The sequence below is a fragment of the Polaromonas sp. P3_B4 genome (genome assembly GCF_056402835.1).
This window is the reverse complement of record NZ_JBFUGQ010000001.1, coordinates 3,214,259-3,267,829: the sequence shown is the minus strand read 5'-3', so window position 1 is coordinate 3,267,829 and position 53,571 is coordinate 3,214,259. Positions and strand designations below refer to the sequence as shown.

The window sequence follows — 53,571 nt, the reverse complement described above, 5'->3', positions numbered from 1 at the left end:
GTCGATCTGCTGGCACTGAAGACTGCCGGCCTGGTGGGCCAGCTTGCCAAGAACGTCAAGGTCATCAAGTCGGGTGAGCTGTCCAAGGCTGTCAAGCTGAACGGCATCTCCGCCACGGCGGGTGCCAAGGCCATTATTGAAGCCGCCGGCGGCTCTGTCGCTTAAATACCTGACTGGAAAATCAGTGGCAACCAACTCAGCTCAAATTGCGAAAACCGGCAAGTACGGTGATTTGCGTAACCGGCTTGTGTTTTTGCTGCTGGCTCTCGTGGTGTACCGCATTGGCGCGCACATCCCGGTGCCAGGGATTGATCCTGGCCAGCTCAAGGAGTTGTTCAAGGGCCAACAAGGCGGCATATTGAATTTGTTCAATATGTTTTCTGGTGGTGCCCTGTCGCGCTTTACGGTATTCGCCCTGGGCATCATGCCGTACATCTCGGCATCGATCATCATGCAGCTACTGACGTACGTCGTTCCGACGTTCGAGCAGATGAAAAAAGAAGGCGAAAGCGGCAGGCGCAAGATTACGCAGTACACACGTTACGGCACGCTGGCTTTGGCATTGTTCCAGTCCATGGGCATTGCTGTGGCGCTGGAAAGCTCGCCGGGCTTGGTGTTGGCGCCCGGCTTTGGTTTCCGCATGACGGCAGTGTTCAGCCTGACGGCCGGCACGATGTTCCTGATGTGGCTGGGTGAGCAGATTACCGAGCGTGGTTTGGGTAACGGCATTTCGATCCTGATTTTTGCAGGCATTGCGGCAGGTTTGCCGAGCGCAATGGGTGGCTTGCTGGAGCTGGTGCGTACCGGCGCCATGAGCATTCTGGTGGCCATTGTGATCGTCGCGGTGGTTGTGCTGGTGACCTATTTCGTGGTGTTCGTAGAGCGTGGACAGCGCAAGATTCTTGTGAACTATGCGCGGCGCCAGGTGGGTAACAAGGTTTACGGCGGGCAGTCATCGCACTTGCCGTTGAAGTTGAACATGGCGGGTGTGATCCCCCCGATTTTCGCTTCATCGATCATTTTGCTGCCTGCTACCGTCGTGGGCTGGTTTAGCACCGGTGAAAGCATGCGCTGGCTCAAAGACATCGCCAGCACGCTGACGCCGGGCCAGCCAATCTACGTAATGCTGTATGCCAGTGCGATCGTGTTCTTCTGCTTCTTCTATACGGCGCTGGTGTTCAACAGCCGTGAAACGGCGGACAACCTGAAAAAGAGCGGTGCGTTCATTCCGGGTATTCGGCCGGGCGATCAGACGGCGCGCTACATTGACAAAATCCTGGTGCGTTTGACGCTGGCAGGTGCGGTTTACATCACATTCGTGTGCCTGTTGCCGGAGTTTTTGATTTTGAAATACAACGTGCCGTTTTATTTTGGCGGTACGTCGTTGATGATTATTGTCGTGGTGACCATGGATTTCATGGCCCAGGTACAGAACTACATGATGTCGCAACAGTATGAGTCGTTGCTTAAAAAGGCGAACTTCAAGACGTCACTGGGCGGTTAACTGGGTATTTGATGGGATATGTCTAAAGACGATGTGATCCAGATGCAAGGTGAGGTTGTAGAAAACCTTCCCAATGCGACTTTCAGGGTGAAGCTGGAAAATGGACATGTTGTACTGGGGCACATCTCGGGAAAAATGCGTATGCACTACATCCGCATTCTTCCCGGTGACAAGGTAACGGTTGAGTTAACGCCTTACGATTTATCGCGCGCACGAATTGTTTTCCGTGCCAAGTAAGCACAGAGTGAAAGTTTAGGAGTAATAGAAATGAGAGTTTCAGCTTCGGTCAAGAAAATTTGCCGTAACTGCAAAGTTATCCGTCGCAAGGGCGTTGTCCGTGTGATTTGCACGGATCCGCGTCACAAACAGCGTCAAGGCTGATTTCAAGAGTTTTAGAGGACGAACATGGCTCGTATCGCTGGTATCAATATTCCGCCGCAGCAACATGCCGAAATCGGCTTGACTGCTATCTTTGGCATCGGTCGCACGCGCGCTCGCAAAATTTGCGAAGCATGTGACATCGCTTACGCCAAAAAGGTCAAAGATCTGACCGATGGCGACCTGGAAAAAATCCGTGAGCAGATCGCCCTGTTCACCATCGAGGGTGACCTGCGTCGTGAAACCACGATGAACATCAAGCGCCTGATGGACATCGGTTGCTACCGTGGTTTCCGCCACCGTCGCGGCCTGCCCATGCGTGGCCAGCGCACCCGGACCAATGCCCGTACCCGCAAGGGCCCGCGCAAGGCCGCTGCAGCTTTGAAGAAATAATTGAGAGGTCGTCATGGCAAAATCACCAAGCAATAACGCCGCACAACGCGTTCGCAAGAAAGTTCGCAAGAACGTGGCCGATGGTATCGCCCACGTCCACGCTTCTTTCAATAACACGATCATCACTATCACGGATCGCCAGGGCAATGCCTTGTCCTGGGCGTCTTCCGGTGGTCAGGGTTTCAAAGGTTCGCGCAAATCCACCCCTTTCGCAGCGCAGGTCGCTTCCGAAGTGGCTGGTCGCGCCGCCATTGAGCAAGGCATCAAGAATCTTGACGTCGAAATCAAGGGTCCTGGTCCAGGCCGTGAATCATCTGTCCGCGCTTTGGGCGCACTCGGCATCCGGATCAATTCGATTGCCGACGTGACCCCGGTTCCGCATAACGGCTGCCGCCCGCAAAAGCGCCGCCGCATTTAATTCCCCGTGCCTAGGCATCCGGCGGGTTGTTTCAGCCCGTCAGATACCAGGCATTTTCACCAAGCCCACCGCCGCAGGTTACGACCTCCGGCTCCTGCAATTCATTGCAGCAGATGACAAAAGGACACTCAAGTGGCACGTTACCTAGGCCCCAAGGCCAAACTATCCCGCCGTGAAGGCACCGACCTGTTCCTGAAGAGTGCACGCCGCGCCATCAGCGACAAGGCCAAATTCGACTCCAAGCCAGGTCAGCACGGCCGTACCTCTGGTACCCGTACTTCCGACTTCGGCTTGCAATTGCGCGAAAAGCAAAAAGTCAAGCGCATGTATGGTGTGCTCGAAAAGCAGTTTCGCCGTTATTTTGAAGAAGCGGATCGTCGCAAGGGCAACACCGGCGCCAATCTACTGTTCATTCTTGAGTCGCGTCTGGACAACGTTGTGTATCGCATGGGCTTCGGTTCGACCCGTGCTGAAGCGCGTCAGCTGGTTTCGCACAAGGCCATCACGGTCAATGGCGGATCTGTCAACATTCCTTCGTACATGGTCAAGGCCGGCGACATCATTGCCGTGCGTGACAAGTCGAAGAAGCAGACCCGTATCACGGAAGCCCTTGAGCTTGCAAAACAGGTCGGTCTGCCCGCCTGGGTCGATGTGAACGCCGACAAGGGAGAAGGCACCTTCAAGAAGGTACCTGATCGCGACGAGTTTGCCGCCGACGTCAACGAATCGTTGATTGTCGAGTTGTACTCACGCTAATTTTTCGTTCCTGCGATACGGGGCACCGTATCGCCAGGGTGTGCTTCGCCGGCCTTATCGGTGTAACGAACCGAGGGTATTGAGAGGAAGACTGCATGCAGACCAATTTGTTGAAACCAAAAACCATTAATGTTGAGCAGCTCGGCGCCAACCGCGCCAAGGTGACTCTGGAGCCGTTTGAGCGTGGCTACGGCCATACGCTGGGCAACGCGCTGCGCCGCGTACTGTTGTCTTCCATGGTCGGCCACGCCGCCACCGAAGTCACCATCGCGGGCGTCCTGCACGAGTACTCGTCCATCGACGGTGTGCAGGAAGACGTCGTCAACATCCTGTTGAACCTCAAAGGTGTGGTGTTCAAGCTCCACAACCGCGACGAAGTTACGCTGAGCCTGCGCAAAGACGGCGAAGGCCCAGTCACCGCCGCCGACATCCAGACGCCACATGACGTGGAAATCATCAACCCTGAACACGTGATCGTGAACCTGTCGCACGGCGGCAAGATCGACATGCAGATCAAGGTTGAAAACGGCCGCGGCTATGTGCCCGGCAACCAGCGCCGCTATGGCGATGAGTCGCCAAAATCGATCGGCCGTATCGTGCTGGACGCGTCGTTCTCGCCCGTCAAGCGCGTGAGCTACATCGTCGAAAGCGCCCGCGTTGAGCAGCGCACCGACCTCGACAAGCTCGTGCTGGAAATCGAAACCAACGGCGCAGTGACGGCAGAAGATGCTGTCCGTGCCTCGGCCAAGATCCTGGTCGAGCAACTGGCCGTGTTCGCACAGCTCGAAGGCAATGAACTGGCCGCGTTTGACGCGCCCGTTCAGCGCAGCTCGCAGCAGTTCGATCCGATTCTGCTGCGCCCTGTCGACGAACTCGAACTTACCGTTCGTTCGGCGAACTGCCTCAAAGCGGAAAACATCTACTACATCGGCGACCTGATCCAGCGCACCGAGAACGAGCTGCTGAAGACGCCGAACCTGGGCCGTAAATCGCTCAACGAAATCAAGGAAGTGCTTGCGTCACGCGGCCTGACCCTTGGTATGCGCCTGGAAAGCTGGCCACCCGCCGGTCTCGACAAGCGTTAATTTGAACCACAAGGTCCCGCCTGAAAGGGGATCTCGCACGGGCAGTACCTGATACGGCTGCCTGGATTTTAAAAAAGGAAACACCATGCGCCACGGACACGGATTACGTAAACTCAACCGCACCAGCGAGCACCGCCTCGCCATGTTGCGCAACATGATGAACTCGCTGCTGCAGCACGAAGTCATCAAGACCACCCTGCCCAAGGCCAAGGAATTGCGCCGCGTGGTCGAACCCATGATCACCCTTGGTAAAGAACCTACTCTGGCCAACAAGCGCTTGGCATTTGATCGCCTGCGTGACCGCGATATGGTCGTCAAGCTGTTCGCAGAGATCGGCCCACGCTACAAGGCACGTCCCGGCGGCTACACGCGTATCCTGAAGATGGGTTTCCGCGTTGGTGACAACGCGCCCATGGCGCTGGTCGAACTGGTGGACCGTCCTGAAGTGTCGGAAGACACTACAGCTGACACGGCCAAGGCAGAGTAAGCTACAATACACACATACCGCGCGGTGGAGCAGCCTGGTAGCTCGTTGGGCTCATAACCCAAAGGTCGTAAGTTCAAATCTTGCCCGCGCAACCAACACGTTAGCCTCTCAAGGCCAACAGCAAAACGCCTGCATCAAGCAGGCGTTTTGCTTTCCGGCCTTCATTCGGCGTTCAGCGGTTCTGCTGCCAGTAGCATCACTGGCAGTCATTGCTTGCGGCTGGCCTGTATAGCCGTTGCTCAGTCCGGCACAACTGCTGTCACTTCAATTTCGACCTGGGCGCGGTCTTCAACCAGTGCCGCAACCTCGACACATGTCATGGCCGGAAAATTCTTTCCCATGACTTCGCGGTAGACAGCACCCAGTTCCTTGAGCCTGGCCACGTACTCGACACGATCCAACACATACCAGGTCATGCGGACCATATGCTCGGGTCCGGCGCCACCGGCCTTCAGCACGGCCGCAATGTTCAGCAGCGCCTGGCGCGTCTGCGCGATGAAATCGTCGCTCTCGAACTGTTGCTGTGCATTCCAGCCAATCTGGCCTCCCACAAAAAGCAAGGCGCCGCGTGCAAGGATGCCGTTGGCATAACCTTTGGGCTCGGCCCAGCCGGGCGGTTGTAGTTTCTTGATCATGAGCTTCCTGAGGATGTTTTCAAATAAGGTAACAGGGCGCTGCGCATTCGTTCGGGAAGCGGCAGGGGTTTGCCATTGGGGAGCTCTGAATAGACCACCACGCCATGCGCTTTCAGCTTGATGACTTCGGCGCCGTCTGGCGAGGCTGGGCTGCCATGAATCTCGTATTGCATACCCATGCTCGCGTTACCCAGGCGAGTCAGTTCCAGCGTGATTGTCAGCGGGTCGCCATGACGGCACATACCGAGAAATTCGACCTTCAGATCCACAATCGGCACGCCTGTGCCACCGGCAATCAGAACATGTTCGGGAAAGCCGATGTGCGCCAGGAAATCCTCTTGCACCTCATGCAACAGATAGAGAAACTGCGGATAAAAAACGATGCCGGCCGGATCGCAATGGTGAAACCTGACGAGCTTTTGCGCGGTGAATTTCATGATTCGCGCAGCTTGAAGCGTTGCAGCTTGCCGGTTTCGGTGCGCGGCAGTTTGGTCACGAATTCGATCTGACGGGGATATTTGAAAGGCGCAAGCGCCGCCTTGACGTGGTCTTGCAGGGCCTTTGCCATGGCGTCATTTGCTGCCTGGTCAGGCTTGAGCACAACAAAGGCCTTGACGACCATCCCCCGGTCGTCGTCGGGCAAGCCCACAACACCGCATTCAGCCACGGCAGGGTGCTTGAGCAGGGCATCTTCCACCTCAGGGCCCGCCACGTTGTAGCCCGCGGTAATAATCATGTCGTCGGCGCGCGCCTGGTAGAAGAAATAACCGTCGGCGTCCTGCATGAAGGCGTCGCCCGGGTAGTTCCAGCCGTCCTTCACATAGTTGCCCTGGCGTGCATCGTCCAGGTAGCGGCAGCCCGTGGGCCCCACCACCGCCAGCTTGCCGATGGTGCCGCGCGGCACTTCCGCGCCGGTGTCGTCCACCACCTTGGCGGTGTAGCCTGGCACCACCTTGCCGATGGCGCCGCGGCGCACGTCGGCGCCGGCTGCGGAGATAAAGATGTGGAACATCTCGGTCGCGCCTATACCGTCGATCATCTCAATGCCGGTAGCGTCCTTCCATAGCTGCCGCGTGGCGTCAGGCAGGCTCTCGCCGGCACTCACGCACATCCGCAAGCCGGGCACGCCGTGCTGTTTGGCGAACGCAGCCATCTGCCGGTAAAACGTCGGTGCCGTGTAGCAGACCGTTGCGCCGACCTGGTTGATCAGCTTGACCATCGCTTCTGGCGTATAGGCAATGGAGGGGTAGTAAACAGAGGCACCGGCCCACATCGGGAAAATCAGCATGCCGCCCAGGCCAAAGGTAAAAGCCAGCGGTGGCGAGCCGATGACGATGTCGTCCGGCTTGGCCTTGAGCACATGGCGCGGCCACGCCTCGCAGGCGGCCAGCACGTCGCGATGCGTGTGCACCGCGGCCTTGGGCTTGCCTGTAGTGCCGGAAGTGAAGGCCATCAAGGCGATGTCGTCGGCGGCCACCGGGCAGGGCGTAAAGCTGCCGTCCTTCTGCGCCGACAGCACCGCCAGCGAGCCCGGCGCGTCCATCAGGTTGAAGGGCACGATGGTGGGCAAGGTATCGCTTTGCGCCTTTGCCGCCTGCAGCTCATCCAGCAGCGTTGCATCGCACAATGCCAGCGCGGGCCGGGCCTTTTCAATGATCTCGCTGAGTTCCTTGGCGCGCAGCAGCGGCATGGTCGCCACCGCCACCAGCCCGGCCTGCACCACGCCCAGCCAGGCCAGCGCCATGCCGATCGAGTTGCCGCCGCGCAGCAACACCCGGTTGCCGGGCTTCAGCCCGAAGTTTTCCGTCAGTACCTGTGCGATGCGGTTTACGCGATCCAGTGCATCTGCGTAGCTCAGCGTGATTTTGTCCGAGCGTAACAGCGGCTTGTCACCCTGCTCCTCGCGAAAGGCCTTGTCAAACAAGGCCTGCACCAGATTGGCCTGCGCCGGTATGCGCAGCTCGGGCAGCGCGTACACCATGCGGGGCAGTTGCCCGGGCTGCGGCAGGCGGTCATGCACAAAGCGGTCTGCCTGCGCGGAGGGCGCCGCGGACACTTTTTCTACTGGGTCGGAGACAGAGGTGCTCATGATTGCAGTACGGCCTTTCCAATGATGAGTTGCTGCACTTCGGTCGCGCCTTCGTAAATGCGCAGCGAGCGGATATCGCGGTACAGGCTTTCCACCTTGGTGCCCACTTTCACGCCCAGGCCGCCGTGCATCTGCAGCGCCATGTCGATGACCTTTTGCGCGTTCTCGGTGGCCGTCATCTTGGCCATGGCCGCTTCGGCGGTGATACGCGCACCGCTGCCCAGGCGTTCGCTTTCGTCGCGCATCCAGGCGGCGCGGTAGGTCAGCAGCGCAGCGGCGTCCACCAGTGCCGCCATCTCGCCAAGCTTGGCCTGCGTGAGCTGGAAGTCGGCCAGGGTCTGGCCGAACATCTTGCGTTCCTTCGAGAAATGCACCGCCTCGGCCAGCGCGCGGCGCGCCATGCCCAGTGCGGCGGCGGCCACGGAGGCACGGAAGATGTCCAGCGTCTGCATCGCCAGCTTGAAGCCGCCGTGCAGCGCGCCCAGCTGCGCATCCCTCGGCAGCTTGCAATGCGCGAACTTCAGCGTGGCCAGCGGGTGTGGCGCCATGACGGCGATGTGTTCGCTGCTGTCCAGGCCCTTGTTTTCCGCATCGACGATGAAGGCCGTAATGCCGCGCGTGCCGCCCTGCGGGTCCGTCTTGGCGAAGGTCACGTAGAAATCCGCGATCCCGCCGTTGCTGATCCATGTCTTGCTGCCGTTCAAGGCCCAGCCCTCACCCGTGTCTGTGGCGGAGGTCACCATGGCGCCGGCATCGGAACCGGCGTCGGGCTCGCTCAAGGCGAAGGCCGCGATCTTCTTGCCGCTGGCCACCTGCGGCAGGTAGGCAGCCTGCTGCGCCGGTGTGCCCGCCAGTGTGATGGCGCCGCTGCCCAGTCCCTGCATCGCAAACGCGAAATCGGCCAGTGGCGAATGAAAGGCCAGCGTCTCGCGCAGGATGACAAGCGCGCGGGAGTCCAGCTTTTCCAGTGCGCCGCCCAGGGTGCCGTCCTTACCCGCCGGTACGCAATAGCGCAGCCAGCCGTTGGCACCCAGCAGGCTCACCCACTCCTTGCAGGCCCGGCGGTCATCGCTTTCGTCGATGTGCTGCTGCGGCATCCAGTCGGCCAGGCGCTGCGCCAGGTCGCGGTGAACCTCGTCAAAAAAAGGCAGCGCCAAGTGGGCGGTGGTCGATCTCATGCGTGATCCTTGTCGTCCTGCCGCGCTCAGTCGCCGCGGAACACTGGTTTCTGTTTGGCTGAAAAGGCCTCGTACGCCCGTGTGAAGTCTTGCGTCTGCATGCAGATGGCCTGGGCCTGCGCTTCGGCTTCTATGGCCTGGTCCAGCGTCATGGCCCATTCCTGGTGCAGCATGGTTTTGGTCATGCCGTGCGCAAAGGTCGGGCCGTCGGCCAGCTCTTGCGCCAGCTTTTGCGCCTGCGCCAGCACATCTTGCGGCTCGTGCAGCGCGTTGAAGAAGCCCCACTGCAAGCCTTCCTGCGCGCTCATGGATCTGCCGGTAAACAGCAGTTCCGATGCCCGCCCCTGTCCGATCAGGCGCGGCAGCAACGCGCAGGCGCCCATGTCGGCACCGGCCAGGCCGACGCGCGTGAAGAGGAACGCCGTCTTGGCCTGGGCCGTGCCCAGCCGCATGTCGGCGGCCAGCGCCATCATGGCACCGGCGCCGGCGCAAATGCCGTCAATTGCCGCAATGATGGGCTGCGGGCACAGGCGCATGGCCTTGATCAGGTCGCCCGTCATGCGCGTGAACTCCAGCAACTCGGGCATGGTCATCTTGGTAAGCGGCCCGATGATCTCGTGCACATCGCCGCCCGAGCAGAAGTTGCCGCCGGCGCCGGTGATGACCACGGTCTTCACGTCAGTCGCGCTGTTCAGCGTGCGAAACAGGTCGCGCAGCTCTGCGTAGGAGTCAAACGTCAGCGGGTTCTTGCGCTCGGGGCGATTGAGGGTCAGCGTTGCCACGCCTGCGTCGAACGAATAGGCGAAGTGTTCGGCCTGGTGATGGGCCAGCGCATCGAACTGCGCGTGCATGGGGTTACCCAGCTTGATGTAGTGCTTCATGTCGTTTCCAGTTTGCTGTCAGCCAGCAGGGCGTTGTGGTGTTGCTTGACCTTGCCCAGCAGTTTGTGCAGGGACTCCACCTCGCGTGGTGACAAAGCCTCAAAGGCCGCGACGATCCAGGCTTCATGCTCGTTTGCCATTTCGTCGAACAGCTTTCGTCCTCGGGGGGTCAGGCGCACGCGGTAGGCCCGGCGGTCGCCCTCCACGTCCACACGCTCCACCAGTCCTTCGTTCACCAGCTGGTCGGTAATGCCCGTCACGTTGCCGCCGGTCACCATCATGCGGCGCGACAGCTCGTTCATCTTCAGCCCTTCCGGGCTGCGCTCAAGTTGCGCCATCAGGTCAAAGCGCGGCAAGGTGGTGTCGAACTGCTCGCGCAATTGGGTACGCACCTGCTTCTCGACCAGCTGCGTGCAGGTCAGCATGCGCAGCCAGAGCCGCAAGGCCTCGGGGTGTTCGCTGTGCCCTCTTGCTTCCATGTCCATGGCTTGTCTCCTTGATGGTGTAATTCGTTGGCGCTATCTATTTGATAGCTGCTTGCGCCCGTTCTTCCTGGGCTACAAGCTCTTTTTTCTTTGAGAGTTCACGGTAGAGCTGGTCGCGCCCGCTCAGGTAGGGCAGAGGCCAGTCCACATGCCGGCTTTGCAGCCTGGCGGCCTCGTGCAGCGTCCAGGCGGGGTCAGCCAGGTGCGGCCGGGCAATGGCGCACAGGTCGGCACGGCCGGCGGCGATGATGCTGTTGACATGGTCGACTTCCGAGATCGCGCCCACGGCGATGGTCTTTATGCCCACCTCGTTGCGGATGCGGTCGGCAAACGGCGTCTGGTACATGCGGCCGTAAACCGGCCTGGCCGCGCGCGTGGTCTGGCCCGACGAGACGTCGATGAAGTCGCACCCTGCTGACTTGAACATCCGGGCGATGGCCACAGCGTCATCCGCCGTGTTACCGCCCGGCGCCCAGTCGTGCGCCGAAATGCGCACGCTCATCGGCAGATGCGCCGGCCACACTTCACGCATGGCGGCAAACACTTCCAGCGGAAAGCGGCAGCGGTTTTCCAGGCTGCCGCCGTAGTCGTCCGTGCGCTGGTTGGTCAGCGGCGTGATAAAGCTCGACAGCAGGTAGCCGTGCGCGCAATGCAGTTCCAGCCAGTCAAAGCCCGCTTCGGCTGCGTAATGCGTGGACTGCACGAACTCCGCCTTGACGCGGTCCATGTCGGCGCGCGTCATGGCTTTCGGCACCTGGTTGGTGGGGCCGTAAGCCACGGCGCTGGCCGCCAGCAGCGGCCAGTTGCCGGTGGCGAGCGGCTCATCGGGTTGCTCCCAGCCGACTTGTGTCGAGCCCTTGGGGCCGCTGTGGCCGAGCTGCATGCCAATCCTGGCGCCAGCGCCCGAGGCGTGCACAAAATCCACGATGCGTTTGAACGCCTTGGCTTGCGTCTCGTTCCAGAGGCCCGGGCAGCCGGGGGTGATGCGGCCCTCTGCGCATGGCGCGGTCATTTCCACAAACACCAGTGCAGCGCCGCCCAGCGCGCGTGCGCCAAGGTGCACCAGATGGAAGTCCTGCGGCACGCCGTCTACCGCGCTGTAGGTAGCCATGGGAGAAACGACGATGCGGTTCTTCAGATTCAGTTCGCGGGTCTTCAAAGGCAGCAGCATGGGCGGCGGCGCATGCGGTGCGCTGCTTTTAGCCAACCATTGCTCATAGCCCTGCAGCCAGGCGGCATCGCGCACACGCAGGTTCTCGTGGCTGATGCGCTGCGAGCGTGTGAGCAGCGAATAAAAGAACTGCTCGGCTTCCATGCCGCTGTAGCGGTCCACATTCTCGAACCACTCGGTCGAGTTGCGCGCCGCGTTTTGTATCTTCAGCACCTCGACCGAGCGCAGCGCTTCATAAGCCTGCAGCGCCGCGGTGGCATCACCGTGCTGGGCAAAGCAGTTGGTCAGCTCAATCGCGTCTTCCAGTGCCAGCTTGGTCCCGCTGCCAATCGAGAAATGCGCCGTGTGCGCCGCATCGCCCATCAACACAATCGGCACCTGCTTGCCATTGATGGCGACCTCATGTACCCATCGCTCGCATACCACACGCGGGAAACGTATCCAGATGGCCGAGCCGCGCACGTGCGTCGCGTTGTTCATCAGCGGGTTGCCGTCCAGGTATTTGGCAAACAGACGTTCACAAAATGCGATGCCGTCTTCCTGGCTCATCTGGTCCAGGCCGTGCGCCTTCCACACGGCCTCGGGTGTCTCGACGATAAAGGTCGAAGTGTTCTCGTCAAACTTGTAGGCATGCGCGGCGAACCAGCCATGCTCAGTCTGCTCGAAGGCAAAGGTGAAGGCGTCGAACGTCTTGTGCGTGCCCAGCCAGACAAAACGGCAGGCGCGCAGCTCCACGTCGGGCTTGAAGGTCTCCGCATACCGGTTGCGGATGCGGCTGTTCAGACCGTCGCTGGCGATCACCACGTCGGCGTTGTATTGCGCAGCGATAGCCTGGTCGTCCTGCACGTCGGTTTCGAACACCAGGTCCACGCCTAGCGCGATGCAGCGCTCCTGCAGGATGTTGAGCAGACGCTTGCGGCCGATGCCGCAAAAACCGTGGCCGCCGGAGCGCACCGAGCGCCCCTTGAAAAACACCTCCACGTCATCCCAGTGGTTGAAAGCGTCGCCGATCAGTTGCGCGCTGACCGGGTCGGCCAGGCGCAGGTTGCCCAGCGTCTGGTCCGACAGCACCACGCCCCAGCCGAAGGTGTCAAAAGGCCTGTTGCGCTCGACCACCGTCACCTGATGCGCCGGGTTTTGCAGCTTCATCAGCAGGGCGAAATACAAGCCTGCGGGACCACCGCCCAGGCAAAGAATGTGCATGAATGCGTACTCTCTGGATTAATTTGACCTTAATTGTTTAGGTTTAAACTAAATCCGTCAAGCGGGTTTTCCGGTGTTTTCCGCAACACCGGAAAACGGGTGTTACCGCACCGGCAGAGGGATGCCGGTATTTACGGCTGCCGCACCAACCGCATATCAGGGTGCCTGAAAGCCGGCTGCCCGGTAAGTGAGCACCAGCGTATCCCGAAAACCGCCGCCGGTCCGATCGTCTGCCGGCAGTATGGGCGTGGTTTCGTGAATCACCCGTGCGTCGTCCAGCAGCAGCGCTGTCAGCGGCTCCTGCATCACAAAACGCACGCCGTGCGGGCCGTTGGCGTCAAACACCCGGGTCTCGCCGCCCTTCACGCCGTGGCGCCCCACCATCATCACCACCACAAAGTCCACGCCGTCGCGGTGTGCGCCTTCCGGCGTGGGCCGGCCTACGCCGCCCGCGGTGTCGATGCGGAACTGGTGCGCTTCAATATGCCAGCGCCCGGCGGGCTGTACTTGCGCAAACAGCTTGCCCAGGTTGGCCAGCAGGTCCGTCCACGCCTGGGCTGTAGCTACCGCTGGCTCGACCGGGTCGAACCAGCGCTCGAAGCCGCCGTGCAGGGCGTTGTAATCGGTGGGTTGCCAGTGGGCGCGATGCGGGGTTTGCGTGAGCGTGCCTGTGGCCAGTTCCTGGACGAAGCAGGAATGGCGGCGCTTGCGGTAGTGGCCGCCGTCCTTCAGATGGGCGTCAGGCGGCAAGCGGTTCCAGGAGTCTGTCAGCGCCTGCCAGCCTGATGTCCATGCCGGCGTCGGCAGTTCCAGCGTGGCCGTCAGCTCGGCAGGGTTGAGCAGGCTCAGCCCATCCTGGCTGAGAGCCTGGCGAGCCGACTTGGGGACAGTGGCGATATTGAACATGGGCCCTATTTTGCTTGAGCCGCGCGGCCGGCCCGGCGGCCGCAGCCGGAACCCCGAGGCCGCAACAGGTGAAACCTGCCTACATACACGCGTCCGAAAACTTTCCATAATGGCCTGTCTGTCCAACTAGAGGAGCATCCATGCTTTACAAATTCAAATCAAAAGACGCCGGCGATGTGATCATGCTCGAAGCCAACGGCCGCAAGGTCCTCGAAATCATCGGCAAAGACCCCGCCCCCAAAGGCATCATCCTGCCCGAGCAAATGCCCGCCGCGATAGCCGCCCTGCAGGCAGCGATCGCGCATGAAGAAGCCCACGACGCCAATGCCGAAGACGGCGTCGTCCCAGGCGACGGCCTGGGCCTGCGCCAGCGCGCCGTGCCTTTTATTGACATGCTGCAGCGCAACCTGAAGTCGGGGCATGAGGTGGTTTGGGGCGTTTAGGCTCAGCAGGGCCAGCGGTCGCGCCGAGCCATATTAAAAAAGCCCTGGTGACAGGGCTTTTTGCGTGGTGAGTTGATATGCACTCAGTCCACCTTCGCCCCCGAAGCCTTCACCACCTGCGCCCACTTCTTGTGTTCGGCGTTAATAAAAGCCGTGAACTGTGCCGGCGTATTGCCGCTCGGAATCGCACCCTGGGCCAGCAGTTTTTCTTTCATCGCAGGCGTGCCCAGCGCCTTGGCGGTTTCCTGCTGGATGCGATTCACGATGTCGGGCGGCGTGCCGGCGGGGGCAAGCAGGCCGAACCAGGAGCTCGCGTCGAAACCTTTCATGGCCGGGCCGCCGGCCTGTTCTATGGTGGGGACGTCAGGCAGGGCGGCTGAGCGTTCTGAGCTCGTCACGGCCAGGGCTTTGAGCTTGCCGGACTTGATGAGCTGCATGGAAGACGGCAGGTTGTCGAACATCACATCCATGTCGCCACCCACAAGCGCCAGCAGTGCCGGGCCGGAGCCGCTATAGGGGAAATGGGTCATGTAAGTGCCGCTCATGGTCTTGAACAGTTCACCCGCCAGGTGGATGGACGTGCCGTTGCCGCTGGAGGCCATGTTGAAAGTGCCGGGCTTGGCTTTGGCCGCGCGTATGAAGTCCGTGACATTGTTGATGCCGGCGGCTTTCGCCTTTTCGGTATTCACCACCATCACGTTGGGTACGCCCGCGACCAGCGTGATGGGCGCGAAGTCCTTTTGCGGGTCGTAGGCCATCTTGCTGTACAGCGACTTGTTGATGCCATGCGTGCCCACGGTGCCCATCAGCAGGGTGTAGCCGTCAGGTGTGGATTTGGCGACCACGTCTGCGCCAATGTTGCCGCCGGCACCGGCACGGTTCTCAACCACAAAGGGCTGGCCGAATGCCTTGGAGAGTTCAGGTGCCATGGCGCGGGCCAGGATGTCGGTGGTGCCGCCTGGCGCGAAGGGCACGACGATTTTGACGGGCCTGGTGGGCCAGCTGGCGCTTTGCGCCCAGGCGGAGGGCGTGGCCATAAAGGTGGCGACGGCGGTCAGCGCGGTGGCCAGGAAAGCGCCGTAGCGACGGGAAAGAAAGGGCTTGCTGTTGTTGTTCAAGAGGGGCTCCAGGGATGGCCGGCGCGGCCGGGGGTCACATGAAGATAGCGTGCGTGGGTCCATGCTTCAAGAGGGTTTCAACCCAGCCACCCAAAAAAAGAAAAGCCGCCCGGCGTGAACCGGGCGGCTGGCAATCAAACGGTCAACGGATCAGTCGGCGAACTTGCCGGCGGCGTCGATCACGGGCTTGAGCTTGTTGATCTCGGCCGATACAAAAGCCTTGTGGGCGGCAGGTTCGACGCGCTTGTCGGTCACCACCACGGCGCCAAGGCCTTCCTGCTTCTTGATGAAGTCGGGGTCTTTGAGCGCCACTTTCAGGGCGTTGTTGAGCTGGGTCATCACGGCCGGCGGCGTTCCCTTGGGGGCGTACATGCCATGCCAGATCGTCAGGTCGAAGTTTTTGAGGCCCATTTCCTGCAGCGTCGGGTAGTCCTTGAGCAGCTTGTTGTTCTTCAGCGGTTTGGCGGTCGTGACCGCAAACGCCTTGACGCGGCCGGCTTCAATCTGGCCGGTGGTGTTGGTGGTCTGGTCACACATCATGTCGACCTGTCCGCCCACCAGTGCATTCATGGCTGGTGCTGTACCGCCGAAGGGGATGGTGGTCATCGCGTCCTTGGCGTTGATGGCTGCCTGCCACATCAGGCCACAGAGGTGCGATGCGGAACCCAGGCCGGCATGGGCGATGTTGAGTTTGCCGGCATTGGCGCGAATGTAGTTCTCGAAATCGCGGTAGTTGTTGGCCGGTAGCTGCGGTTTGCCGATGATGGTCATCGGTACTTCGTTGATCATGCCCAGGAACTCGAAGTCGTCCAGCACCTTGTAGGGCAGCTTGCGGTACAAGGCCGGCGCAGCCGCCATGCCGATGTGGTGCACCAGCAGGGTGTGGCCATCGGGTGTTGCGCGGGCTACCTTGGCCGCACCGATGGTGCCGCCGGCGCCGTTGACGTTTTCCACCACGAAGTTGGCACTGCCGCCCATGGCTTTGCGCATGGCTTCGGCCAGGTCGCGTGCCACACGGTCGGTTGGGCCGCCGGCCGCGAATGGGACCACCAGAGTGACTGGCTTGGAGCCGGGGAAGGCGGGGGCTTGCGCGTGGGCTGCAAACATGGCCGTTGCAGCAGCGGCGAGGACTAACAGGCGTTTCATGAGCGTCTCCTTGTGATGAACGCGCCAAGTTTACGGTCCGCTTACTGCGCAAACATCGCGGGAACTACGTAAGGGCTAGCCCCCGGTCGCTTTGCGGGCAGCGCGCAACCCCGGGCTTTGGGAGTTCAGGCCAGCAGGGGCTGCGGGACTGGCTTCGCCAGACCGCAGGCGCAGCGACAAGCTGGGGGCTCTACTTGTAACTACGTGCATCCTCAATAACCTTTCCGTCGTTGGGGAGACTTCCCGGGGCCATTAGCTGGACCGTTCCACGCAGTTTGGTGACGTCACGGATGGCGTCGCCGATACGCTGTTCCAGGCCATCCGGGGCGGAAGCGGTTTCTACCTGGAAATGCATGTTGTCGCTCGCCATCTCTCCGCTGACGACCAGCCTGGCCTTGATCACTTCCGGAAAGCGCCGGGCGATATCGGCGACCTGTCCGGGGTGTACAAACATCCCGCGGACCTTGACGGTCTGGTCGGCTCGTCCCATCCAGCCCTTGATGCGCGCATTGGTGCGTCCCGTGGGGCAGGTGCCCGCCAGGATGGCGGAAAGGTCGCCCGTACCAAAGCGAATCAGCGGATAGCCGGGATTGAGGGTGGTCACCACCAGCTCTCCCACTTCGCCCTCAGCCACCGGGTCACCCGTTCCAGGGCGCACGATTTCCACGATCACGCCCTCATCCAGCACCAGGCCTTCCCGCGCTTCGGTTTCATAGGCAATCAGGCCCAGGTCGGCCGAGGCATAGCACTGGTAGCCCGCAATGCCGCGCTCACCCAGCCAGTCGCGCAGGCTGGGGGGAAACGCCTCGCCTGAAACCAGTGCCCGCGTCACGGTCGGCAGTTCCACCTTCATTTCGGCGGCCTTCTCCATGATGATTTTCAGGAAGCTTGGTGTGCCGATGTAGCCGGCCGGCCTGAGTTCCGCCATGGCGTGTACCTGCTGCTCCGTCTGGCCGGTGCCGCCCGGGAACACGGTGCAACCGAGGGCATGCGCGCCGGTTTCCATCATGGAGCCCGCCGGCACAAAGTGGTAGCTGAAACTGTTGTGAATCAGCTGGCCGGCGCGAAAGCCGGCGGCATACAAGGCCCTAGCCATGCGCCAGTAGTCCTTGCGCTTGCCGCCGGGCTCGTAAATGGTGCCAGGGCTGGCAAAAACATGGGGCATATGCGCGCCGTAGCGCAAGGCGCTGAAACCGCCAAATGCATTGCCACTGCCACCGGGCGCGCGCTCGGCCTGCTGGCGCTCAAGCAACTCATGCTTGCGCGTGACGGGCAATTGCGCCAGTTCCGCACGTGATGTGATGGCCTGGGCGTCAACGTCTTTAAGGATGGCTGTGAATGCGGGGGCCCGGGTCTTGGCATGGGCAATCTGCTGCGGCAAGGCGGTCAGCAGCGCCGCCTCGCGTTCCGCAGGGCTTCGCACTTCCAGTGAGTCGTAATGTGTGGTCATATTTGGAGAAAACCTGGGCAAGGAGAGGTCTTAAACCAGCCGGGGCCGCGGAACCGGCTTAGCCGGGCCGCAGGCGCAGCGGCCCCCTCGGGGGGCAGCGCAGTACACGAAGTGACAAGCGTGGGGGCCATTCAGGCCAGCCACCGTTTGCGGCGCTTGTAGCTCTTCACATCCTTGAAGCTCTTGCGCTCGCCGCCGCCCACGCCAAGGTAGAACTCCTTGACATCCTCGTTATTGGCCAAGTCGCTGGCCGCGCCATCCATCACCACGCGGCCGCTTTCCATGATGTAGCCGTAGTCGGCATATTTGAGTGCCATGTTGGTGTTCTGCTCGGCCAGCAGGAAGGTGACCTGCTCCTTCTGGTTCAGGTCCTTCACGATGTTGAAGACTTCTTCGACGATCTGCGGCGCCAGGCCCATGGAGGGCTCGTCCAGCAGCACCATGGAAGGGCTGGCCATGAGCGCACGGCCGATGGCGCACATCTGCTGCTCACCGCCAGACGTATAAGCCGCCTGCGAGGTGCGCCGGGTTTTCAGGCGCGGGAAATAGTTGTAGACCTTCTCCAGGTTGGCCGCCACTTCGGCCTTGCTGCTGCGCGTGTAGGCGCCGGTCAGCAGGTTTTCCTCGATGGTCAGGTGGGCAAAGCAGTGCCGCCCTTCCATCACCTGCACCACGCCGCGTTGCACCAGGTCGGCCGGCGAGAGGTTTTCAATGCGCTCGCCGCGCAGCTCAATGGAGCCTTTGGTGACTTCGCCGCGCTCACCCCTGAGCAGATTGGAAATCGCGCGCAGTGTGGTGGTCTTGCCCGCGCCGTTGCCGCCCAGGATGGCCACGATGCGGCCCTGCGGGACTTGCAGCGAGACGCCCTTGAGCACCAGGATCACGTGGTTGTAGATAACCTCGATGCCGTTGACATTGAGAACGATGTTAGGTGTGTCCATATTTTTTCCTGACCAATTGGAAGACCTGCGTGCAGGCCTTCCAATTGGCGGCTCGCGAGAGCCGCACCCCTCCCGCCTGGCGGAAGGATTTCAAGGCAAGGGCACCGTGGATCCGGCTTTGCCGGTCCACCAGTGCCGCCCCTTGAGGGGGAGGCGGCGCAGAGCGCCGCCACGGGGGGAGCCTAGCTTTGGCAGTCAGCGGGTGTGCGCGCCGTCAGCTTTTTCTCGGTGGCGTACTTGGCGGCGGTGGACTTGACCAGGGGCTTGATCACCTGCTCATCAGCCTGCAGCCAGTCGGAGGTAAATTTCCATTCCTTTCCGTCCCAGGTATGGATGCGCGCCCATGCCGAACCCATGTGGTCGGTGCACGAGGTGCTGATAGGCCGCATCACGCCGGCAAAGCCCAGCGCATCCAGCTTGGCCTGCGTCAGGTTCAGGTTTTCCAGGCCCCAGCGCACTTGCTCGCCGGTCATGATTTTTCCCTTGCCGAAACGGTCTTGCGCGGCGCGCAAACCTTCCACGCCCAGCATCGCGCTCATGGCGCCACGCATGTAAAGCACCTGGCCGACTTCTTCCTTGGGGCCTGTGCCCTGGCCTTTGCCGTGCACCAGGGTCAGCATGTCTTTGGCCAGCTTGGAATTCGGCTCGGCGCCGTGCTGCATGGTCACGGCGTTGTAGCCCTTGGCGCCTTCAGCCACGTCTTTCACGTCAGGCTCTGCGCCGGCCCACCACACGCCGTACATCTTCTCGCGTGGGTAGCCGGTGGCTTGCGCTTCCTTGATGGCGGTGGTGTTCATGATGCCCCAGCCCCACAGTGCAACGTAGTCTGGGCGCGACTGGCGAACCTGCAGCCAGGTGGCTTTTTGCTCGACACCGGGCGCGGTGACGGGCAGCAGCTGCAGCGTGAAGCCGTGCATGGCGGCGCGTTCCTGCATCAGCGGAATGGGTTCTTTGCCGAACGGCGAGTCGTGATAGACCAGCGCAATGCGTTTGCCCTTGAGCTTGTCGAAGCCGCCTTCCTTCTTGGCGATGGCCTGGAGGATGGCGTCGGCGGCGACCCAGTAGGTGCCGGCAATCGGGAAGTTCCATTTGAAGATGGAGCCGTCTGCGCTCTCGCTGCGGCCATAGCCCACGGTCACCACCGGAATTTTGTCGACGGGGGCTTTTTCTGTGATGGCAAACGTCGCACCGGTAGACAGCGGTTGCACCAGCGTGGCGCCGCCGTTCTTGCCTTTCAGGCGTTCGTAGCATTCGACACTGCGCGCGGTGTCGTAGCCGGTTTCGCACTCTTCAAACGAGATCTTCACGCCATTGATGCCGCCGCGGGCATTGACCAGCTTGAGGTAGTCCACATAGCCGTTGGCCCAGGGCACGCCGTTGGGCGCGTAAGGCCCGGTGCGGTAAGACAGCACCGGAAAGAATTGCTCTTTGGCCTGTGCGAATGCGCTGGTCGCCACGAGGGACGAAGCGCCGGTGGCGAGGATTGCCACCGCCAACATCACGTTACGAATCTTCATTGTTGTCTCCTGGAAAATTTATAAACACCGCGAAAAAAACTGACACCTCAGTAAACGACCTAACAATCCATTGCGCATTGGTGATTTCGAGTAATTCTTAACCCTAGGCCTGGCGTATCGGAGCGCTCAGTGGGGGAATGGCCATAGCCGTAATTTCTGCTTTCCAACGGCCCACAGCTTGGCCAGCCCATGCGGCTCGACAATCAAAAACCACACGATCAACCCACCAAAAATCATCAGTTCCGCGTGCGAGATGCCCGCCGTGGAGATCGATATACCCAGCCAGCCGGCAAGCACCGGCAGCAGCTGGCTCAGCACAATCGGCAGCACCACGATGAAGGCCGCGCCGAAGAAGCTGCCCATGATGGCGCCCATGCCGCCGATGATCACCATGAACAGCAGGCGGAAGGAGTAGTCCACTGAAAAGGCGGCAGGCTCCCAGGCGCCCAGGTAAATAAAGGCCCACAGGCCGCCAGCGATGCCGATGATGAAAGAGCTGACTGCAAAGGCGCTGAGCTTGGCGTACATCGGGCGAATGCCGATCACGGCGGCTGCCACGTCCATGTCGCGAATGGCCATCCACTCGCGGCCGATCGCGCTGCGCACCAGGTTTTTGGCCAGCAGGGTGATCACCACCACGATGGCCAGGCAAAACAGGTATTTGCTCAGCGCGCTTTCGATGGGCAGTCCAAACACCTGCAGGTTGGAGACCGACACCGAACCCGAAGGCGTGTCCATCGTGAACCACTTGATGCGCAAAAACATCCAGTCGCTGAAGAACTGCGCGGCCAGCGTGGTCACCGCCAGGTACAGGCCTTTCACGCGCAGGCTGGGCAGCCCGAACAGGATGCCGAACAGCATGGCACACAAGCCGCCCAGGATCAGTGCTGGAATCAGCGGCATGCCGGGAATACGCACAAAGAAATTGTAGGCGCCATAGGCCCCCACCGCCATAAAGGCACCCGAGCCCAGCGAGATCTGTCCGCAATAGCCGACCAGGATGTTCACCCCAACGGCTGCCAGCGAAAAGATCAGGAAGGGAATCAGGATGGCGCGGAACAGGTAGTCGCTGGCCAACAATGGCACGACAACGAAGGCGAACGCCAACAGCAAGCCGATGGCGATCCGGTCCTGCAGGATTGGGAAGATCTGCTGGTCAGCCCGGTAGTTGGTTTTGAACTGGCCGTTTTCTCTGTAAAACATAAAGGTGAGCCGCCGTTAGATCGCAATAAAAGAAGTTGTGCGCTGGGCTTTGCCGCGCCGTAGGCGCATCGGCCCCAATTCACATGTAAGGGGCAGCGCGCCGAAGGCTCGAAGTGACAAGCGTGGGGGCTTCATGTCTATACGCGATCGATGATTTTTTCGCCGAACAAGCCCTGAGGCCGGACCAGCAAGACACACAGCGCAAGTACATACGCAAACCAGATCTCGATACCACCGCCGACGTAAGGGCCGAGAAAGACTTCGGCCAGTTTCTCGCCAACGCCCAGAATCAGCCCACCCACAATCGCGCCAGGCACCGAAGTCAGGCCACCCAAAATCACCAGCGGCAGCGCCTTGAGCGCCAGCACCGACAGCGAAAACTGCACGCCCAGCTTGCTGCCCCAGATGACGCCGGACACCAGGGCCACGAAGCCCGCCACGCTCCAGACGATGACCCAGATGCGGTTGAGCGGAATGCCGATGGATTGCGCGGCCTGGTGGTCGTCGGCTACGGCGCGCAAGGCCCGGCCTGTACTCGTGTACTGGAAGAAGGCGGCCAGTGCCGCCACCAGGGCGGTGGCGATCAGCGCGGCGACCAGGTCTTCCTGGTTCACCAGCAGGCCACCCTGGAAGACACCTTCCAGCAGGAACATCGGATCCTTGGGCATGCCCACGTCAATCTTGTAAATGCTGGAGCCAAAGATGGTCTGGCCGAAGCCGTCCAGGAAATACGAAATGCCCAACGTCGCCATCAGCAGCGCGACGCCTTCCTGGTTCACGAGTTTGCTGAGCACCAGCTTTTCAATCAACCAGGCCACCACGACCATGATGGCCAGCGCGACTGCAAAGGCCAATGCATTGTTGATGAACTTGCTGTCCAGTCCCGTCCACTGCGGAATCCACTCGGAAAAACGCGCCATGGCCAGCGCCGCGAACAGCACCATCGCGCCCTGGGCGAAATTGAAGACACCCGAGGCTTTGTAGATCAGCACAAAGCCCAATGCGACCAGCGAATACAGCATGCCCGACATCAGGCCGCCAATAATCGTCTCTAAAAATGAACCCATCACTGGCTCCCTTCGCTGGATGGGGACATCGTGGGTTGCGGGGAACGCTGTGGTTTCATCTTGGTGTTCTCGTCCATGTCAGTGGCTGGTGCCGAGGTAGGCCCGGATCACGTCTTCGTTGTTGCGTACTTCGTCGGGAGTGCCATCGCCGATTTTTTTGCCGTAGTCGAGCACCACGACGCGGTCGGAGATGTCCATCACCACGCCCATGTCGTGCTCGATCAGCACGACGGTGGTGCCGAACTCGTCGTTCACGTCGAGCACAAAGCGGCACATGTCCTGCTTTTCTTCCACGTTCATGCCGGCCATGGGTTCGTCGAGCAGCAGGACTTGCGGCTCCATCGCCAGCGCACGGCCTAGGTCAACGCGTTTTTGCAGGCCGTAGGGCAGTTGCCCGACGGGCGTCTTGCGGTAGGCCTGGATTTCCAGGAAGTCGATGATTTTTTCCACTGCCTCGCGGTGCATGATTTCTTCTTTTTCGGCGGGGCCTATGCGCAGCGCCTGCAGCAGCAGGTTGCTTTTGATCTTGAGGTTGCGGCCCGACATGATGTTGTCGAGCACGCTCATGCCCTTGAAGAGCGCCAGATTCTGGAAAGTGCGCGCCACGCCCATGACGGCCACCTGGTGGCTGTTCATATGCTTGAAGGTCTGGCCGCGAAAGGTGATGGAGCCCTGCTGCGGCGCATAAACGCCGTTGATGCAGTTGAGCATGGAGCTTTTGCCGGCGCCGTTGGGTCCGATGATGGCGCGGATTTCATGCTCTTTCACATTGAAGGAAATATCCGAGAGGGCCTTGACCCCGCCAAAACTCAGGCTGATGTTGTTGACGTCAAGGATGACGTCACCGATCTTTTTAGTCATGCTGCTGCCTTCACGGGTGCAAACTTTGCCCCCACGCTTGTCACTGCGTGTACTACGCTGCCCCCCGAGGGGGCCGCCCGCCTGCGGCCCGGCAAAGCCGGTTCCGCGGCTCGAGCTGGTATCTGGGGGACTTGCTGTTGCTTGTTGTTCATGCTGCCGCCTTTATTGGCGCAAAAGTCTGTGTGTCGCTGATCTTCAGCGTCGCACTGACGCTGCCTGATCGGCCGTCTTCAAACTTCACGACGGTTTCAATGAACTGTTCGGTCTTGCCGCCATAAAGCGCATCGATCAGCGGCTGGTACTTCTCGGCAATGAAGCCGCGCCGCACCTTGTTCGTCCGTGTGAGTTCGCCGTCGTCGGCGTCCAGCTCCTTGTGCAGCACCAGGAAGCGGCTGACCTGTGAGCCGGCCAGCAGGGCGTCCACGCTGAGGTCGGCGTTGACTTTTTCGACGCACTCCTTGATGAGCTGGTAAACCTCGGGCTTTTGCGCCAGGTCGGTGTAGCCGGCGTAAGGCAGATTGCGGCGTTCGGCCCAGTTGCCCACGGCGTCGAAGTCGATGTTGATCATCACGCAGACTTTTTCGCGGCCGTCGCCGTAGGCCACGACTTCCTTGATGTGCGGGAAGAATTTGAGCTTGTTTTCCACGTACTTGGGCGCGAACATGGCACCGTCGTTGGTGCCACCCTTGATGCGGCCCACGTCTTTCACGCGGTCGATGATCTTGAGGTGGCCGGCGGCATCGATAAAGCCCGCGTCGCTGGTGTGATACCAGCCGTCGGCGCTCAGCACCTCGGCCGTCGCCGTGGGATTTTTGTAATATTCCTTGAGCAGGCCGGCGGACTTCACCAGGATTTCCCCGTTGTCGGCCACCTTGATCTGCACGCCGCTGATCGGCACCCCTACCGTATCGGCGCGTGCTTCGTTGTCCGGCTGCAGGCACACAAACACGGCGGTCTCGGTCGAGCCATACAGCTGTTTCAGGTTGATGCCGATGGAGCGGTAGAAGGTAAAGAGGTCCGGTCCAATCGCTTCACCCGCGGTGTAGGCCACGCGAACGCGCGAAAAACCCAGCGTATTGCGCAGCGGGCCATAGACCATCACGCTGCCCAGTGCATATAGCAGGCGGTCAAGCCCGCCCACCGGCTTCCCGTCCATCAATGCGGGGCCGGCGCGTTTGGCCACGCCCATGAAATAGTTGAACATGCCGCGTTTGATGCGGCCCGCGTCTTCCATGCGGATCATCACGGTGGTCAGCAGGCTTTCGAAAATCCGCGGTGGCGCAAAGTAGTAGGTCGGGCCGACTTCTTTCAGGTCGATCATCACGGTGCTCGCGCTCTCGGGGCAATTCACCACATAGCCGCAGGCCAGCCACTGCGCATAGCTGAAGATGTTCTGGCCGACCCACGCGGGTGGCAAGTACGCCAGCACTTCCTCGCCGGAGGTGAGTTTGTCGAAGTCGGCGCCGGCCTTGGCGCGGTCCAGCAGGGTGTTGTGGGTATGGACCACGCCCTTGGGATTGCCCGTGGTGCCCGAGGTGAAAAACATCGCGGCCACATCATCCGGCCGGGATTTTTCGACTTCGCTCTTGAAGAAGCCGGGTTGTTTCGCGGCAAAGGCTTCGCCCTTTTCCAGCAAGGCGTCCAGCGATTGCAGGCCAGCCTCGGCATAGTTGCGCAGGCCGCGCGGGTCGTCATAAATGATCTGGTCCAGTTGCGGGCACTGGCTGCGTATCTCCAGCAGCTTGTCCACCTGCTCCTGGTCTTCCACCAGCGCAAAACGTACGTCGGCATTGTTGATGGGAAAGACACACTCGGCGCCCACGGCGTCCTGGTAAAGCGGAATGGGTATGGCGCCCAGCGACTGCGCGGCCAGCATGGTGGCGTACAGGCGCGGCCGGTTGGCGCCGATGATGACCATGTGCTCGCCACGCTGCAGCCCGGCTTCATGCAGGCCGCAGGCGATGCGCTCCACCAGCTGCGCCATGCCGGCCCAGCTGTGCGCCTGCCAGATGCCGTACTCTTTTTCGCGCATGGCGGCGGCGCCGGGGCGTTCGGCCGCATGTTTGAGCAGCAATCGTGGGAACGTGGTCTGCATTCGCTTTCTTGTCTCCGTTCTTGTGCGGCTTCTCGTTGAAAGCCGCTGGTATGCAATGAATAGTAGGACCGGCTTTGACGTTACGGTGTCATTGCGACGACAATTTCCGGGTAAGTCCTACTGGGGTGTGCCCGGGGTCGGCGCGGTTTATCGGATAAAGCGCCCGTCGCGCGAAACCATGGTGAGTTCCACAAAGCGTGAGGCATTGCGGGCCGAGTCGCTGAAGCTCACTTCAAAGCCGCCCAGGTCATAGCGCTTCAAATTCCAGGTGCCGTCGATGAAGCCGGCGCGCGTGGGGTTTTTGCCTGCACGCCGCAGCGCCTCGGCAAACACGCGGGCATTGATGTAACCCTCCAGCGCCAGGTGTGAAGGCTCCAGCGTCACGCCCGCGGCTTTCCAGGCCTGCTGGAATTCGCGCACCATAGGCACCACGGTATTGCCCGGCAAGGGCACGACTTGAGACACGGCAATGCCGGTGGCGTCGTCACCCATAGCCTTGAGTGTGGCGGCTGCGCCCATGATGGACAGCGCATAAAGCGGCAGTCCCTTGCGCTGCACGCGTATCGCTTTCACGAAGTCGATGGTCGGCTTGCCGGCCAGGCCCACCAGCACGGCTTCCGGGTTGGAGCCCGCAATTTTTACCGCTGCCGGGCCGGTATCCGAAGAGTTGTTTTCCACCGTGACAATCGCGGTCGCTTCCAGCTTGTGTTTGGCCATGGAGCGCTGGGTGGCGTCGAAGACTTCTTTCCCAAAGGAGTTGTTCTGGTAGACGATCGCGATGCGCCGGATCCCGATGGTTGCCAGGTGCTGCACCAGCTGCTCGGCTTCGTCGGCGTAACTCGCGCGGATGTTGAACACATTGCGCGCATTGGCCGGCCGTGCCGACAGCGCACCGGAAAACGGTGCGAAGAAAGGCATGCCCGACTCCATCACCTGAGGCAGCATGGCTTCGATCATGGGTGTCCCCATGCAATTGAAGAGCGCGAAATTGCTTTTGTCGTCGATGAAGCCTTTCACATTGGTCAGCGCGCGTTTGACGTCGTAGCCGTCGTCGGCCACGGTGAGTTCGATCAGCCGGCCGTTCACGCCGCCCTTGGCGTTGATGCTGGCAAAGCAGGCTTTTGCACCCTGGTGCATGGCTTGGCCCAGCTCGCCCAGCGGCCCGCTCAGCGCGATGGATTGCGCGATGTGCACCGGGCCGGTGTCCTGAGCGCGCGCCGGCCCGTAAAGTGCGGCGGGCACGGCGGCGAGTGCGCCCAGCATGCGGCGGCGTGTCAGGCGGGTGCGCTGCGGGTCGATGCCTGCAGGAAATGAATCGGTCGGCGAAGGTGTGCGGTTTTCGGTCATGGCGGGTCTCCTGGCTTTCGTTGTTGGTTTGCTGTCTCAGCGGGGCCGATGCTATGCTTTGGATTGGCAATGAAATGTCTATCCGACGACAATCCAAGGGTTGCGCCCGCCCCGGACTTTCCCTGACCTTTCACTGACTTTCACCCGAATGCTGTGAGCCATGTCCACTGAACCGCCTCTTCACCAGCGCCGCAGGAACCCCACGCCCGACGAGCTGCGCGGCATTCCCTGGCTGCCCTTGCTGCAGCCTGAAGAAAGGGCACGTGCGCTGGCGGGGCTGCAGGTAGGCGACGCCGCGCCGGGCGACTATGTGTGCCGTGTGGGCAAGCCGGTGACCTACTGGTTTGGCGTGGTCGAAGGCCTGCTCAAGATGAGCAGCGACAACGAGCAGGGCATGACCATGACGTTCACCGGCGTGCCGCCCGGCGGCTGGTTCGGTGAAGGCACGGCGCTCAAGCGCGAGCCCTACCGCTACAACATCCAGGCGCTGCGCAAAAGCGTGGTGGCGGGCCTGCCCGTTGAAACCTTCCACTGGCTGCTGGACCACTCCATCGGCTTTAACCGCTTTGTGATGAACCAGCTCAATGAGCGGCTCGGTCAGTTCATCGCCGCGCGCGAGATCGACCGCATGAACAACCCCGACATCCGTGTGGCGCGCAGCCTGGCCTCGCTGTTCAACCCGGTGCTGTATCCGGGTGTGGGCGAAATCCTGCGCATCACGCAGCAGGAACTGGCTTACCTGGTGGGTTTGTCACGCCAGCGCGTGAACGAGGCGCTCAATGCCTTGCAGGCCCAGGGCCTCATCCGCATCGAATACGGCGGCCTGCGCGTGCTGGACCTGGGCGCCCTGCGGTCCAGTGTTTTTTCAAGCAAATAATGGCTGCAGGCCAATGGGGGAAAGCGCAAGCAGCTATTGAATTAATAGCAATTTGTAGAGAGAAAACTATCCTGGGAAGCCATCTTTGGCACTTGGCGTGTGGTGCCCGACATTTTTTTGATGTCAAAAGTGCCTTCGGACCAATCAGGATATGCGCTGGCAGCTATGAAATTGATAGCGTTATGGTGCGACAGGTGGGGGCACCGTCCCTCAGGAAAGAAACGAAATAAAGATGGAAACCGCGGCGACCACCCAATTGGCGCGGTTTGCAGCCTGGGCGTTTTCCTTGAGGATCGGCCAAAGCGCTTCGCGCTGCCATGCCCACAGGTTGTAGGCCGCTGCCAGCAGTCCACCCGACAACCCGGCCAGCCATGAGCTGGTCAAAAAACCGGCAAGGACGGCAAGCATCAACAGGACGGATGTCAGGATAAATGTGCCGCCGGCGGCGCTGGCCAGAACATGCGAGAGCCCTCCGCACACGGTGCAGGTGGCGGGGTTGCCGCGGCTGGAGAAACGTTTTTCCCAGATCTTGATTCCAGCCTGACGGCAGTGGGGGCAGATGTTCATCGTGCTGAAGGGCTGGTTGCCGATGTCGCGCCGGCAATCGCCTTGCGCAGGTTCTCGCGCGCACGCGCTTCCAGTGTTTCGTGGAAATGCGCCGTGCTGTAGATCACAGGCCGGTCCAGGAAACTCTGCAGGATTTCGCCCCGCTTTTGCCGGAACACGGCCGCGGGTACAAAAGCGTATTCGTCCCGGATCTGCTGCTCGTATTCGGCAAACCTGGCTGGGCCGGCGCCCAGGATGGACAGGTCGATATCGACCAGCAGCTGTTCGTCGGGCGAGTCCGGCAGCGCCGTATGGCGGGTGGCCATGACCAGGTCATGAACGCGCTGCGCGGCGGCTTCGGCGGTGCCGTGCGCCAGCAGCACCTCGCGAGCCCAGTCGGCACTTTTTTCCTCGTTGTCGTGGCGCTGCGTGTCGTAAATCGCATCATGGAACCACAGTGCCATCTCGACTTCTGCGGGCTGTTCAGCCAGGTCGCGGACGCCTTCGAAATGCGAGAGGCATTCGCCCAGGTGCTGCACGGTGTGGTACTTGCGGTGCGGCTCTGAGTAGCGCGCCACCAGTCCGTCGAACACCGCCCGCCCGATTGGCCGGACGGCAAGGGCATCAGCGCAAAGCCGCCAGGATCTGGCCAGCAGGTCTGTGGGTTCAGGGGTTTGCATGGGCATGACTTTATCGCTTGGGTGTTGTGTGCGCGTGTGAGCGCTCCGGCGGCGCGGCAGGCGCGCACAGCGACTCGACCAGTCTTAGCGCCGGCAGCGACAGCTGGTCAAAGCGGCGCGCGCAGATCAGCAACTGCCGGTCGGCCCAGGTGTCGGTCAGCTTGAGGATGCGCAGCTTGCCTGCCTCCGCATGGCGTTCGGCCGCGATGGCCGGCACCACGGCCACACCGACCCCGGCCTCCACCATGCGGCAGACCGCCTCAAAGCTGCGAAGCCGTATGCGGGTGCGCATGCGCAGCCCCAGGCGCTCGGCCTGCAGGTTCAGGTGCTGTTGCAGGGCGCTGTCTTCCTCCAGGCCGACGAAGTCATGGCTCAATGTTTGCCCGAACGGTATCTGGCGCTGGCGGCCGAAGCCGCTGCCGGCTGGAACCACCAGCACCAGCCGGTCGCGCCGGAAAGGTTTTGATTCAAGGCTGGAGATGTCGGCGGAGTCTGCCACGATGCCGAGGTCGGCCGCCTGGCCCAGCAGCTGCGACACGATCAGGTGGCTGGGGCGCTCCTCCAGGTCGACGTCGATGGCCGGATGCGTGTTGAGGAAATCCGCGAGTGCTTGCGGCAGGTAGTCGGTGATGGCGGCGGTGTTCGACAGCAAACGCACCTTGCCGGCCAGCCCGCCGGCATAGTCGCCGATCTCGCCGTGCATGCGCTCGATTTGCTGCAACACCAGCCGCGCATGGTGGGCCACGGCCAGGCCGGCCTTGGTCGGCTTCACGCCGGCGCGCAGGCGTTCCAGCAGCGGCACACCCAGGGCGTCTTCCATGCCGCGTATGCGTGCGCTGGCCGAGGCGAGCGCCAGGTGTGAAAGCTTGCTGCCCGCCGTGATGCTGCCGGTATCGACGGTGTGCAGAAACAGCCGAAGGTCGATGAGGTCAAAGCGAAGGGTGGCGGGCATGGGCTGCAGGCGTTTTAGCCTTCGGCAACGGCGAAGGCTGTGAACGGATATTACCGCTTGAGCGCAAACGCGCCGCTGCGCAGAATCGGCGACATGAACTCGATGAACAACTTCGTGAGCGCAGGGAACGACACCCTCTTGATGGCCGTCGTCGCCGGCGTATTCCTGCTGGCCGGCCTCGTCAAGGGCGTGGTGGGCCTGGGGTTGCCGACGCTCTCCATGGGCTTGCTGGCCGGCGTGATGCCGCCTGCGCAGGCAGCCGTCATCCTGATCCTGCCTTCGTTGCTGACGAATGCCTGGCAGATGTGGGACGGCGCCGCGCTGGCAAGCCTGTTGCGGCGCCTGTGGCCGCTGCAGGCTGGCGTGATCGCCGGAACGTTGTGGGCACCGGTCAGCCTGGTCACCCTTGATGCGGACCTCGCCTCGGCAGGTCTGGGCGCCGCGCTGATCATTTATGCGCTGCTGGGGCTGTGCGCGCTGCCGCTGGTGGTCACGCCGCGCGGCGAGCGGGTTTCTTCCTTCGCTGCCGGCCTGGCGACCGGCGCCATCACCTCGGCCACCGGCGTGTTTGTCTTTCCGGCCGTGCCTTACCTGCAGGCCTTATCGCTCAAGAAAGACGAGCTGGTGCAGGCGCTTGGCCTGTCTTTTACCGTGTCCACCGGCGCACTTTTTCTGCGCCTGGTGATGGAGGGCTCTTTTGCCATGGGCAGTATGCCGGGTGGCTGGAGTTTGCTGCTGCCATTGCCCGCTGCCTTGTTGGGCATGGTCGCCGGCCAGAAGCTGCGCGGGCGGGTGGGCGAGAAGGGTTTCAGGCGCCTGTTTTTCACCGGTCTGCTGCTGATAGGCGTTTACATGGTCACCCGCAGCGCGATGCGATAGCCACGCCGGTGCGATGGAAAACCACAGCGAGGTTTCGCAGGCTATGGAGGCGCTCCATGCCAAAGCCGCGCGTCTGGTCTTGCTGTTGGAGGAAGCGGGCGATCAGGGTGATCCCTTGCTGCCTTTGGCCTCGTCCCTGCTGGACGACATTGACGCCCTGCGCGCGCTGCACCTGCGCGTGGTGATGCGGTCTCACGCATCGGCTTGAACAGGGTTTAAACCCCTGATTTTTACGCTTTCTTTATACCGGCTACCGGTCTTTCATCCCCGTTTTTACACGTCGGATCCGAAACTTCTTCCATCGTTTGTTGTTGGAGAAAGTCATGGATCTCGCGTTTATTCTTGGCGCCGCCGCCCTCTGGGGTGTGATGGTCTTGCTGGTCTGGGGCTTCCAGAAGCTTGAAAAATCCGAAGGAGGCCGTTCATGATCAGCCTCGACGTTTTGTACGGCTTCGGCGGCGTCTGTGCTGTCCTGCTGCTCACTTACCTCGTCTATGCGCTGATCTGCGCCGAGGAGTTTTGATGAGCAACGTGTCATGGGGGCTCCTCGCCCTCTTCCTCGGTGCGCTGCTGGTCACGGCCTGGCCGCTGGGTATCTGGCTGGCCCGCCTGTATTCCGGTAGCCTCCCCAACTGGATGCATAAGGCGGAAGCGCCGCTGTATCGCCTCGCCGGTACATCGGCCGATACCAACATGAAATGGTCGCAGTACGCGTTGGCCTTGCTGGCCTTCAACGCGCTCGGCGTGCTGGCTGTCTATGCCCTGCAGCGCCTGCAGGTCTGGTTGCCGCTCAACCCTGCCGGCATGGCCGCGGTGACGCCCGACTCGGCCTTCAACACCGCCGTCAGCTTTGTTTCCAATACCAACTGGCAAGGCTATGCCGGCGAGTCCACCATGAGCTACCTCACGCAGATGTTGGTGTTGGCTGTGCAGAATTTCTTCTCCGCAGCCACCGGTATCGCCGTGGTGTTTGCGTTGTTCCGCGGTTTTGCCGCGCGCGCGACCGGCGCCATCGGCAACTTCTGGGTGGACATCACGCGCATCACGGCCTGGCTGCTGCTGCCGTTGTCGCTGGTGTTTGCCGTCTTTCTTGTGGGGCAGGGCGTCATCCAGAACTTTGATGCCTACAAAGACGTGAGCACACTGGAAGTGACCAGCTATCAGCAGCCGAAAAACGGCCCTGATGGCCAGGCGCTGAAAGACGACAAGGGCAATACCGTGATGGAGGATGCCAAATCCGACAAGCAGACCCTGGCCATGGGCCCGGTCGCGTCTCAGGAAGCCATCAAGATGCTGGGCACCAACGGCGGCGGTTTCTTCAACGCCAACTCGGCCCACCCTTACGAAAACCCGACGGCGCTGAGTAATTTCTTTCAGATGCTGTCCATCTTCCTGATTCCGGCGGCGCTGTGCTTCGCCTTCGGCCGCGCGGTGGGCGACCAGCGCCAGGGCTGGGCCGTGCTCGCCGCCATGACGGTGATGTTTGTGATCGCGGTCGTGGCCATCACGCCCGCCGAGCAGGCCGGCAACCCGTTGCTCCCGCCTTTGGGTGTGGACCAGACGGCCAGCGCGCTGCAGGCCGGCGGCAACATGGAAGGCAAGGAAACCCGCTTCGGCATCAATGCCTCCAGCCTGTTCGCGGTCATCACGACGGCGGCGTCCTGCGGCGCGGTCAATGCCATGCACGACTCCTTCACGCCGCTGGGCGGCATGGTGCCCATGGTGATGATGCAGCTGGGCGAAGTGGTGTTTGGCGGCGTTGGCACGGGGCTTTATGGCATGCTGATCTTCGCCATCCTGGCGGTGTTCATCGCCGGCCTCATGATTGGCCGCACGCCGGAATACCTGGGCAAGAAGATCGAGGCGCATGAGATGAAGCTGACCTCAATCGCCATCCTGGTCACGCCTGTCCTGGTGCTGGCCGGCACCGCCATCGCCGTATTGGCCGGCGCAGGCAAGGCGGGCATTGCCAACCCCGGTGCGCACGGCTTTTCTGAAATCCTTTACGCGCTGAGCTCGGCCGGCAACAACAATGGCAGCGCCTTCGCGGGGCTGTCGGCCAACACGCCGTTCTACAACACGCTGCTGGGCATCGTGATGTGGCTGGGGCGCTTCGGCTTCATCGTTCCGGTGCTCGCCATTGCCGGTGCGCTGGCCACCAAGAAACGCCTGCCGGTTACGGCCGGCACCATGCCCACGCACGGCCCGCTGTTCGTGATGCTGTTGATAGGCACTGTGCTGCTGGTGGGCCTGCTCAATTACGTGCCCGCCCTGGCGCTGGGCCCGGTGGTCGAGCACCTGATGCTGTGGCCAGGCCAATAACCGCGAGGCTCAAAGAGAAACCCATATGAGTACCCAAAAAACTTTAATGCTGCTGGATCCCGCGCTGCTCAAGCCGGCCATCGTGGCTTCGTTCACCAAGCTGAGCCCGCGCGTGCAGTGGCGCAACCCCGTGATGTTTGTCGTCTACATCGGCAGCATTCTCACAACCTTGCTGGGCCTGCAAGCCCTGCAGGGCCAGGGCGAAGCGTCTGCCGGATTCATCTTTGCCGTGGCCGTCTGGCTGTGGTTCACCGTGCTGTTCGCCAACTTTGCCGAAGCGCTGGCCGAGGGCCGTAGCAAGGCACAAGCGGCGTCGCTGCGGAGCCTGAAAAAAAGCACCTGGGCCAAGAAGCTCAAGGAACCCCGGCATGGCGCCACGTTCCTGCCGCAAGAAGCTGAAAATCTCCGGAAAGGGGACGTGGTGCTGGTCGATGCCGGCGACATGATTCCGCTGGACGGAGAAGTGATTGAAGGCGTGGCCTCGGTCGACGAAAGCGCCATCACCGGCGAATCGGCCCCGGTGGTGCGCGAGTCGGGCGGCGACTTCTCCGCCGTGACCGGCGGCACGCGCGTGCTGTCAGACTGGCTGGTGGTGCGCATCACCGTCAACCCCGGCGAATCCTTCCTGGACCGCATGATCAGCATGGTCGAAGGTGCCAAACGCCAGAAGACGCCCAATGAAATCGCCTTGACGATTTTGCTGGTGGCGCTGACCATTGTTTTCCTGGTGGTTACTGTCACGTTGCTGCCGTTCTCCGTGTTCAGCGTGGGTGCGGTGGGGGCGGGCACGGGGGTGAGCATCACCGCACTGGTAGCGCTGCTGGTCTGCCTGATCCCGACCACGATTGGCGGCCTGCTGTCGGCCGTGGGTGTGGCCGGCATGAGCCGCATGATGCAGGCCAATGTCATCGCCACTTCGGGCCGCGCGGTCGAGGCTGCCGGCGACGTGGATGTGCTGCTGCTCGACAAGACCGGCACCATCACTCACGGCAACCGCCAGGCTTCAAGCTTTTTGCCCGCACCCGGCGTGTCTGAAAAAGTGCTCGCCACCTGCGCCATGCAGGCATCCTATGCCGACGAAACGCCGGAAGGCCGCAGCATCGTGGCTTTGGCCCTGAAGCTGGCCGTCAGCCAGTCGCCCATGCAGGCCGTGACCGAGGTTCCCTTTACTGCGCAAACCCGCATGAGCGGAATGGACGCCTTGAACCCCGATGGAAGCAAGCGGCAACTGCGCAAGGGCGCGGTCGATGCGATGCGCAAGCATGTGGAAGCACTGGGCGGCAGCGTCCCGTCTGAAGTCCTGCGTGCTTCAGATGACGTGTCGCGCCGCGGCAGCACGCCGCTGGCCGTGGCCGACGGCAGCACGGTACTGGGCATCGTGGAGCTGAAAGACATTGTCAAGGCCGGCATCAAGGAACGCTTCGGCGAGCTACGCCGCATGGGCATCAAAACGGTGATGATCACCGGTGACAACAAGCTCACGGCCGCCGCCATTGCCGCCGAGGCGGGCGTCGATGACTTCCTGGCAGAGGCCACGCCCGAAGACAAACTCAAGCTGATACGCCAGTACCAGGCCGAAGGCCGGCTGGTGGCGATGACGGGCGACGGCACCAACGACGCGCCGGCCCTGGCCCAGGCCGACGTGGCGGTCGCCATGAACAGCGGCACCCAGGCCGCCAAGGAAGCCGGCAACATGGTGGACCTCGACTCCAACCCCACCAAGCTGCTGGAGATTGTGGAAACCGGCAAGGCCCTGCTGATGACGCGTGGCTCGCTCACCACGTTTTCAATCGCCAACGATGTGGCCAAGTACTTCGCCATCATCCCGGCGATCTTTGTGACCACTTACCCGCAACTGGCTGCACTCAATGTGATGCGTCTGGGCAGTCCGTCGTCGGCGATTTTGTCGGCGGTGATTTTCAACGCCCTGATCATCATGTTCCTGATCCCGCTCGCGCTCAAAGGTGTGAAATACCGCGCTGTGGGCGCCGCTACGCTGCTGCGCCGCAACCTGCTTATTTACGGCCTGGGCGGTCTCATCGTGCCCTTTATCGGAATCAAGGCGATTGACTTGCTGCTGGTAGCAATGAACCTCGCCTGAACACCTGCATATCAAGGAATCCTCATGACAAATATTCTTCGCCCCGCAATTGTGATGTTCACCGTGCTGACCCTGGTCACCGGCGTGGCTTATCCCCTGGTGGTGACCGGTGCCGCGCAATCGTTGTTTCCGGCGCAGGCCGGCGGCAGCCTGATCCAGCGTGACGGCAAGGTTGTCGGCTCTTCGCTGATCGGGCAAAACTTCAGCGATCCCAAAAATTTCTGGGGCCGCCCATCGGCCACGGGGCCCATGCCTTACAACGCATCGGCTTCCAGCGGCTCCAACCAGGGTCCGCTGAATCCCGCGCTGGTCGATGCCGTCAAGAGCCGTGTCGAAGCGCTGAAAGCGGCCGATCCGGGCAACACGGCCCAGGTGCCGGTGGACCTGGTCACGGCGTCTGCCAGCGGGCTGGACCCGCACATCAGCCCGGCTGCGGCGCGCTACCAGGTGGCCCGTGTGGCCAAAGCACGTGGCCTGGCGCTTGAGAAGGTTCAGGCCCTGGTCGGGCAGTACACCGAGCAGCCTTTGCTGAGCTTTCTGGGCGAGGCCCAGGTGAATGTGCTGCAACTCAACCTCGCGCTGGAAGCGCTTCGTTAAGAGAAATGTCCATGGACTCTGATCTTCTGCGGGTCTTGTGTGCGCTGGCCGCCTTTGGCGTGCCGCTGGCGGTGGCCTGGTGGATCGCGGGCCGCGGTGAAAGGCGGGAGTCCGGCATGCCAAAAGATGGCGAGTCAGGCGAACAGGAAAAACACACCCGGTGTTACCCTTTGCGAGGCGATCTTTGAAACTTTTGAATCACCCAGGAATAGCGCAACGGCATGGCCAGTTTTTCCGACTCCCGCCCTGACCCCGACGAACTCCTTGACCGTCTGCGCGGCGAGGAGGAAAAAGCGCGCCGGGGACGTTTGCGCATCTACTTCGGTGCCAGTGCCGGCGTGGGCAAGACCTACGCCATGCTCAGCGCCGCGCAGCGCGAGCGTAAGGCCGGGCGGGATGTATTGGTCGGTGTGGTCGAAACCCATGGCCGCAGTGAAACCATGGAACTGCTGACCGGGCTTGAGCAACTGCCCTTGCAGGAGGTAGCCTACCGCGGGCACAGGTTGAAAGAGTTCGACCTGGACGCGGCGCTGGCGCGCAAGCCGGCACTTCTGCTGGTCGACGAGCTCGCCCACAGCAATGTGGAGGGCTCGCGCCATGCCAAGCGCTGGCAGGATGTGCAGGAGCTGCTGGAAGCCGGCATCGACGTCTGGTCAGCGGTCAATGTGCAGCACCTGGAAAGCCTCAATGGCACGGTGGGTGCCATCACCGGCATACGCGTGCATGAAACGGTCCCGGACACGGTGCTGGACGGCGCCGATGAAATCATCCTGGTCGACGTCACGCCTGACGAACTGATGGCGCGGTTGAAAGCCGGCAAGGTCTACCTGCCGCAGCAGGCCGAGCGCGCGGCGCAGAATTTTTTCCGCAAAGGCAATTTGATCGCACTGCGCGAGATTGCATTGCGGCGCACGGCCGAGCATGTGGAAGACGACGTGCGCAGCTACCGCGTCGAAAAATCCATCGCCCCGGTCTGGAACACCGAAGGCGCCATCCTCGCCTGCATAGGCCCGCGTGAAGGCGCCGAGCAGACCGTGCGCACGGCGGCGCGCCTGGCCGGCCAGCTCAATGTGCGCTGGCATGCGGCTTATGTGGAAACGCCGCGCCTGCAGCTGCTGGAGGTCGCCAGGCGCGACCGCATCCTGGCCGTCATTCAGCTGGCCGAAGAACTGGGCGCGGCCACGGCGGTGCTGACCGGCAGCGATGCCGCGGCCGAACTGGTGGCGCAGGCACAGCAGCTCAATTGCGCCACGCTGGTGGTGGGGCGCCCGCAGCTGCCGGGCTGGCGCGCGCTGTGGGCCGGCTCCACCATGACGCGCCGGCTGGCGACGCTGGCGCCCACACTGGACATTGTGGAGGTGGGCCATGCCGACAGTGCGCGGCGGCTGGCGCGCGCCGTGCAGCGTTCTGCCGACGATGATGCCGCCGCGGCCTGGCAGGAGAGCCTGCCGCGATACGCATGGGCAATGGCTGGTAGCGCCGCAGTCACCTTGCTGGCTTTGCCTTTGCTCAGATTTTTTGACCTCGCCAACATCGTGATGCTGTTTCTGCTCGGTACGGTGCTGGTGGCGCTGAAGTTCGGGCGCGGGCCGGCAGCGCTGGCGGCTTTCCTCAATGTGGCGGCGTTTGACTTTTTCTTTGTGCCGCCCCGCCTGTCGTTTGCCGTCAGCGATGTGCAGTACCTGCTGACATTTTCCGTCATGCTGATGGTGGGGCTGCTAACCGGGCAACTCACGGCAGGCCTGCGTTTTCAGGCGCGCATTGCGGCCGGCCGCGAGCGCCGCGCGCAGTCGCTGTTCGAGCTCACGCGCGACCTGTCGGCGGCGCTGCTGAGTGAGCAGGTCATGGAACTCGGCGAAGCGGCCGCGCAGCGCAACTTCGGCGGGCAGGCGGTGGTGATGGTGACCGACAGCCACGACCAGTTACTGCCGCCCGCCAAACCGCCCGCGGATTTCGATGCCAGCGTGGCCGACTGGGTGTTCCGCAACGAACAGCCGGCGGGGTTGGCCACCGCCACCTTGTCGGCCCAGGCATGGCATTACATCCCGCTCAAGGCGCCGATGCGCGTGCGCGGCGTGCTGGCGCTCAAGCCTGCGCAGGCGCGCTGGCTGCTTATTCCCGAGCAGATGCAGCAGCTCGAAACCCTGGCGCGGCAGATCGCCATCGCGCAGGAGCGCGTGCACTATGTAGAGGTGGCCCAGCAGGCGGTGGTGCAGATGGAGTCCGAGAAATTGCGCAACATGCTGCTCGCGGCGATTTCGCACGATGTGCGCACGCCGTTGACCGCGTTGATCGGCCTGGCCGACTCCCTGCAGCGCACGGCGCCGCCACTGAGTAGCGAACAGTCGCAGGCGGCGCGCGCCATCGCCGGCGAAGCGCGCCACCTGAGCGCGCTGGTCAACAACCTGCTGGACATGGCGCGGCTGCAAAGCGGTGCCGTTAACCTGAGGAGCGAATGGCAGTCGGTCGAGGAAATTGTCGGTTCGGCGATCCGCCAGGCGCAGCACGCGCTGGCCGGCAAGGCTGTCACGGCGGCGCTACCCGCCGATCTGCCGCTGGTCGAATTTGACGCGGTGCTGATGGAGCGCGTGTTGGTCAACCTGCTGGAAAACGCCGCCAAGTACGGGCGGTCGCCTATAGAAATCAGCGCAGAGGCGACGGAGCAGGCGCTGATGCTGGCGGTGCGTGACCACGGGCCCGGCCTGCCCGCCACCCTCAAGGGCCGCGAGCACGAGCTGTTCGAGAAGTTCACGCGCGGCGAGACCGAATCGGCCACGCCGGGCGTGGGGCTGGGCCTGGCCATCTGCCAGGCAGTGGTGCAGGCGCACCGAGGGCAGATCACGGCCGCCAATGCGCCGGGCGGTGGTGCAGAATTCACCATCACCCTGCCGCGCCGCCCGCCGCCGCAGGGCCTGCCTGAACCCGCCTGACCTTTCTTCCTCTTTGCCCATGTCCCACCCCGCACCCGTTGCCGTTGTGATTGAAGACGAGCCACAGATACGCCGCTTTGTACGCGCGGCGCTGGAGGCCGAAGGCTGGCAGGTGTTCGAGGCGGACACCGGCAAGCGCGGGCTGACCGAGGCCGGCACGCGCAAGCCCGACCTGCTGGTGCTGGACCTCGGTTTGCCCGACGGCGACGGGTTGGAGGTGATTCGCGACGTGCGCGGCTGGTCGGCCGTGCCGATAGTGGTGCTGTCGGCGCGCGCCGACGAGGCAGACAAAATTGCCGCGCTGGACGCCGGCGCCGACGACTACCTGACCAAGCCCTTCGGCGTGGGCGAACTGCTGGCCCGTGTGCGTGCCAACCTGCGCCGCCCGCGCGCTGCCAGCGCTGACGGAACGCCTGACGAGCCGCTTTTTACCTTCGGCGATGTGGTGGTGGACCGCCAGGCGCGGCTGGTGCGCCGCGGCGGTGTGGAGGTGCACCTCACGCCTATTGAATACCGCCTGCTCACCGTGTTGATGACCAACGCCGGGCGGGTGCTGACGCATCGCCAGCTGTTGCGCGAAGTGTGGGGCCCTGCCCATGCCGGGCAAAATCACTACCTGCGCATCTACATGGGCCACCTGCGCCAGAAGCTCGAGGCCGATCCGGCGCAGCCCAAACACCTGCTCACGGAAACGGCTGTGGGATACCGCCTTTGGGTGGCCTGAGAGCCGTACCCGGTGGCATTTAAGTGCCAAATACGCCTGTAGCCCACGAATAACCTGCGCGAGCAGCTATAAAATAGATAGCAAATGACTGAACCTCTCAAACCCGGCCCGAGGCCTGTCGGCGCCGCCGTACGAATCCAGAAAGCCGCGCCGGCAGCGACTGCACTAGGCGCACCGGCCCCCACCGTGCGGCTGAACAAGCGCATGGCCGAGCTGGGCCTTTGCTCTCGCCGTGAAGCTGATGACTGGATCGCCCGCGGTTGGGTGCGTGTGAACGGTGCACCGGCCGTCATGGGGCAGCCGGTGGCCGTGGACGCACGTATCGAGATCGACCGCCAGGCCGAGCAGCAGCAGCGCCAGCAGGTCACCATCCTGATCAACAAGCCGGTCGGTTATGTCAGCGGCCAGGCCGAAGACGGGCATGAACCGGCCGTGGTGCTGGTGCAGCCGCAAAACCGCTGGCGCGAATGCAACAGCCGCATGCGCTGGGGCCATGAGCAGTTGCGTGGCCTGGCGCCGGCCGGGCGGCTGGACATCGACTCCATCGGGTTGCTGGTGCTGACGCAGGACGGCCGGGTGGCGCGCCAGCTCATCGGTGAAGACTCGGAGATCGAAAAAGAGTATTTGGTGCGCGTTAGCTACAGAACTGAAAAAGGGGACGAAACGGCCAACGTGCAGGCTTTGTTCCCGCGCGAAAAACTGGCGCTGCTGAATCACGGCCTGAGCCTGGACGGGCAGGCACTCAAGCCCGCGCAGGTGTCATGGCAAAACCCGGAGCAGCTGCGTTTTGTGCTCAAGGAAGGCAAAAAGCGCCAGATTCGCCGCATGTGCGAGCAGGTGGGCCTGTTTGTCACCGGACTGAAGCGCGTGCGCATCGGCCATGTCAACCTGGGCCACCTGCCGGTCGGCCAATGGCGCTACCTGGCGCCGCACGAGCACTTCTAGCCTGCACGCTCGGGCTTACCCGAGCGTGCCCCTGTCCTACCCGGATGTGCGCCAACGGATGGCAGTTTCCCGTGTGCCGCGGCCTAAAGTGGGTTGTATGGCACTTATTACTTACCTGGTTGAAGACAACGAGATCGTTCTTGAGAACCTGATAGAGGCGCTCAAGGAGATTGCCGCTGTCCAGGTAACGGGCCACGGCGCCACCCAGACCGAGGCCACCCGCTGGCTGAAGCTGCACAACGGTGAGTGGCATCTGGCCATCGTGGACCTTTTCCTGAAGGAAGGCAGCGGGCTGGGCGTGCTCGCAGGCTGCCGCAACCGTGAGCCCTACCAGAAGGTGGTCGTCCTGAGCAACTACGCGACGGATGAAATCCGCAGGCGCGCCGCCGAACTCGGGGCTGATGCGGTGTTCGACAAGTCCAGTGAGCTCGAGGGCCTGTTTGACTATTGCCAGGAGCAAACGACCTTGCACTAGGTGGGGATCAAGGGCGCGTACTCTTGGCATTCCCCCTGGAACGGCGCGCTGAAAGGTGGCATCTTGCGGTCTGGTGGCTCGTCTTAGCCACCAACACCTGTAGTTCTTTTGCTATTAAATTAATAGCCGATTGCGCTGGTCCTGCTTGGCTTAACGCCATTTTTTCCTTATAAACCGCTGCGGTGGAACGACCCGCTGGCGCATGGGCTCCCATAGCGCCACAATCGCGCCATGAGCACACCAGACCGGCCTGACGCCACGGCCACCATCCCCAAACCCGGGTCTTTCAGGCTGCCGACCTGGCTGCATGTTTCCGATATCCAGGGGCTGGCCCAGCTTGCCACGCAGGCCACCCTGGGCGTCACAGGCCTGGCAGAAACCGTGCAGGGCAATGTGTACAAAGCCGTTGCCGCACCGTTTGGCCTGCTGGGTTCAAGGTTTGTCGACAGTGCGCCGGGAAGCAGCGGTGTCAAGCCTTCCGGCATCACGGGCTGGGTCTACGGCAGCATCAGGGGCGTCACGCGGCTGGCTGGTGGGGCGGCCAATGCGGTGTTGTCGCGCGCAGTGCCGCTGGCCGGCGCGCAGGCTTCTTCGCCGCAGCGCGAGGCCATGCTTTCGGCCCTGAATGGCGTGCTGGGAGACCTGCTGCTGGACACGGGCAACCCGTTGGCCATCCACATGAGCTTGCGCCATGAAGGCCAGCCGCTGGTGCTGGACCCAGAGGCGCTGGCTGCGCGGCTGCCGCGCGCGACGGGAAAGATTCTGGTGATGGTTCACGGGCTGTGCATGAACGACCTGCAATGGTGCGGCAACAGCGCGCTGCCGCAGGGCCATGGCGGCCAGCTGGCGCGTCACCTCGGTTACACACCGGTATACCTGCACTACAACACGGGGCTGCATACCTCGGCCAATGGCGAGCAATTGGCCGGCCTGTTGCAGCAGCTGGTCAAGGCCTGGCCGCAGCCGGTGCAGGACGTGACGCTGCTGGTGCACAGCATGGGCGGCCTGGTGGCGCGCAGCGCCTGGCACCACGCAGCCCAGGCGGGCCACAGCTGGCTGCAGCAGCTCAAGGCCATGGTGTTTTTGGGAACACCCCATCACGGCGCGCCGCTGGAGCGTCTGGGCAGCTGGGTCGACGGCGTACTGGGCAGCAACCTGGTGACGCGGCCCTTCGCCAGGATCGGCCAGGTGCGCAGTGCCGGCATCACTGACTTGCGCCACGGCAACGTGCTGGAAGCCGACTGGCGACAGGCGGGGCGTTTTGAGCGTGGCCCCGACGTGCGGGAGGTCGTGCCCCTGCCCGCGGGCGTGGATTGTTATGCGGTCGCCGCCACCACGCTGTCAGCCGGCCGCGGCCCCCTGGTCCCGGTCAGGGAGGCACTGGCGCGCAAGATGGTGGGCGATGGGCTGGTGTCGCTGGAAAGCGCCCTGGGCCTGCATGAAGAGGCGGCCCGCACGCTGGCGTTTGCGCCGGAAAACCAGTGGGTGGCGCAGGGCATGAACCACATGGAATTGCTGGGCCGCCCCGAGGTGACGCGCCAGCTGGTGCAATGGTTGGGCCGCTAGCCTTCCTGGCGGCCGGGGGTTTTACGCAATCTGGTCAGGGGGTGACCAGGCTCACACTGACGGGCCAGCTGAAGTTGGAGGCCGAGGCGTCTGCGCCGGGTTTGCGTTCCTTCAGGCTGAAGGCGTGTTGCAGTGCCAGTTCAAAACGGCCGGGACGCAGTGCGCAGACCCGGTAGCCGCCATCGGCAGCCTCAACGCGGGTGCCCGTGCTGCCGCTGACGTTCAGCTGCCAGCCCGCTACCTGCTGCTGATTGAGCTGCAAGTCCATGCAGAAGCCCTTGCCCAGGGTCGATACCAACACCATGCGCTGCGTGGCGGAAATGAGGGATCCCGTGGTGTCGGCAGAAAGCAGGGCGGCCGGGTGGCTGTTTTCCAGGATACGGAGCACAGCTGGAATGACGATGGCGAAATCCAGCTTCGTGCTGGCCTGGGGTTTGTCAACACTCAGCATCTCGCCAGCTCGTGAACTCTGCGGTATGCAGAACATGGCCACCAGCAGCGCCGACAGCGCCATGAGGCGGCTGAAAGACATTGGGTAGGTGTTGCAGGAGGACACGGAGCTGAGCCTGTGAAGTGATTAAGTACGCCTCAATAGTAACTAAATTGATAAAAGTGATGCAAGACATTAATGCCAGCAAATGTGTGACTTATTTACCGGTTTATTCGGTTTTTCAGCAAATTTCAGTTTGATTTTGATTGTTTCATCAAATTCCTGCCAGGCGAACCCATCGATTTGTCAATTTTTGAGTTTTCCGAGGGCTGCCGCGGCCCCGAGCTCAGACGTTCTGAGTCTTGACGCAGCTATCTCAGCTCACACGGGCTCTCCGTGGAGTGGAGGCGGTGTTTTCAGCGTTCGCGCTGCACGGCGAAGTCGAGTGAATTGGTTTGGCGTACCAGAATGACGGTCTTCGCAGGATCGCGAAGAACCGGGCTCCAGGGCAGCGGGACGTTGTCCGGAGAAACTTCGATCAAATGCTCTCCGGCTGCCACGTAGGGAAACTCGTAGCGGCCCTGGCTGTCGGTTCGTGTCACATAGCGCCGGTCGAGGATGACGGTGACGCCAGGCACGCCGCCTTCAGACGCTTCCCTGCGGCCATTGCTGTCTGCGTCGAAAAACACCGTGCCTGTGAGCCCGCCGGAGCCGGTTCCGGGCAGGCCGCCTAGCGGTGCTGTGGAGGTGCCGGCCCGGTCCTCGTAGCGCAGCAGCAGCTGGATGCTGCGGTTGGTCTGGGTGGTTGCAATGGCCTGCTGCGTTGCTGCCGTCAGGGCCGAGACCACCAGTGCCGGAAGCGGCTCCTGGCCACGTGACTCGGTATACCGGAGGGAAAGCGTCCAGCCGCCATAAGGCTGCCAGCTCACGCCGACGTTTGCATTGACCGACTCGCCTCCGTCGCTGCGGCGCGCACCTCGCACCGACCCATCCAGCGACCATTGCGACCACGGCGACAGGGTGCCGAGAATGCCCCAGATCAGCCCGGTAGTGGGACTCACATTGCCGCTCATCCGCTCCCATGCCAGCGACGTACCGAAGGTGGCCGGCAAGACAACCGGCCAGCTTTGGTCTACCCCGAGCCGGGTCGTCCGGACGCCGGATGCGTTGGCCAGGTCGGCGCGCCATTGGGTTTGGCCCCAGTCGCTGGCGCGACTCCAGGACAGCTGCGCCGACTGGCCGGGGCTGGTGATGGTGCGAAAGCTCAGCGCCGCGCCCACCGAGTTGCGCGAATCGAGCAGATAGCGGCCGTTGACGTTGATAAAAGCACTGCGTCCCGACGCACCGCTGCCTGCGCCGGCACGGCTCACGCTGTCACTCAGCTCGACCGCATACCCGGCTTGCCACTGCCGGGTAGAGGTGTCGGCCTGCCAGTAGACGCCTTGCAGGTCGCTGGCGAGAACTGTTGTGCCCCAGCGCAAATTGGGTTCAAAGCGAAAAACACCGGCCGTGTTGCGCCAGCGTTCGGTTCGCCATGCGGCATCCAGCCAGAGGCCGGTTGCGACGCCGCCCTGCGTGCTGTCACTGCGTACCACGTTGGCCTGCATGCGCAAGCCGCCGATGCGCTCACTGGGCGACCCATAGCCGGTAGCCAGGCCCGGGCCCCACGGCGCTGCGCCTTCCCAGGACGCAGCAGCAAAGTAAGCGCGGGTGTTCAGTGCGTTGCCGAAGCCCGCGCCGTCCGAAATGTTTTTGCCGTCGATCAGCTGGAATGCGGCGTCAGTGCGGCTTCCCGCCCCCAGTGCATCCCCGGTGGGCAGGCGAAATTGCGCACCGGCAGACCCGATGCTGCCGCCGGAGGTCTGGAACCCGGCGGCATCCAGCCCGCTAAAGAGGCCGGTACGTCCCGCGGCTGCGTTCAGGTCTACGGCGTCGTTCAGGTACCACTGCCCACCAACACCCCGGATGGGCGTGGCCGGCACCGATACCCGCCCGGTACCGCGGGCGAGCCGGGTGCTGACGGTATTGATGTCACCCGCGTTGTGGTTGGCAAACCAGCCGTCGTCCAGCGGCAGGGCGCGCTGGTCAATGCGCCAGGTGCTGCCGCTGTTTTGGGCCTGGTTGCCCGGCGCATTCGATTGCTGCTGGACCAGGTTGGCATTGACCGAGAGTGCGCCGTGGTTCGGTGTGTCCACGAAGCCGCCTATGCCCAACGCGCGGGAGGTTGTGTCGCCGCCGCCGCTTTGTTTGAACAGGGAGTAATCAACACGCCAGCTGCGCGGCCAGCCGGCTTCGTTGTATTCGCTGGACTTCAGCTGCAGGGCGCCGTCAGGATCCGGCACGCCCTCCATGACACGGTCTACATAAGGCTGATCGGTAGCGGGTGTGGCGGTTGCCTGCGCCAGGGCCGTAGCCGTTGCAAATCCGGCGCCAAGCCCCACGAGGCCGATGCGCCACCACTTCGGTGGGAAGGAAGAAGGGATGATCGGCGTGTGCGCCCGTCGCTTCATGGGGCGAAGCGCTGCTCAATACTTTGTGTTTGGCCTTTGCCCCACTCGAGCTTGCCGCGCACCGTGACGGGATAGCGGATTTGCGCGGCGGTGTCCTGGTCTCCCGGCCTTGTGGCACTCAGCGAAATCGTGCGCGTTTCGCCGGGAAGTATGGGGGTGTTGGCAGGTGAGAATTCCAATGAGGTGTTGGACGCATCGGTGCCGTTCAGAAAACCGGTGATACGGCCGTGGGCGGTGCCGCTGTTGCGGATCTGCAGGACCGGTGTGGGCTTGCCATTCACGGTCTGGACGCCCGAGCCGGCGACGCTCAGCTCTGGTGTGGCGCCGCCGATGGCAACGTAGACCACCACGCCGAGACGGGCGGAAAAAGGAATGGGCGGGCCCGACTCCATGCGGGTGACCTGTTCCTGGCCTTCCAGCATGATGGCAAAACGGCATTCACCGGGCTTTGCGTCGGGCGGCACGTTGACCTCAAAACGAAACCGGTAAGGGCGCCCACCCGCGACGGTGAGTTCGCGCCGCTCGATGGACACCCATGGGCGGCAGCTGCCGGGCCCCAACTCCTCAGTGAAAGTGACGGAGTTGTCCATGCCAAACCGCCAGTCCGCTGTCTTGATGCTGAACGTGTTGGCAATTGAGGAGGCATTGGTTATTTCCATGACCTGGCGGATTCGCTCGCCTGGTTTGACTTCAAGCTCAAACCGGGGAGGCGACACTGCCAATGCAAATTCGCTTGCCGTCGCGACAGGTGCAATCAGGGCAAAGGCCAAGCCAAGAAAGCCAGCGGCATACCGCGGCATGGCAGGCAATTGGAGACGGGTCATGGCGTATCTACCTCGAAATAAAACTGCAGGGCCTGGGAAGACGTCAGCGCGCGCCCATCTGTTCTGAGAAGCAGCTCAACGGTTTCTTCCAGGGAAGCTGCACTGACGACACCGTCGAAGATCAGGGTGCGCCCGCCGGAGCGCAGTGAGCCAGGCAGCAAACGCCCCTGGGTTCGCCAGGTGACAAAGATGGGCTCGCCCGCGACTGGGGCAAGTCCCATGTAAAGCCTGACCGGCTGGTTCAGCCAGCGAGAGAGGTTCAGGCGCAGGGCGACCCGCAGGCTGGCCTCCACGGAGTTGTCGGCACCGCGGCCGGGAACCAGTTGCCGCCAGCGCATGGGGACGACGCTCTGGGTCGCGACGGTGCCGGTGTCATCCACGCGGGTCGTGGTGGCGGCTGCGTGTTGCGCAGTCAGCACGTTGGCAAGCAGCAGGAGGGCGGCAAATCCGATGAGGTGTGACAGGCTGACCGGTCTTTTCATCATCATGGGGAGGTCAGGGTGTAGCTGACGCGGCCGGTAAAGGTGCCCGAACCCACCAGTTGGGTATTGGCGTAGTTGAACTGCAGGCAGCTTTCAAACCAGGTGTTGCGTGTAACGCTGAGCAGCGTTTGTGATGCACCGCCTACAAACGTTCCGCTGGGGATGGTGGCGGTTGGGTCTGATGCGCCGCCGGAAACCCAGGAGATCGTATTGAACGGAATGGTGTCGCCCGTGGCATTGACCAGAGAGGCCGGTGCGGTGGCGGTGAGTGTGGCGTTGGCGCCGGTGCCTGGTGTGCGGTAAAAGCCGCCGACGTAAACCTGCGCGGGCACCGTGCAAAAGGCAAAGCTGTCATAAGGGCTGGCCGTAACGGTGCTGTCGGTTGTCATGGCGCTGGTGCCGGCTCCGATGTTGGCCGCTGGAATGGTGACCGAAACGCGATTGATGGTGGAATTGTTGCCGGGCGTGCCCCCTGTACTGAAATTGCCGCCGGTCATGGTTCCGGCGCCTACCTGCAAAAACAATGACTTGGTGCCTGCTGTGATGGTGACGACAAAGGCCTGGGCGCCCACGCATGCCAACGCGCTGCCTGACAATGTGACGATGCGCAGCATTGGCAACACACTGCTGCGAGTGGGCAGGAGGAGCTTTGATGGTGCGCGCATAAGTGTCACTTTACGCTAACTGACAAGCATTAACAAAAAAAGCCCCGTCAGACGGGGCCTCCATTCAAGCGCTCATGTGGCGCTGCTTACATCTGGGTGGCGGTGTAAGTGACGCGGCCACCATTGGCAGATGTGCCGTAGGTACCAGCCGCAGGCAGCGTGGAGTTCAGGTAGGTGTAAGTCCACTTGCCTTCGACGCGAACCAGCCTGTTGGTGGCGGTCAAACTGGTCAACGTGCCAGCTCCACCGGTCGCGTTGAACGTGGGATGGGTAATGGCGGCGTTGGTAAAGCCGGGTGTGGTGGCTGCCAGTGCGGCGCTGGCCACACTGATCTGGCTCCAGGGGATTGCTTCGGCGGCGACACCGGTCGTCAACTGGCCGGTGGTGTTTGAATTGAGGTTGATGTTGCCACCGTTGCCATAAACACGCACTGTCACGGCACCTGCGGTCAGGTCGCCGCCGACACCGGCGATCACGGTGCTGTCGCCCACATTGGCGCCGGGCACAGTAAAGGAAATACTGTTGATGGTGCCATCGGTAGCCGTGTTGCCACTGCTGGTGCCGACGCGCAGGAACAGCACTTGCGGAATCACGATCGACATGTCCACGCGCGCGTTGGCTGTGGAGCCGGTCACCGCGGCTGGGACGTATGTGGATTCCGCATGGGCGGTAGCGCTGAACAGGCCAGTCAAGCCCAGGGTGCTGACAAGAAGGAGTTTTTTCATGATGGTTCCTAAGGGATAAATGGTTAAGGGTTAAGTTACATCTGCGTGGCGGTATAGGTAACACGACCACCGTTGGTGGAAGTGCCATAGGTGCCGGCTGCGGGAAGGGTGGCGTTGAGGTAGGTGTAAGTCCACTTGCCTTCGACGCGAACCAGCCTGTTGGTGGCGGTCAAACTGGTCAACGTGCCAGCTCCACCGGTCGCGTTGAACGTGGGATGGGTAATGGCGGCGTTGGTAAAGCCGGGTGTGGTGGCTGCCAGTGCGGCGCTGGCCACACTGATCTGGCTCCACGGAATTGTTTGGCCGGTGGCGTTTGTGAGCGGACCGGTGGTGTTTGAGTTCAGGTTGATGTTGCCACCGTTGCCATAAACACGCACTGTCACGGCACCTGCGGTCAGGTCGCCGCCGACACCGGCGATCACGGTGCTGTCGCCCACATTGGCGCCGGGCACAGTAAAGGAAATACTGTTGATGGTGCCATCGGTAGCCGTGTTGCCGCTGCTGGTGCCGACGCGCAGGAACAGGACCTGCGGGATGACGATTGAAAAGTCCAGGCGCGCAGTGGCTGTTGAACCAGTTACTGCGGGCGTGGTGAATGTGGACTCTGCATGGGCCGGTACGGCCAACAAGCCAGCGAGGCTCAAGGCGCTTACTAAAACAATTTTCTTCATTAAGTTTCTCCAGATCATGGTGATGAGGTGAATCGGGTGTTCAGGCTTTTTTTGAACGTGAATGGACTGTAACTAGGCGTTTCGAAAAAAGGTGGCTTTACATTCGTAACGCGGGCGACAAATGGTAAATACGTCACGCTTAAGTCATTGAAAACAATGGATTTATGCGAAATGGCGACAAGAAAGAAGCCTGCTGAGAGAGGTGTAACGAAAGCCGATGGCCGCTAACTGTGAGATATTTCCCAAATTACTGTAACGAGTAAGAAACAAATTACCGTCGCCTGCTCGGCGGATGTTTTTCTCTGCTTTTCGCGAAGCAGTACGGTTGCTTGAGGGGTGGCGCTCTGCTCTTGTGTGAGCGATGAGCGGTGGCATTGGTCGATGAGCCCGTAGAACGCGCTGCTTGAAGCGCCAGCTCGAAGCGGGCATTCACGCGATCACGAGAGAAGGGAGCTTGGTTTGAGCAGGTTGCCTGCGCCCCTAACGAGAAGGTCTGGCGCGCGAAGCTTGTGAGGGTCTTTGTCCGTGGAAGCGATGAGTGCGCCGCTGGGATCGCGTGCTGCATTCGCAGGCGCGCAGACAACACAGCAGCAGAGGCTGGATCGCTGATCTGTTGGCTGTAGCGTGCGAAGAGTTATCGGCAGAACTGCAACGCTCAGTGTCGGCGTCACGGTAGATGCTGTGGGGACGTGTATTCCAGGGGCGCCAGCAGGTCGCCGTTCCTTTTGCGGAGATGGCGGTCAGGCGGTCAGGCGCGTAGCCGCACGCATGCTGATTGCCAACAGCAGCTTGAAGGCCGGATTCGCGAGGCGCGGAGCGAAGATGGGGCGGTGCGTCGCCTGCCGCTACCAGGAAATGGTCAATTCAACCGGGTCGCGGGAATTCATGGGTTTGCCCGCCACCACAGCCAGGCGGCTACCTGCGGCGGAATCAGACATGGTGTTCATGCGTTGCGTCTGACCGCTTCTATTGGTCGATGCGGCAGCAATGGCCTGAATATCCACGGTCGCCGGGCAACTGATGCGCAAGGTACCGGCCTGGCCGTCTGGCTGGCCGCGATGGGTGCAGCGATGGTCTGCCGTGACGGCTTCGCTGAAACTGCGCAGCATGATGGTCACACCGAAGGAGCCGGAACTGGTTTGCGCCTGGGCTGCACCGTGAATCCCGAGCAGGGACTGGGCGGCCAGGACGGCGATAAAAGCAAATTTGATGGTTTTCATGGTGCAACTCCTTAAAACTATCAGTTGTTGCAGTCATGCTATCGAATTTATTAATTTGAATCAATTGGTAAAAGTCACCTCATAACTGTTAATTAGTGACATTTCACACAAATTGATTTTTTAATTTGATTTATTCATTTAATTGATGAAATCCCAATTTTATTGGGGTTTTCTTCAGTATGAGGGGTGTCAGCCTCAATTGGGGCGCGACAGGGCTGTGGAATGCTGCCCTTATTGGGCATAAAAACAGCAAAGCGCCCGGCGGCAGGCGCTTGCTAATAGCGCGCCAGGGATGCGCGCTGGCCGTTAGTGTTAATAGGTGACGGTGACCGTAACCCCGGTCTGGGTGGCAGTGCAGGTGGCTGTGGAACAGGTGCCCGCCTGGCCGGCTGCAATGGTGCCTGTCACCGTATAGGGCTGAGCCCGGCCATCGCCCGTTGCGCTTGCACTGCTGAGTGCCAACGTGTAGTTGAGACCCAGCAATGTGCCCGCTGCCGGCGATAGCGCCAGGGCATAACTGGTGCCGCGAGTGCAGTCGACCGTGAAGTTCATGGTACTGGTCTGGGGGGTGGGCGCAAAAGAGATGTAGTTCAGCGTCAGTGTGGACGGAGAAATGGCGCCCGGGGCCGTATTGCCTGCAGCCACCTGCCCCACAAAGCATTGGGCGATGATGCTCACGGTGGGTGTAAAGGTCGTGGTGGCAACGACGGGGCCGGCAGTGGCTAGCTGAAGGGTCGTGATAAAGGTTTCGTCATAAATGCCTGCCGTGTTTCCGGTTTGTCCGGCCACCACGCGGAAGTTGTAGGTCAGGGTGGTGCTGGCGCTTAGCGCAGCGCCAAAATTCAAGGTCCCATTCACCCGCCCGGTGCCGGTATTGACCCAGTCGGTCGTGGTCGCATTCTTGTAGATATTGACATCGAGCCGGTCGGCATTGATGGTGCCGCCGCCGTGACGGAAAACCCGGCGGGAGAGGCCCGTGCGGCTGCCGTAATCAATGCTGACCCAATAAGTGGTGCTGTTGGCGTCCGTCGACAGCCGGGTGCAGTTCACGGTGATGGTGCCGCTGGCATTGGCGGCGGCGGCCCCGTTGGTGTAATTGAGGTCTACAGACGTGGCTGCGAGTGTGCAGGTAATGGCTGCTTTAGCTTGCAGCGCGCAGGTGCACAGCAGGGCTGCCAGGGCAATGCGCAATGCGTAAGAGACACTCATCGATGGGCTCCGTTAATCGCCCGGGCCTTCGCTGGCGGGACGACTTCTAACTGCTGATGGTAACGTTTTGTAGCAGTACTGTGCATGGTGCCGTATTGCGTCGTTCCCGTGGGTACTGGTGTCGAAAAATCGTGACAAAAATCACGCCGGCGGAAAACAAGATGGATGTCAGTAAGTAATGGTCAGGGTCCGCATCTGCGTGCTGGTGCACGCGCCCGTTGCACAGGTGCCGGACTGGCCGCCTGGGATGGTTCCGTTGATCGCGAAATTCTGCGGAAAACCCGTGCCAGTCTGACCTGCGGGATTGCTCAAAGCCAGGGTGTAATTGAGCGCGAGCAGGTTTCCCGCCGTCGCGTCCAGCGCCATGGTGTAGGTTTCGCCGATGGTGCAGCGCACGGCATATGCCGTGCTGGCTGCGGCCGCGGCGAGCTGAAAGGAGGCGTAGTTGAACTGGATGTTGCCCGGCGGCGTGCTGAGCAGACAGACGGACTGGTTGTTGATGCTCACGGGGAATGTGGGGAAGACATCCACGTTGCCGGGGCCGTTGTCATAGCGCAGACGCATGGTCACGGTGTCGGTGAAGAGTTTGGCGCTCTTGTTAAGCCCGGCCGCTATGCGGCTGTAGAAGACATGGGTGGCACTGGCCGTCAGGGCGCCGCCGAAGTTGACCGTTCCGGCGAAGTCAGCGGCCGTGGTTCCGCCCCATGCGCCGTTGCCTGGTGCCGTCCTGTAAAGCTCGTAAGCGATGCGGTTGGTCTGGCCGTTGCCGTTGACCGCCTGGTTGGTGTTCCCGGTGGGGTTGAAGCCGTTATCGGCCTGCAAGGTGTAGTCTGAGCTGGCTGGATCTGTGGGGCCGCGCGTGCAGTTGATCGTCACGGTCCACGCGCCGTCTGTGGGATTCGGGTCGTTCTCAAAGTACACCGTCTGCACAGGCGTCGCCGTGGCGTTGCAGATCAGCGCGGCCCAGGCCGGTGCCGCGCCCAGCAGGGACAGGCAGGCCGCAGCGGCGAGGCGCCAGGGTTTGGTGTCAATCATCGTTTGACACCACTGCAGCGTACCGGGCCTACCCGGGCGATATCCTCAAGGTTGCCGGGCGGCAACTCCACCGCAAATGTGCAGGTAGCCCCGTTCCATTTCAGGCGCAGGCGGTTCTGGGCCTGCAGCCCGGTGACAAAGGCCTCGCCGCGGCGAGCGGTAAAAAACTCTTTCTTGTCGCCGATCAGCTCAACCTCTGCACCCGAGGGCGCCGGCTCGCCATCGTCCAGCTCAATACGAATCAAGGCGCCCCGTCCTGAGCGGACGGGAAACGCGATCTTGACCGCACCCCGAAGCGCCGGCACGGCTTCGAGCTCGATGGAGTCGAGTTCGGCGCTGATCGGCAGCTCGCTCGGATCCAGGCGTACGCTGTTGCGCTGGAACGGTAGCAGGCGCGGCAGCAGCGCGACGCCGTCTGAATTGGTTCGGGTCAGGGTACTGCCCTGGAAGCCCACGCCCACGTTGGCATAACCTGGCACCTCGACAATGGCAAAGCTTTCCTGTACGCGGCGCGTGGCAAAGACTTGGCCTTCGGCCGCCACCATGCCCCCGATCAGGCCCAGGCGCAGGTTTTGCTGGCTCTCTCCATTGCTGACGTCAGCCGAAAACAGGCCTTTGGTGCCCTGGTAATAAGCGCCGCCTTCCGCATAGCGGCCGTCCGCACGGGAGCCCAGCGCCGTTCGCCAGCCCCAGCCGGTTTCGGCACTCACTGCTCGGCTGGCGTTTACATATCCTTCGGTGCTTCCACTGCGGGTAGTGACACCTGCGGCGATGGTGACCCGATTTTCAAGCGGCACGATCAGGGTGGCGCCCACTGAAGTCCCCGAGCTGATGCCGCTGAGGCGGGTGGCGCTCAAAGTCAGGGCTGCGCGTTGACCGAGGCGCAGGGTGTAATTCACACTGAGAGTGTTGAGCTTTCCGAGGTCGTAGTTGTCAAAGCCAGCGTAACTCACGTTGAAGGCGCCGAAGTTGTCGCTGCTGTAGCTGTAACTGGCGGTGGTTTGCAGGCGGGGCGATGGCGTATCGATACCGATTTGCCGGTAGCCGCGCGATGCGCCTTCCGCGCTGAGTGACACGCCGTGCCGCAGTCCGCTGCGCTCGACCCCGACCATCCAGTTGGTGCCCTGGCCCGCCGCGTCACTGCGGCTGGCCGAAAACGCCGTCTGTCCCAGCATCTGGAAAGGCAGCTCATAGCTGGCGCCGGCGCCGGCACGCATCAGAGACTTCGACCATTCGCCGTTGGCCTCGACCGTGAGGCTTTTGCTCAGGCCCTGGCGCCAGAGGCCTGAAACGAAACGATCCCCATAGTCGGCATTCTCGAGCCCGAGGTCGCGGCGTACGGCCCCCAGCTCAAAGCTCCAGTCGCTGAGGTTTTCTTCCAGCAGGTTGGCATTGCTGAAAAAAGACTGGGTAATGACGGTCTCCCGGCCCAGGATGTCGCGCACCACC

55 protein-coding genes and 1 tRNA gene (2 of these 56 only partly in view) are annotated in these 53,571 nt (G+C 62.1%); 24 read left to right on the top strand and 32 right to left on the bottom strand.

Annotation, left to right across the window (positions count from 1 at the left end):
• The 10 genes from rplO to AC1DVV_RS15465 form a co-directional block, all read left to right on the top strand.
• Nucleotides 1-165, top strand: partial view of a 50S ribosomal protein L15 gene (gene rplO / locus AC1DVV_RS15510; protein WP_122954339.1) — the 3' end only. Its footprint begins 267 nt before the window's first position; only the last 165 of its 432 coding nucleotides appear in the window; its start codon lies off the left edge, out of view; the stop codon is at nucleotides 163-165.
• 19 nt (nucleotides 166-184) lie between these two features.
• Nucleotides 185-1,504 carry a preprotein translocase subunit SecY gene (gene secY / locus AC1DVV_RS15505; protein WP_457281393.1) on the top strand — a complete coding sequence of 440 codons (1,320 nt, stop codon included), beginning with the start codon at nucleotides 185-187 and terminating at the stop codon, nucleotides 1,502-1,504.
• An 18-nt stretch (nucleotides 1,505-1,522) separates the two neighbouring features.
• Nucleotides 1,523-1,741, top strand: coding sequence for a translation initiation factor IF-1 (gene infA / locus AC1DVV_RS15500; protein WP_007869286.1), 219 nt, complete (start codon nucleotides 1,523-1,525; stop codon nucleotides 1,739-1,741).
• Nucleotides 1,742-1,771: 30 nt separating this feature from the next.
• Nucleotides 1,772-1,885 (top strand): 50S ribosomal protein L36, encoded by a 114-nt coding sequence (rpmJ, locus tag AC1DVV_RS15495; protein ID WP_028820150.1) that lies wholly within the window; start codon nucleotides 1,772-1,774, stop codon nucleotides 1,883-1,885.
• A gap of 24 nt (nucleotides 1,886-1,909) precedes the next feature.
• Complete coding sequence (rpsM, locus tag AC1DVV_RS15490) at nucleotides 1,910-2,275, top strand: 30S ribosomal protein S13 (RefSeq protein ID WP_074579313.1); 366 nt, start codon at nucleotides 1,910-1,912, stop codon at nucleotides 2,273-2,275.
• 13 nt (nucleotides 2,276-2,288) lie between these two features.
• On the top strand, nucleotides 2,289-2,693 hold the full coding sequence (gene rpsK / locus AC1DVV_RS15485) for a 30S ribosomal protein S11 (protein ID WP_007869288.1): 405 nt from the start codon (nucleotides 2,289-2,291) through the stop codon (nucleotides 2,691-2,693).
• A gap of 132 nt (nucleotides 2,694-2,825) precedes the next feature.
• Entirely contained in the window at nucleotides 2,826-3,449 is a 624-nt protein-coding gene (rpsD, locus tag AC1DVV_RS15480; protein ID WP_457281392.1) for a 30S ribosomal protein S4, read from the top strand.
• A 95-nt stretch (nucleotides 3,450-3,544) separates the two neighbouring features.
• Nucleotides 3,545-4,534 carry a DNA-directed RNA polymerase subunit alpha gene (locus AC1DVV_RS15475; RefSeq protein WP_122954336.1) on the top strand — a complete coding sequence of 330 codons (990 nt, stop codon included), beginning with the start codon at nucleotides 3,545-3,547 and terminating at the stop codon, nucleotides 4,532-4,534.
• 85 nt (nucleotides 4,535-4,619) lie between these two features.
• Nucleotides 4,620-5,021 (top strand): 50S ribosomal protein L17, encoded by a 402-nt coding sequence (gene rplQ, locus AC1DVV_RS15470; RefSeq protein ID WP_122954335.1) that lies wholly within the window; start codon nucleotides 4,620-4,622, stop codon nucleotides 5,019-5,021.
• A gap of 18 nt (nucleotides 5,022-5,039) precedes the next feature.
• A tRNA-Met gene (locus AC1DVV_RS15465) sits at nucleotides 5,040-5,116 on the top strand.
• 144 nt (nucleotides 5,117-5,260) lie between these two features.
• On the opposite strand, the gene AC1DVV_RS15460 is transcribed toward AC1DVV_RS15465, so the two are convergent.
• From AC1DVV_RS15460 to AC1DVV_RS15425, 8 genes are all read right to left on the bottom strand, one after another.
• A complete protein-coding gene (locus tag AC1DVV_RS15460) occupies nucleotides 5,261-5,656 on the bottom strand; it encodes a RidA family protein (RefSeq protein WP_477701970.1) in 396 nt (131 codons plus the stop codon).
• Nucleotides 5,653-6,093: an acyl-CoA thioesterase gene (locus AC1DVV_RS15455; protein WP_457281390.1), complete on the bottom strand. Its 441-nt coding sequence runs from the start codon at nucleotides 6,091-6,093 to the stop codon at nucleotides 5,653-5,655. Before AC1DVV_RS15455 ends, AC1DVV_RS15460 begins: the two co-directional genes overlap by 4 nt.
• Nucleotides 6,090-7,745 carry a benzoate-CoA ligase family protein gene (locus tag AC1DVV_RS15450; RefSeq protein WP_477701971.1) on the bottom strand — a complete coding sequence of 552 codons (1,656 nt, stop codon included), beginning with the start codon at nucleotides 7,743-7,745 and terminating at the stop codon, nucleotides 6,090-6,092. The genes AC1DVV_RS15455 and AC1DVV_RS15450 overlap by 4 nt, the downstream gene beginning before the upstream one ends.
• The gene (locus AC1DVV_RS15445) at nucleotides 7,742-8,923 is read right to left on the bottom strand and encodes an acyl-CoA dehydrogenase family protein (RefSeq protein WP_477701972.1); all 1,182 of its coding nucleotides are present in this window, start codon (nucleotides 8,921-8,923) and stop codon (nucleotides 7,742-7,744) included. Before AC1DVV_RS15445 ends, AC1DVV_RS15450 begins: the two co-directional genes overlap by 4 nt.
• Nucleotides 8,924-8,949: 26 nt before the next feature.
• Nucleotides 8,950-9,804, bottom strand: coding sequence for an enoyl-CoA hydratase family protein (locus AC1DVV_RS15440; RefSeq protein WP_477701973.1), 855 nt, complete (start codon nucleotides 9,802-9,804; stop codon nucleotides 8,950-8,952).
• Nucleotides 9,801-10,289, bottom strand: a complete 489-nt coding sequence (locus tag AC1DVV_RS15435; protein WP_457281386.1) for a MarR family winged helix-turn-helix transcriptional regulator — start codon at nucleotides 10,287-10,289, stop codon at nucleotides 9,801-9,803. The genes AC1DVV_RS15440 and AC1DVV_RS15435 overlap by 4 nt, the downstream gene beginning before the upstream one ends.
• Before the next feature lie 37 nt (nucleotides 10,290-10,326).
• Nucleotides 10,327-12,663 (bottom strand): bifunctional salicylyl-CoA 5-hydroxylase/oxidoreductase, encoded by a 2,337-nt coding sequence (locus AC1DVV_RS15430; RefSeq protein ID WP_477701974.1) that lies wholly within the window; start codon nucleotides 12,661-12,663, stop codon nucleotides 10,327-10,329.
• A 156-nt stretch (nucleotides 12,664-12,819) separates the two neighbouring features.
• The gene (locus tag AC1DVV_RS15425; protein WP_457281384.1) at nucleotides 12,820-13,569 is read right to left on the bottom strand and encodes a 2OG-Fe dioxygenase family protein; all 750 of its coding nucleotides are present in this window, start codon (nucleotides 13,567-13,569) and stop codon (nucleotides 12,820-12,822) included.
• A gap of 140 nt (nucleotides 13,570-13,709) precedes the next feature.
• Between AC1DVV_RS15425 and AC1DVV_RS15420 the strand changes: the two genes are divergently transcribed.
• Nucleotides 13,710-14,012: a DUF1840 domain-containing protein gene (locus AC1DVV_RS15420; protein WP_436156923.1), complete on the top strand. Its 303-nt coding sequence runs from the start codon at nucleotides 13,710-13,712 to the stop codon at nucleotides 14,010-14,012.
• Nucleotides 14,013-14,095: 83 nt separating this feature from the next.
• On the opposite strand, the gene AC1DVV_RS15415 is transcribed toward AC1DVV_RS15420, so the two are convergent.
• The 10 genes from AC1DVV_RS15415 to AC1DVV_RS15370 form a co-directional block, all read right to left on the bottom strand.
• Nucleotides 14,096-15,049 carry a Bug family tripartite tricarboxylate transporter substrate binding protein gene (locus AC1DVV_RS15415; protein ID WP_457281653.1) on the bottom strand — a complete coding sequence of 318 codons (954 nt, stop codon included), beginning with the start codon at nucleotides 15,047-15,049 and terminating at the stop codon, nucleotides 14,096-14,098.
• A 231-nt stretch (nucleotides 15,050-15,280) separates the two neighbouring features.
• Entirely contained in the window at nucleotides 15,281-16,276 is a 996-nt protein-coding gene (locus AC1DVV_RS15410) for a tripartite tricarboxylate transporter substrate-binding protein (RefSeq protein WP_457281383.1), read from the bottom strand.
• A gap of 190 nt (nucleotides 16,277-16,466) precedes the next feature.
• Nucleotides 16,467-17,726 (bottom strand): phenylacetate--CoA ligase family protein, encoded by a 1,260-nt coding sequence (locus tag AC1DVV_RS15405; protein WP_477701976.1) that lies wholly within the window; start codon nucleotides 17,724-17,726, stop codon nucleotides 16,467-16,469.
• Between the two features lie 131 nt (nucleotides 17,727-17,857).
• Nucleotides 17,858-18,667: an ABC transporter ATP-binding protein gene (locus AC1DVV_RS15400; RefSeq protein WP_457281381.1), complete on the bottom strand. Its 810-nt coding sequence runs from the start codon at nucleotides 18,665-18,667 to the stop codon at nucleotides 17,858-17,860.
• Nucleotides 18,668-18,849: 182 nt separating this feature from the next.
• On the bottom strand, nucleotides 18,850-20,184 hold the full coding sequence (locus AC1DVV_RS15395) for an ABC transporter substrate-binding protein (RefSeq protein ID WP_457281380.1): 1,335 nt from the start codon (nucleotides 20,182-20,184) through the stop codon (nucleotides 18,850-18,852).
• A gap of 126 nt (nucleotides 20,185-20,310) precedes the next feature.
• Complete coding sequence (locus AC1DVV_RS15390; RefSeq protein WP_457281379.1) at nucleotides 20,311-21,387, bottom strand: branched-chain amino acid ABC transporter permease; 1,077 nt, start codon at nucleotides 21,385-21,387, stop codon at nucleotides 20,311-20,313.
• 137 nt (nucleotides 21,388-21,524) lie between these two features.
• Nucleotides 21,525-22,454: a branched-chain amino acid ABC transporter permease gene (locus AC1DVV_RS15385; RefSeq protein ID WP_457281378.1), complete on the bottom strand. Its 930-nt coding sequence runs from the start codon at nucleotides 22,452-22,454 to the stop codon at nucleotides 21,525-21,527.
• A gap of 78 nt (nucleotides 22,455-22,532) precedes the next feature.
• A complete protein-coding gene (locus AC1DVV_RS15380; RefSeq protein ID WP_457281377.1) occupies nucleotides 22,533-23,315 on the bottom strand; it encodes an ABC transporter ATP-binding protein in 783 nt (260 codons plus the stop codon).
• A gap of 148 nt (nucleotides 23,316-23,463) precedes the next feature.
• Entirely contained in the window at nucleotides 23,464-25,410 is a 1,947-nt protein-coding gene (locus AC1DVV_RS15375) for an AMP-dependent synthetase/ligase (RefSeq protein ID WP_477666481.1), read from the bottom strand.
• 147 nt (nucleotides 25,411-25,557) lie between these two features.
• Nucleotides 25,558-26,757 carry an ABC transporter substrate-binding protein gene (locus AC1DVV_RS15370; RefSeq protein WP_457281375.1) on the bottom strand — a complete coding sequence of 400 codons (1,200 nt, stop codon included), beginning with the start codon at nucleotides 26,755-26,757 and terminating at the stop codon, nucleotides 25,558-25,560.
• Between the two features lie 160 nt (nucleotides 26,758-26,917).
• Between AC1DVV_RS15370 and AC1DVV_RS15365 the strand changes: the two genes are divergently transcribed.
• Complete coding sequence (locus tag AC1DVV_RS15365; protein WP_457281374.1) at nucleotides 26,918-27,634, top strand: Crp/Fnr family transcriptional regulator; 717 nt, start codon at nucleotides 26,918-26,920, stop codon at nucleotides 27,632-27,634.
• A gap of 210 nt (nucleotides 27,635-27,844) precedes the next feature.
• Here the strand turns inward: AC1DVV_RS15365 and AC1DVV_RS15360 are convergent, their stop codons facing one another.
• The 3 genes from AC1DVV_RS15360 to AC1DVV_RS15350 are packed head-to-tail and all read right to left on the bottom strand — an operon-like array spanning nucleotide 27,845 to nucleotide 29,812.
• Nucleotides 27,845-28,201, bottom strand: coding sequence for a hypothetical protein (locus AC1DVV_RS15360; RefSeq protein ID WP_477666482.1), 357 nt, complete (start codon nucleotides 28,199-28,201; stop codon nucleotides 27,845-27,847).
• A complete protein-coding gene (locus AC1DVV_RS15355) occupies nucleotides 28,198-28,866 on the bottom strand; it encodes an HD domain-containing protein (RefSeq protein WP_477701978.1) in 669 nt (222 codons plus the stop codon). Before AC1DVV_RS15355 ends, AC1DVV_RS15360 begins: the two co-directional genes overlap by 4 nt.
• A 4-nt stretch (nucleotides 28,867-28,870) precedes the next feature.
• Complete coding sequence (locus AC1DVV_RS15350; RefSeq protein ID WP_477666484.1) at nucleotides 28,871-29,812, bottom strand: LysR substrate-binding domain-containing protein; 942 nt, start codon at nucleotides 29,810-29,812, stop codon at nucleotides 28,871-28,873.
• A gap of 93 nt (nucleotides 29,813-29,905) precedes the next feature.
• Here AC1DVV_RS15350 and AC1DVV_RS15345 point away from each other — a divergent pair, with 93 nt between their 5' ends.
• From AC1DVV_RS15345 to AC1DVV_RS15290, 12 genes are all read left to right on the top strand, one after another.
• The gene (locus AC1DVV_RS15345) at nucleotides 29,906-30,691 is read left to right on the top strand and encodes a sulfite exporter TauE/SafE family protein (protein ID WP_477701979.1); all 786 of its coding nucleotides are present in this window, start codon (nucleotides 29,906-29,908) and stop codon (nucleotides 30,689-30,691) included.
• 13 nt (nucleotides 30,692-30,704) lie between these two features.
• The gene (locus AC1DVV_RS15340; protein ID WP_477649103.1) at nucleotides 30,705-30,899 is read left to right on the top strand and encodes a hypothetical protein; all 195 of its coding nucleotides are present in this window, start codon (nucleotides 30,705-30,707) and stop codon (nucleotides 30,897-30,899) included.
• 216 nt (nucleotides 30,900-31,115) lie between these two features.
• Nucleotides 31,116-31,214, top strand: coding sequence for a potassium-transporting ATPase subunit F (locus AC1DVV_RS15335; RefSeq protein ID WP_457281368.1), 99 nt, complete (start codon nucleotides 31,116-31,118; stop codon nucleotides 31,212-31,214).
• Nucleotides 31,214-33,013 carry a potassium-transporting ATPase subunit KdpA gene (kdpA, locus tag AC1DVV_RS15330; RefSeq protein WP_477701980.1) on the top strand — a complete coding sequence of 600 codons (1,800 nt, stop codon included), beginning with the start codon at nucleotides 31,214-31,216 and terminating at the stop codon, nucleotides 33,011-33,013. The genes AC1DVV_RS15335 and kdpA overlap by 1 nt, the downstream gene beginning before the upstream one ends.
• A 25-nt stretch (nucleotides 33,014-33,038) precedes the next feature.
• Nucleotides 33,039-35,114 carry a potassium-transporting ATPase subunit KdpB gene (kdpB, locus tag AC1DVV_RS15325; RefSeq protein ID WP_477701981.1) on the top strand — a complete coding sequence of 692 codons (2,076 nt, stop codon included), beginning with the start codon at nucleotides 33,039-33,041 and terminating at the stop codon, nucleotides 35,112-35,114.
• 24 nt (nucleotides 35,115-35,138) lie between these two features.
• Nucleotides 35,139-35,711, top strand: coding sequence for a potassium-transporting ATPase subunit KdpC (gene kdpC, locus AC1DVV_RS15320; protein ID WP_477701982.1), 573 nt, complete (start codon nucleotides 35,139-35,141; stop codon nucleotides 35,709-35,711).
• A gap of 11 nt (nucleotides 35,712-35,722) precedes the next feature.
• Nucleotides 35,723-35,899, top strand: coding sequence for a hypothetical protein (locus AC1DVV_RS15315; RefSeq protein WP_457281364.1), 177 nt, complete (start codon nucleotides 35,723-35,725; stop codon nucleotides 35,897-35,899).
• A 33-nt stretch (nucleotides 35,900-35,932) separates the two neighbouring features.
• Nucleotides 35,933-38,641, top strand: coding sequence for a DUF4118 domain-containing protein (locus AC1DVV_RS15310; RefSeq protein WP_477701983.1), 2,709 nt, complete (start codon nucleotides 35,933-35,935; stop codon nucleotides 38,639-38,641).
• A 19-nt stretch (nucleotides 38,642-38,660) separates the two neighbouring features.
• A complete protein-coding gene (kdpE, locus tag AC1DVV_RS15305; protein WP_477668642.1) occupies nucleotides 38,661-39,365 on the top strand; it encodes a two-component system response regulator KdpE in 705 nt (234 codons plus the stop codon).
• A gap of 84 nt (nucleotides 39,366-39,449) precedes the next feature.
• The gene (locus tag AC1DVV_RS15300; RefSeq protein WP_477689547.1) at nucleotides 39,450-40,310 is read left to right on the top strand and encodes a pseudouridine synthase; all 861 of its coding nucleotides are present in this window, start codon (nucleotides 39,450-39,452) and stop codon (nucleotides 40,308-40,310) included.
• 97 nt (nucleotides 40,311-40,407) lie between these two features.
• Complete coding sequence (locus AC1DVV_RS15295) at nucleotides 40,408-40,785, top strand: response regulator (RefSeq protein WP_457281360.1); 378 nt, start codon at nucleotides 40,408-40,410, stop codon at nucleotides 40,783-40,785.
• A gap of 231 nt (nucleotides 40,786-41,016) precedes the next feature.
• The gene (locus AC1DVV_RS15290; protein WP_477701984.1) at nucleotides 41,017-42,351 is read left to right on the top strand and encodes an esterase/lipase family protein; all 1,335 of its coding nucleotides are present in this window, start codon (nucleotides 41,017-41,019) and stop codon (nucleotides 42,349-42,351) included.
• A gap of 34 nt (nucleotides 42,352-42,385) precedes the next feature.
• Here the strand turns inward: AC1DVV_RS15290 and AC1DVV_RS15285 are convergent, their stop codons facing one another.
• The 11 genes from AC1DVV_RS15285 to AC1DVV_RS15235 all read right to left on the bottom strand — a co-directional run.
• On the bottom strand, nucleotides 42,386-42,883 hold the full coding sequence (locus AC1DVV_RS15285; protein WP_457281358.1) for a hypothetical protein: 498 nt from the start codon (nucleotides 42,881-42,883) through the stop codon (nucleotides 42,386-42,388).
• 314 nt (nucleotides 42,884-43,197) lie between these two features.
• Complete coding sequence (locus AC1DVV_RS15280; protein WP_477689550.1) at nucleotides 43,198-45,291, bottom strand: SdrD B-like domain-containing protein; 2,094 nt, start codon at nucleotides 45,289-45,291, stop codon at nucleotides 43,198-43,200.
• Nucleotides 45,288-46,115 (bottom strand): COG1470 family protein, encoded by an 828-nt coding sequence (locus tag AC1DVV_RS15275; RefSeq protein ID WP_457281356.1) that lies wholly within the window; start codon nucleotides 46,113-46,115, stop codon nucleotides 45,288-45,290. The genes AC1DVV_RS15280 and AC1DVV_RS15275 overlap by 4 nt, the downstream gene beginning before the upstream one ends.
• On the bottom strand, nucleotides 46,112-46,603 hold the full coding sequence (locus AC1DVV_RS15270) for a hypothetical protein (RefSeq protein ID WP_457281355.1): 492 nt from the start codon (nucleotides 46,601-46,603) through the stop codon (nucleotides 46,112-46,114). Before AC1DVV_RS15270 ends, AC1DVV_RS15275 begins: the two co-directional genes overlap by 4 nt.
• Nucleotides 46,600-47,262, bottom strand: a complete 663-nt coding sequence (locus AC1DVV_RS15265) for a hypothetical protein (RefSeq protein WP_457281354.1) — start codon at nucleotides 47,260-47,262, stop codon at nucleotides 46,600-46,602. Before AC1DVV_RS15265 ends, AC1DVV_RS15270 begins: the two co-directional genes overlap by 4 nt.
• A gap of 86 nt (nucleotides 47,263-47,348) precedes the next feature.
• The gene (locus AC1DVV_RS15260; protein ID WP_457281353.1) at nucleotides 47,349-47,987 is read right to left on the bottom strand and encodes a hypothetical protein; all 639 of its coding nucleotides are present in this window, start codon (nucleotides 47,985-47,987) and stop codon (nucleotides 47,349-47,351) included.
• Between the two features lie 35 nt (nucleotides 47,988-48,022).
• Nucleotides 48,023-48,658, bottom strand: coding sequence for a hypothetical protein (locus AC1DVV_RS15255; RefSeq protein ID WP_457281352.1), 636 nt, complete (start codon nucleotides 48,656-48,658; stop codon nucleotides 48,023-48,025).
• Between the two features lie 845 nt (nucleotides 48,659-49,503).
• The gene (locus AC1DVV_RS15250; protein ID WP_457281351.1) at nucleotides 49,504-49,878 is read right to left on the bottom strand and encodes a hypothetical protein; all 375 of its coding nucleotides are present in this window, start codon (nucleotides 49,876-49,878) and stop codon (nucleotides 49,504-49,506) included.
• Between the two features lie 312 nt (nucleotides 49,879-50,190).
• The gene (locus tag AC1DVV_RS15245; protein WP_477689551.1) at nucleotides 50,191-51,087 is read right to left on the bottom strand and encodes a hypothetical protein; all 897 of its coding nucleotides are present in this window, start codon (nucleotides 51,085-51,087) and stop codon (nucleotides 50,191-50,193) included.
• Nucleotides 51,088-51,255: 168 nt separating this feature from the next.
• Nucleotides 51,256-52,122, bottom strand: a complete 867-nt coding sequence (locus tag AC1DVV_RS15240; protein WP_477701697.1) for a spore coat protein U domain-containing protein — start codon at nucleotides 52,120-52,122, stop codon at nucleotides 51,256-51,258.
• On the bottom strand, nucleotides 52,119-53,571 hold the 3' portion of the coding sequence (locus AC1DVV_RS15235) for a fimbria/pilus outer membrane usher protein (protein WP_457281348.1). 938 nt of this gene lie beyond the right edge of the window; the window shows 1,453 of its 2,391 coding nt (coding positions 939-2,391); its start codon lies beyond the right edge, outside the window; the stop codon is at nucleotides 52,119-52,121. Before AC1DVV_RS15235 ends, AC1DVV_RS15240 begins: the two co-directional genes overlap by 4 nt.

What these genes read in the sequence shown, in the direction of transcription:
- infA (WP_007869286.1), top strand. Translation starts at nt 1,523, where the DNA reads ATGTCTAAAGACGATGTGATCCAGATGCAAGGTGAGGTTGTAGAAAAC.
- rpmJ (WP_028820150.1), top strand. Translation starts at nt 1,772, where the DNA reads ATGAGAGTTTCAGCTTCGGTCAAGAAAATTTGCCGTAACTGCAAAGTT.
- rpsM (WP_074579313.1), top strand. Translation starts at nt 1,910, where the DNA reads ATGGCTCGTATCGCTGGTATCAATATTCCGCCGCAGCAACATGCCGAA.
- rpsK (WP_007869288.1), top strand. Translation starts at nt 2,289, where the DNA reads ATGGCAAAATCACCAAGCAATAACGCCGCACAACGCGTTCGCAAGAAA.
- AC1DVV_RS15475 (WP_122954336.1), top strand. Translation starts at nt 3,545, where the DNA reads ATGCAGACCAATTTGTTGAAACCAAAAACCATTAATGTTGAGCAGCTC.
- rplQ (WP_122954335.1), top strand. Translation starts at nt 4,620, where the DNA reads ATGCGCCACGGACACGGATTACGTAAACTCAACCGCACCAGCGAGCAC.
- AC1DVV_RS15460 (WP_477701970.1), bottom strand. Translation starts at nt 5,656, where the DNA reads ATGATCAAGAAACTACAACCGCCCGGCTGGGCCGAGCCCAAAGGTTAT.
- AC1DVV_RS15455 (WP_457281390.1), bottom strand. Translation starts at nt 6,093, where the DNA reads ATGAAATTCACCGCGCAAAAGCTCGTCAGGTTTCACCATTGCGATCCG.
- AC1DVV_RS15450 (WP_477701971.1), bottom strand. Translation starts at nt 7,745, where the DNA reads ATGAGCACCTCTGTCTCCGACCCAGTAGAAAAAGTGTCCGCGGCGCCC.
- AC1DVV_RS15445 (WP_477701972.1), bottom strand. Translation starts at nt 8,923, where the DNA reads ATGAGATCGACCACCGCCCACTTGGCGCTGCCTTTTTTTGACGAGGTT.
- AC1DVV_RS15440 (WP_477701973.1), bottom strand. Translation starts at nt 9,804, where the DNA reads ATGAAGCACTACATCAAGCTGGGTAACCCCATGCACGCGCAGTTCGAT.
- AC1DVV_RS15435 (WP_457281386.1), bottom strand. Translation starts at nt 10,289, where the DNA reads ATGGACATGGAAGCAAGAGGGCACAGCGAACACCCCGAGGCCTTGCGG.
- AC1DVV_RS15430 (WP_477701974.1), bottom strand. Translation starts at nt 12,663, where the DNA reads ATGCACATTCTTTGCCTGGGCGGTGGTCCCGCAGGCTTGTATTTCGCC.
- AC1DVV_RS15425 (WP_457281384.1), bottom strand. Translation starts at nt 13,569, where the DNA reads ATGTTCAATATCGCCACTGTCCCCAAGTCGGCTCGCCAGGCTCTCAGC.
- AC1DVV_RS15420 (WP_436156923.1), top strand. Translation starts at nt 13,710, where the DNA reads ATGCTTTACAAATTCAAATCAAAAGACGCCGGCGATGTGATCATGCTC.
- AC1DVV_RS15415 (WP_457281653.1), bottom strand. Translation starts at nt 15,049, where the DNA reads ATGGCCACGCCCTCCGCCTGGGCGCAAAGCGCCAGCTGGCCCACCAGG.
- AC1DVV_RS15410 (WP_457281383.1), bottom strand. Translation starts at nt 16,276, where the DNA reads ATGAAACGCCTGTTAGTCCTCGCCGCTGCTGCAACGGCCATGTTTGCA.
- AC1DVV_RS15405 (WP_477701976.1), bottom strand. Translation starts at nt 17,726, where the DNA reads ATGACCACACATTACGACTCACTGGAAGTGCGAAGCCCTGCGGAACGC.
- AC1DVV_RS15400 (WP_457281381.1), bottom strand. Translation starts at nt 18,667, where the DNA reads ATGGACACACCTAACATCGTTCTCAATGTCAACGGCATCGAGGTTATC.
- AC1DVV_RS15395 (WP_457281380.1), bottom strand. Translation starts at nt 20,184, where the DNA reads ATGAAGATTCGTAACGTGATGTTGGCGGTGGCAATCCTCGCCACCGGC.
- AC1DVV_RS15390 (WP_457281379.1), bottom strand. Translation starts at nt 21,387, where the DNA reads ATGTTTTACAGAGAAAACGGCCAGTTCAAAACCAACTACCGGGCTGAC.
- AC1DVV_RS15385 (WP_457281378.1), bottom strand. Translation starts at nt 22,454, where the DNA reads ATGGGTTCATTTTTAGAGACGATTATTGGCGGCCTGATGTCGGGCATG.
- AC1DVV_RS15380 (WP_457281377.1), bottom strand. Translation starts at nt 23,315, where the DNA reads ATGACTAAAAAGATCGGTGACGTCATCCTTGACGTCAACAACATCAGC.
- AC1DVV_RS15375 (WP_477666481.1), bottom strand. Translation starts at nt 25,410, where the DNA reads ATGCAGACCACGTTCCCACGATTGCTGCTCAAACATGCGGCCGAACGC.
- AC1DVV_RS15370 (WP_457281375.1), bottom strand. Translation starts at nt 26,757, where the DNA reads ATGACCGAAAACCGCACACCTTCGCCGACCGATTCATTTCCTGCAGGC.
- AC1DVV_RS15365 (WP_457281374.1), top strand. Translation starts at nt 26,918, where the DNA reads ATGTCCACTGAACCGCCTCTTCACCAGCGCCGCAGGAACCCCACGCCC.
- AC1DVV_RS15360 (WP_477666482.1), bottom strand. Translation starts at nt 28,201, where the DNA reads ATGAACATCTGCCCCCACTGCCGTCAGGCTGGAATCAAGATCTGGGAA.
- AC1DVV_RS15355 (WP_477701978.1), bottom strand. Translation starts at nt 28,866, where the DNA reads ATGCCCATGCAAACCCCTGAACCCACAGACCTGCTGGCCAGATCCTGG.
- AC1DVV_RS15350 (WP_477666484.1), bottom strand. Translation starts at nt 29,812, where the DNA reads ATGCCCGCCACCCTTCGCTTTGACCTCATCGACCTTCGGCTGTTTCTG.
- AC1DVV_RS15345 (WP_477701979.1), top strand. Translation starts at nt 29,906, where the DNA reads ATGAACTCGATGAACAACTTCGTGAGCGCAGGGAACGACACCCTCTTG.
- AC1DVV_RS15340 (WP_477649103.1), top strand. Translation starts at nt 30,705, where the DNA reads ATGGAAAACCACAGCGAGGTTTCGCAGGCTATGGAGGCGCTCCATGCC.
- AC1DVV_RS15335 (WP_457281368.1), top strand. Translation starts at nt 31,116, where the DNA reads ATGATCAGCCTCGACGTTTTGTACGGCTTCGGCGGCGTCTGTGCTGTC.
- kdpA (WP_477701980.1), top strand. Translation starts at nt 31,214, where the DNA reads ATGAGCAACGTGTCATGGGGGCTCCTCGCCCTCTTCCTCGGTGCGCTG.
- kdpB (WP_477701981.1), top strand. Translation starts at nt 33,039, where the DNA reads ATGAGTACCCAAAAAACTTTAATGCTGCTGGATCCCGCGCTGCTCAAG.
- kdpC (WP_477701982.1), top strand. Translation starts at nt 35,139, where the DNA reads ATGACAAATATTCTTCGCCCCGCAATTGTGATGTTCACCGTGCTGACC.
- AC1DVV_RS15315 (WP_457281364.1), top strand. Translation starts at nt 35,723, where the DNA reads ATGGACTCTGATCTTCTGCGGGTCTTGTGTGCGCTGGCCGCCTTTGGC.
- AC1DVV_RS15310 (WP_477701983.1), top strand. Translation starts at nt 35,933, where the DNA reads ATGGCCAGTTTTTCCGACTCCCGCCCTGACCCCGACGAACTCCTTGAC.
- kdpE (WP_477668642.1), top strand. Translation starts at nt 38,661, where the DNA reads ATGTCCCACCCCGCACCCGTTGCCGTTGTGATTGAAGACGAGCCACAG.
- AC1DVV_RS15300 (WP_477689547.1), top strand. Translation starts at nt 39,450, where the DNA reads ATGACTGAACCTCTCAAACCCGGCCCGAGGCCTGTCGGCGCCGCCGTA.
- AC1DVV_RS15295 (WP_457281360.1), top strand. Translation starts at nt 40,408, where the DNA reads ATGGCACTTATTACTTACCTGGTTGAAGACAACGAGATCGTTCTTGAG.
- AC1DVV_RS15290 (WP_477701984.1), top strand. Translation starts at nt 41,017, where the DNA reads ATGAGCACACCAGACCGGCCTGACGCCACGGCCACCATCCCCAAACCC.
- AC1DVV_RS15285 (WP_457281358.1), bottom strand. Translation starts at nt 42,883, where the DNA reads ATGTCTTTCAGCCGCCTCATGGCGCTGTCGGCGCTGCTGGTGGCCATG.
- AC1DVV_RS15280 (WP_477689550.1), bottom strand. Translation starts at nt 45,291, where the DNA reads ATGAAGCGACGGGCGCACACGCCGATCATCCCTTCTTCCTTCCCACCG.
- AC1DVV_RS15275 (WP_457281356.1), bottom strand. Translation starts at nt 46,115, where the DNA reads ATGACCCGTCTCCAATTGCCTGCCATGCCGCGGTATGCCGCTGGCTTT.
- AC1DVV_RS15270 (WP_457281355.1), bottom strand. Translation starts at nt 46,603, where the DNA reads ATGATGATGAAAAGACCGGTCAGCCTGTCACACCTCATCGGATTTGCC.
- AC1DVV_RS15265 (WP_457281354.1), bottom strand. Translation starts at nt 47,262, where the DNA reads ATGCGCGCACCATCAAAGCTCCTCCTGCCCACTCGCAGCAGTGTGTTG.
- AC1DVV_RS15260 (WP_457281353.1), bottom strand. Translation starts at nt 47,987, where the DNA reads ATGAAAAAACTCCTTCTTGTCAGCACCCTGGGCTTGACTGGCCTGTTC.
- AC1DVV_RS15255 (WP_457281352.1), bottom strand. Translation starts at nt 48,658, where the DNA reads ATGAAGAAAATTGTTTTAGTAAGCGCCTTGAGCCTCGCTGGCTTGTTG.
- AC1DVV_RS15250 (WP_457281351.1), bottom strand. Translation starts at nt 49,878, where the DNA reads ATGAAAACCATCAAATTTGCTTTTATCGCCGTCCTGGCCGCCCAGTCC.
- AC1DVV_RS15245 (WP_477689551.1), bottom strand. Translation starts at nt 51,087, where the DNA reads ATGAGTGTCTCTTACGCATTGCGCATTGCCCTGGCAGCCCTGCTGTGC.
- AC1DVV_RS15240 (WP_477701697.1), bottom strand. Translation starts at nt 52,122, where the DNA reads ATGATTGACACCAAACCCTGGCGCCTCGCCGCTGCGGCCTGCCTGTCC.